Source organism: Cognatishimia sp. SS12, assembly GCF_028369055.1.
In the GTDB taxonomy this organism is placed as follows: domain Bacteria; phylum Pseudomonadota; class Alphaproteobacteria; order Rhodobacterales; family Rhodobacteraceae; genus Cognatishimia.
In genome coordinates this window covers 1-55,698 of the sequence record NZ_JAQNCZ010000005.1, presented here as the reverse complement: position 1 = coordinate 55,698, position 55,698 = coordinate 1, and the positions used below count along the sequence as shown (strand labels likewise).

At 57.9% G+C, this 55,698-nt stretch carries 56 protein-coding genes, 2 tRNA genes, 1 pseudogene and 2 riboswitches (1 of these 61 only partly in view); of the genes and pseudogenes, 39 read left to right on the top strand and 20 right to left on the bottom strand.

Going from position 1 to position 55,698, the window contains the following annotated elements:
- The 4 genes in view from N6L24_RS11880 to N6L24_RS11865 are tightly spaced (at most 35 nt apart) and all read left to right on the top strand, a layout consistent with a single transcriptional unit that may run on beyond the window.
- Positions 1-285 carry the 3' end of an NAD+ synthase gene (locus N6L24_RS11880; RefSeq protein WP_271844903.1) on the top strand. The gene continues 1,380 nt to the left of window position 1, outside the view, so only the last 285 of its 1,665 coding nucleotides appear in the window; its start codon lies off the left edge, out of view; its stop codon occupies positions 283-285.
- 35 nt (positions 286-320) lie between these two features.
- Complete coding sequence (locus N6L24_RS11875) at positions 321-806, top strand: flavodoxin family protein (protein WP_271844902.1); 486 nt, start codon at positions 321-323, stop codon at positions 804-806.
- A 14-nt stretch (positions 807-820) separates the two neighbouring features.
- Positions 821-1,255, top strand: a complete 435-nt coding sequence (locus N6L24_RS11870; protein ID WP_271844901.1) for a DUF1801 domain-containing protein — start codon at positions 821-823, stop codon at positions 1,253-1,255.
- Between the two features lie 27 nt (positions 1,256-1,282).
- Positions 1,283-1,834, top strand: a complete 552-nt coding sequence (locus N6L24_RS11865; protein ID WP_271844900.1) for a hypothetical protein — start codon at positions 1,283-1,285, stop codon at positions 1,832-1,834.
- Between the two features lie 37 nt (positions 1,835-1,871).
- Here N6L24_RS11865 and N6L24_RS11860 read toward each other — a convergent pair whose 3' ends face one another.
- A complete protein-coding gene (locus tag N6L24_RS11860) occupies positions 1,872-2,162 on the bottom strand; it encodes a hypothetical protein (protein WP_271844899.1) in 291 nt (96 codons plus the stop codon).
- A gap of 181 nt (positions 2,163-2,343) precedes the next feature.
- On the opposite strand from N6L24_RS11860, the gene gltX reads away from it, so the two are divergent.
- Positions 2,344-3,669: a glutamate--tRNA ligase gene (gene gltX, locus N6L24_RS11855; protein ID WP_271844898.1), complete on the top strand. Its 1,326-nt coding sequence runs from the start codon at positions 2,344-2,346 to the stop codon at positions 3,667-3,669.
- A gap of 137 nt (positions 3,670-3,806) precedes the next feature.
- Positions 3,807-5,198, top strand: a complete 1,392-nt coding sequence (locus N6L24_RS11850) for an MATE family efflux transporter (protein ID WP_271844897.1) — start codon at positions 3,807-3,809, stop codon at positions 5,196-5,198.
- Here N6L24_RS11850 and N6L24_RS11845 read toward each other — a convergent pair.
- Entirely contained in the window at positions 5,195-5,749 is a 555-nt protein-coding gene (locus N6L24_RS11845; protein WP_271844896.1) for a gamma-glutamylcyclotransferase family protein, read from the bottom strand. The genes N6L24_RS11850 and N6L24_RS11845 overlap by 4 nt on opposite strands.
- 134 nt (positions 5,750-5,883) lie before the next feature.
- Positions 5,884-5,968: riboswitch (glycine riboswitch) on the top strand.
- Positions 5,969-6,044, top strand: a riboswitch (glycine riboswitch).
- A gap of 74 nt (positions 6,045-6,118) precedes the next feature.
- Between N6L24_RS11845 and gcvT the strand changes: the two genes are divergently transcribed.
- The 3 genes from gcvT (at position 6,119) to gcvP (ending at position 10,595) form a co-directional block, all read left to right on the top strand.
- Positions 6,119-7,252 (top strand): glycine cleavage system aminomethyltransferase GcvT, encoded by a 1,134-nt coding sequence (gene gcvT / locus N6L24_RS11840; protein WP_271844895.1) that lies wholly within the window; start codon positions 6,119-6,121, stop codon positions 7,250-7,252.
- A gap of 28 nt (positions 7,253-7,280) precedes the next feature.
- Positions 7,281-7,640, top strand: a complete 360-nt coding sequence (gene gcvH, locus N6L24_RS11835; protein ID WP_271844894.1) for a glycine cleavage system protein GcvH — start codon at positions 7,281-7,283, stop codon at positions 7,638-7,640.
- A gap of 105 nt (positions 7,641-7,745) precedes the next feature.
- Entirely contained in the window at positions 7,746-10,595 is a 2,850-nt protein-coding gene (gene gcvP, locus N6L24_RS11830) for an aminomethyl-transferring glycine dehydrogenase (RefSeq protein WP_271844893.1), read from the top strand.
- 59 nt (positions 10,596-10,654) lie between these two features.
- On the opposite strand, the gene N6L24_RS11825 is transcribed toward gcvP, so the two are convergent.
- Positions 10,655-13,183 (bottom strand): ABC transporter permease, encoded by a 2,529-nt coding sequence (locus tag N6L24_RS11825; RefSeq protein WP_271844892.1) that lies wholly within the window; start codon positions 13,181-13,183, stop codon positions 10,655-10,657.
- On the bottom strand, positions 13,180-13,866 hold the full coding sequence (locus N6L24_RS11820; protein WP_271844891.1) for an ABC transporter ATP-binding protein: 687 nt from the start codon (positions 13,864-13,866) through the stop codon (positions 13,180-13,182). The genes N6L24_RS11825 and N6L24_RS11820 overlap by 4 nt, the downstream gene beginning before the upstream one ends.
- Before the next feature lie 84 nt (positions 13,867-13,950).
- On the opposite strand from N6L24_RS11820, the gene N6L24_RS11815 reads away from it, so the two are divergent.
- Positions 13,951-14,556, top strand: coding sequence for an arylesterase (locus N6L24_RS11815; RefSeq protein ID WP_271845197.1), 606 nt, complete (start codon positions 13,951-13,953; stop codon positions 14,554-14,556).
- 2 nt (positions 14,557-14,558) lie between these two features.
- On the top strand, positions 14,559-15,170 hold the full coding sequence (locus N6L24_RS11810; RefSeq protein ID WP_271844890.1) for an SOS response-associated peptidase: 612 nt from the start codon (positions 14,559-14,561) through the stop codon (positions 15,168-15,170).
- On the opposite strand, the gene N6L24_RS11805 is transcribed toward N6L24_RS11810, so the two are convergent.
- Together N6L24_RS11805 and N6L24_RS11800 are read right to left on the bottom strand one after the other, a co-directional pair.
- A complete protein-coding gene (locus N6L24_RS11805) occupies positions 15,159-16,325 on the bottom strand; it encodes an MFS transporter (protein WP_271844889.1) in 1,167 nt (388 codons plus the stop codon). The two genes, N6L24_RS11810 and N6L24_RS11805, sit on opposite strands and share 12 nt — an antisense overlap.
- A gap of 117 nt (positions 16,326-16,442) precedes the next feature.
- Positions 16,443-18,059, bottom strand: coding sequence for a GMC family oxidoreductase (locus tag N6L24_RS11800; RefSeq protein ID WP_271844888.1), 1,617 nt, complete (start codon positions 18,057-18,059; stop codon positions 16,443-16,445).
- 122 nt (positions 18,060-18,181) lie between these two features.
- Between N6L24_RS11800 and N6L24_RS11795 the strand changes: the two genes are divergently transcribed.
- The 8 genes from N6L24_RS11795 to speB all read left to right on the top strand — a co-directional run bounded on the left by N6L24_RS11795 (position 18,182) and on the right by speB (position 27,732).
- Positions 18,182-19,414 (top strand): TRAP transporter substrate-binding protein, encoded by a 1,233-nt coding sequence (locus N6L24_RS11795; protein ID WP_271844887.1) that lies wholly within the window; start codon positions 18,182-18,184, stop codon positions 19,412-19,414.
- 102 nt (positions 19,415-19,516) lie between these two features.
- Positions 19,517-20,185, top strand: a complete 669-nt coding sequence (locus N6L24_RS11790) for a TRAP transporter small permease (RefSeq protein WP_271844886.1) — start codon at positions 19,517-19,519, stop codon at positions 20,183-20,185.
- Positions 20,186-20,194: 9 nt separating this feature from the next.
- On the top strand, positions 20,195-21,559 hold the full coding sequence (locus N6L24_RS11785; RefSeq protein WP_271844885.1) for a TRAP transporter large permease: 1,365 nt from the start codon (positions 20,195-20,197) through the stop codon (positions 21,557-21,559).
- A gap of 23 nt (positions 21,560-21,582) precedes the next feature.
- Entirely contained in the window at positions 21,583-22,377 is a 795-nt protein-coding gene (locus tag N6L24_RS11780) for an IclR family transcriptional regulator (RefSeq protein WP_271844884.1), read from the top strand.
- Positions 22,378-22,523: 146 nt separating this feature from the next.
- Positions 22,524-24,410, top strand: a complete 1,887-nt coding sequence (speA, locus tag N6L24_RS11775) for a biosynthetic arginine decarboxylase (RefSeq protein ID WP_271844883.1) — start codon at positions 22,524-22,526, stop codon at positions 24,408-24,410.
- Between the two features lie 24 nt (positions 24,411-24,434).
- Positions 24,435-25,646: a saccharopine dehydrogenase family protein gene (locus tag N6L24_RS11770; protein WP_271844882.1), complete on the top strand. Its 1,212-nt coding sequence runs from the start codon at positions 24,435-24,437 to the stop codon at positions 25,644-25,646.
- A gap of 77 nt (positions 25,647-25,723) precedes the next feature.
- Positions 25,724-26,893, top strand: a complete 1,170-nt coding sequence (locus N6L24_RS11765) for a carboxynorspermidine decarboxylase (RefSeq protein WP_271844881.1) — start codon at positions 25,724-25,726, stop codon at positions 26,891-26,893.
- Positions 26,890-27,732 carry an agmatinase gene (speB, locus tag N6L24_RS11760; RefSeq protein ID WP_271844880.1) on the top strand — a complete coding sequence of 281 codons (843 nt, stop codon included), beginning with the start codon at positions 26,890-26,892 and terminating at the stop codon, positions 27,730-27,732. Before N6L24_RS11765 ends, speB begins: the two co-directional genes overlap by 4 nt.
- Positions 27,733-27,752: 20 nt before the next feature.
- Here speB and N6L24_RS11755 read toward each other — a convergent pair whose 3' ends face one another.
- From N6L24_RS11755 to N6L24_RS11745, 3 genes are all read right to left on the bottom strand, one after another.
- On the bottom strand, positions 27,753-28,619 hold the full coding sequence (locus N6L24_RS11755; protein ID WP_271844879.1) for an NAD(P)-dependent oxidoreductase: 867 nt from the start codon (positions 28,617-28,619) through the stop codon (positions 27,753-27,755).
- Between the two features lie 22 nt (positions 28,620-28,641).
- Entirely contained in the window at positions 28,642-29,025 is a 384-nt protein-coding gene (locus N6L24_RS11750) for a cupin domain-containing protein (RefSeq protein ID WP_271844878.1), read from the bottom strand.
- Between the two features lie 148 nt (positions 29,026-29,173).
- Positions 29,174-29,248, bottom strand: a tRNA-Thr gene (locus N6L24_RS11745).
- Between the two features lie 114 nt (positions 29,249-29,362).
- Between N6L24_RS11745 and N6L24_RS11740 the strand changes: the two genes are divergently transcribed.
- From N6L24_RS11740 to hisD, 5 genes are read left to right on the top strand one after another with little or no spacing between them, the layout of a single operon-like run.
- On the top strand, positions 29,363-29,533 hold the full coding sequence (locus tag N6L24_RS11740) for a hypothetical protein (RefSeq protein ID WP_271844877.1): 171 nt from the start codon (positions 29,363-29,365) through the stop codon (positions 29,531-29,533).
- The gene (gene murA / locus N6L24_RS11735) at positions 29,533-30,801 is read left to right on the top strand and encodes a UDP-N-acetylglucosamine 1-carboxyvinyltransferase (RefSeq protein ID WP_271844876.1); all 1,269 of its coding nucleotides are present in this window, start codon (positions 29,533-29,535) and stop codon (positions 30,799-30,801) included. The genes N6L24_RS11740 and murA overlap by 1 nt, the downstream gene beginning before the upstream one ends.
- A complete protein-coding gene (locus tag N6L24_RS11730; RefSeq protein ID WP_271844875.1) occupies positions 30,798-31,277 on the top strand; it encodes a DUF2948 family protein in 480 nt (159 codons plus the stop codon). The genes murA and N6L24_RS11730 overlap by 4 nt, the downstream gene beginning before the upstream one ends.
- 3 nt (positions 31,278-31,280) lie before the next feature.
- Positions 31,281-31,754 carry a GNAT family N-acetyltransferase gene (locus N6L24_RS11725; protein WP_271844874.1) on the top strand — a complete coding sequence of 158 codons (474 nt, stop codon included), beginning with the start codon at positions 31,281-31,283 and terminating at the stop codon, positions 31,752-31,754.
- Positions 31,755-31,806: 52 nt separating this feature from the next.
- Entirely contained in the window at positions 31,807-33,114 is a 1,308-nt protein-coding gene (hisD, locus tag N6L24_RS11720; protein ID WP_271844873.1) for a histidinol dehydrogenase, read from the top strand.
- A gap of 160 nt (positions 33,115-33,274) precedes the next feature.
- On the opposite strand, the gene N6L24_RS11715 is transcribed toward hisD, so the two are convergent.
- Positions 33,275-33,802, bottom strand: coding sequence for a GNAT family N-acetyltransferase (locus N6L24_RS11715; RefSeq protein ID WP_271844872.1), 528 nt, complete (start codon positions 33,800-33,802; stop codon positions 33,275-33,277).
- Positions 33,803-34,006: 204 nt separating this feature from the next.
- Positions 34,007-34,765 carry an SDR family oxidoreductase gene (locus N6L24_RS11710; protein ID WP_271844871.1) on the bottom strand — a complete coding sequence of 253 codons (759 nt, stop codon included), beginning with the start codon at positions 34,763-34,765 and terminating at the stop codon, positions 34,007-34,009.
- A gap of 143 nt (positions 34,766-34,908) precedes the next feature.
- Here N6L24_RS11710 and N6L24_RS11705 point away from each other — a divergent pair, with 143 nt between their 5' ends.
- The 8 genes from N6L24_RS11705 (at position 34,909) to N6L24_RS11670 (ending at position 39,050) form a co-directional block, all read left to right on the top strand.
- Positions 34,909-35,388, top strand: coding sequence for a UPF0262 family protein (locus N6L24_RS11705; RefSeq protein ID WP_271844870.1), 480 nt, complete (start codon positions 34,909-34,911; stop codon positions 35,386-35,388).
- Positions 35,389-35,390: 2 nt separating this feature from the next.
- The gene (locus N6L24_RS11700) at positions 35,391-35,852 is read left to right on the top strand and encodes an arsenate-mycothiol transferase ArsC (RefSeq protein ID WP_271844869.1); all 462 of its coding nucleotides are present in this window, start codon (positions 35,391-35,393) and stop codon (positions 35,850-35,852) included.
- 56 nt (positions 35,853-35,908) lie between these two features.
- Positions 35,909-36,649, top strand: coding sequence for a hypothetical protein (locus tag N6L24_RS11695; RefSeq protein WP_271844868.1), 741 nt, complete (start codon positions 35,909-35,911; stop codon positions 36,647-36,649).
- A 211-nt stretch (positions 36,650-36,860) separates the two neighbouring features.
- Complete coding sequence (gene infA, locus N6L24_RS11690) at positions 36,861-37,079, top strand: translation initiation factor IF-1 (protein ID WP_007205486.1); 219 nt, start codon at positions 36,861-36,863, stop codon at positions 37,077-37,079.
- 38 nt (positions 37,080-37,117) lie between these two features.
- A complete protein-coding gene (locus tag N6L24_RS11685; protein WP_271844867.1) occupies positions 37,118-37,696 on the top strand; it encodes a Maf family protein in 579 nt (192 codons plus the stop codon).
- Positions 37,693-38,718, top strand: coding sequence for a ribonuclease E/G (locus N6L24_RS11680; RefSeq protein WP_271844866.1), 1,026 nt, complete (start codon positions 37,693-37,695; stop codon positions 38,716-38,718). Before N6L24_RS11685 ends, N6L24_RS11680 begins: the two co-directional genes overlap by 4 nt.
- Positions 38,715-38,897 carry a DNA gyrase inhibitor YacG gene (locus N6L24_RS11675; RefSeq protein ID WP_271844865.1) on the top strand — a complete coding sequence of 61 codons (183 nt, stop codon included), beginning with the start codon at positions 38,715-38,717 and terminating at the stop codon, positions 38,895-38,897. The genes N6L24_RS11680 and N6L24_RS11675 overlap by 4 nt, the downstream gene beginning before the upstream one ends.
- Positions 38,898-38,975: 78 nt before the next feature.
- Positions 38,976-39,050: transfer RNA gene (locus N6L24_RS11670), tRNA-Phe, on the top strand.
- 260 nt (positions 39,051-39,310) lie between these two features.
- Here the strand turns inward: N6L24_RS11670 and N6L24_RS11665 are convergent.
- The 4 genes from N6L24_RS11665 to dcm form a co-directional block, all read right to left on the bottom strand.
- The gene (locus N6L24_RS11665) at positions 39,311-41,134 is read right to left on the bottom strand and encodes a hypothetical protein (protein ID WP_271844864.1); all 1,824 of its coding nucleotides are present in this window, start codon (positions 41,132-41,134) and stop codon (positions 39,311-39,313) included.
- A gap of 125 nt (positions 41,135-41,259) precedes the next feature.
- On the bottom strand, positions 41,260-42,570 hold the full coding sequence (locus N6L24_RS11660; protein ID WP_271844863.1) for an MvaI/BcnI family restriction endonuclease: 1,311 nt from the start codon (positions 42,568-42,570) through the stop codon (positions 41,260-41,262).
- Positions 42,555-42,986 carry a very short patch repair endonuclease gene (locus tag N6L24_RS11655; protein ID WP_271844862.1) on the bottom strand — a complete coding sequence of 144 codons (432 nt, stop codon included), beginning with the start codon at positions 42,984-42,986 and terminating at the stop codon, positions 42,555-42,557. The genes N6L24_RS11660 and N6L24_RS11655 overlap by 16 nt, the downstream gene beginning before the upstream one ends.
- A gap of 31 nt (positions 42,987-43,017) precedes the next feature.
- On the bottom strand, positions 43,018-44,064 hold the full coding sequence (gene dcm / locus N6L24_RS11650) for a DNA (cytosine-5-)-methyltransferase (RefSeq protein ID WP_271844861.1): 1,047 nt from the start codon (positions 44,062-44,064) through the stop codon (positions 43,018-43,020).
- A gap of 486 nt (positions 44,065-44,550) precedes the next feature.
- On the opposite strand from dcm, the gene N6L24_RS11645 reads away from it, so the two are divergent.
- Complete coding sequence (locus N6L24_RS11645; RefSeq protein WP_271844860.1) at positions 44,551-45,045, top strand: hypothetical protein; 495 nt, start codon at positions 44,551-44,553, stop codon at positions 45,043-45,045.
- A gap of 12 nt (positions 45,046-45,057) precedes the next feature.
- Here the strand turns inward: N6L24_RS11645 and N6L24_RS11640 are convergent, their stop codons facing one another.
- Positions 45,058-45,354 (bottom strand): hypothetical protein, encoded by a 297-nt coding sequence (locus tag N6L24_RS11640; RefSeq protein ID WP_271844859.1) that lies wholly within the window; start codon positions 45,352-45,354, stop codon positions 45,058-45,060.
- 217 nt (positions 45,355-45,571) lie between these two features.
- On the opposite strand from N6L24_RS11640, the pseudogene N6L24_RS11635 reads away from it, so the two are divergent.
- Positions 45,572-46,192 (top strand): annotated as a pseudogene (locus N6L24_RS11635) (MobA/MobL family protein); the annotation flags it as partial.
- A gap of 403 nt (positions 46,193-46,595) precedes the next feature.
- Here N6L24_RS11635 and N6L24_RS11630 read toward each other — a convergent pair.
- Both N6L24_RS11630 and N6L24_RS11625 read right to left on the bottom strand, forming a co-directional pair.
- Complete coding sequence (locus N6L24_RS11630) at positions 46,596-47,219, bottom strand: hypothetical protein (RefSeq protein WP_271845210.1); 624 nt, start codon at positions 47,217-47,219, stop codon at positions 46,596-46,598.
- Between the two features lie 253 nt (positions 47,220-47,472).
- Complete coding sequence (locus N6L24_RS11625) at positions 47,473-47,646, bottom strand: hypothetical protein (protein WP_271844858.1); 174 nt, start codon at positions 47,644-47,646, stop codon at positions 47,473-47,475.
- 335 nt (positions 47,647-47,981) lie between these two features.
- Between N6L24_RS11625 and N6L24_RS11620 the strand changes: the two genes are divergently transcribed.
- The 5 genes from N6L24_RS11620 to N6L24_RS11600 all read left to right on the top strand — a co-directional run bounded on the left by N6L24_RS11620 (position 47,982) and on the right by N6L24_RS11600 (position 53,122).
- Positions 47,982-49,298: a DNA-primase RepB domain-containing protein gene (locus N6L24_RS11620; RefSeq protein WP_271844857.1), complete on the top strand. Its 1,317-nt coding sequence runs from the start codon at positions 47,982-47,984 to the stop codon at positions 49,296-49,298.
- Positions 49,299-49,666: 368 nt separating this feature from the next.
- Positions 49,667-51,499 (top strand): DUF7380 domain-containing protein, encoded by a 1,833-nt coding sequence (locus N6L24_RS11615; RefSeq protein ID WP_271844856.1) that lies wholly within the window; start codon positions 49,667-49,669, stop codon positions 51,497-51,499.
- Between the two features lie 430 nt (positions 51,500-51,929).
- Positions 51,930-52,292: a hypothetical protein gene (locus N6L24_RS11610; protein WP_271844855.1), complete on the top strand. Its 363-nt coding sequence runs from the start codon at positions 51,930-51,932 to the stop codon at positions 52,290-52,292.
- A gap of 80 nt (positions 52,293-52,372) precedes the next feature.
- Positions 52,373-52,789 carry a hypothetical protein gene (locus tag N6L24_RS11605; protein ID WP_271844854.1) on the top strand — a complete coding sequence of 139 codons (417 nt, stop codon included), beginning with the start codon at positions 52,373-52,375 and terminating at the stop codon, positions 52,787-52,789.
- 111 nt (positions 52,790-52,900) lie between these two features.
- Complete coding sequence (locus tag N6L24_RS11600) at positions 52,901-53,122, top strand: hypothetical protein (RefSeq protein ID WP_271844853.1); 222 nt, start codon at positions 52,901-52,903, stop codon at positions 53,120-53,122.
- Positions 53,123-53,210: 88 nt separating this feature from the next.
- Here N6L24_RS11600 and N6L24_RS11595 read toward each other — a convergent pair whose 3' ends face one another.
- Together N6L24_RS11595 and N6L24_RS11590 are read right to left on the bottom strand one after the other, a co-directional pair.
- Positions 53,211-54,560, bottom strand: a complete 1,350-nt coding sequence (locus tag N6L24_RS11595) for a DUF6538 domain-containing protein (protein WP_271844852.1) — start codon at positions 54,558-54,560, stop codon at positions 53,211-53,213.
- A 246-nt stretch (positions 54,561-54,806) separates the two neighbouring features.
- Positions 54,807-55,124 carry an Arm DNA-binding domain-containing protein gene (locus N6L24_RS11590; protein ID WP_271845196.1) on the bottom strand — a complete coding sequence of 106 codons (318 nt, stop codon included), beginning with the start codon at positions 55,122-55,124 and terminating at the stop codon, positions 54,807-54,809.
- Positions 55,125-55,698 lie beyond the last annotated feature (574 nt).

Here is a 55,698-nt window from a genome sequence, read left to right as displayed (position 1 = left end):
CCCTCAGCTGAGCTGCGCCCTGACCAGAAGGACGAGGATAGCCTGCCCCCCTATGACATCCTGGATGGCATTCTGGAGATGCTGGTGGATCAGGATGCATCGGTCGCGGAGTGCGTTGCCGCAGGGTATGATCGCGCTACGGTCAAACGGGTGGAACATCTGATATATATCAGTGAATACAAACGCTTTCAGTCCGCGCCGGGTGCGCGGCTCAGCAAGAAAGCCTTCTGGCTGGATCGGCGCTATCCGATTGTGAACCGCTTTCGCGATGAAAGCGGCGCGTGATGGCCAAGCGGGCCCGCGCGCGCTAGGCTGACAGCATGAGCGAGCTATTGATCATCTATCATTCGCGCACCGGCGGCAGCGCGCAAATGGCCGAGGCCGCCCGTGAAGCCGCCGCCGCTGAAGGCGCGGTGCGGTTGCTGTCTGCCGAGGCCGCGACGCCCGAGGACATGCTGGCAGCGCGCGGTTATCTCTTTTGTGGGCCGGAAAATCTGGCAGCGCTGTCTGGCGCGATGAAAGAGTTCTTTGATCGCTGTTATTATCCGCTGCTTGGGGCGATTGAGGGTCGCCCCTATGCCCAGATGATCTGCGCCGGCTCGGACGGGCAGGGCGCGGCACGGCAATTGGCGCGTATCGCCACAGGCTGGCGATTGCGCGCGGTGCAGCCGCCGCTAATTGTGAAGACCGATGCCCAAAGCCCCGAGGCGATCTTGGCCCCAAAGACATTGAGCGCCGCGCAGCTTGCCCCTTGCCGGGAGCTTGGCAGCGCGCTGGGCGCTGGGCTAAGCTTGGGTGTGTTTTAACCACGGAGTGTCCCGTGCCCAAATCTGAGAACAAAACCGTCGCCAGTGACGCCGATGTCATGGCCTTCTTGCAGGCGGTGGATCACCCGGTGCGCCGCGCCGACAGCTTGATACTGCATGATCTGTTTGCGAAGGAAAGCGGTTATCAGGCCAAGATGTGGGGGCCCTCGATCGTCGGATTCGGGCGCTATCACTATGTGTATGACAGTGGGCGCGAGGGGGATTTTCTGGCCACGGGGTTCAGCCCGCGCAAAGCCAACCTGTCGATCTATATTATGCCCGGATATCAGGATTATTCAGATATCCTGTCGCGGCTGGGCAAACATAAGCTGGGCAAAAGCTGCCTTTACGTGAATAAGCTGGCGGATATCGATCTTGAGGTGCTTGCGGAATTGATCCGCGCTGGGCTGCGGGACCTAAATGACATCTGGCCGGTTGCGCCGGCGTAACACTCAACTTGCAAAAGGACCGCTGACTTGAAGAAACGAATAGGCTTTGCCGCGCTGCTGATCGGCCTAAGTGCCACAGCCGCGCTGGCCGATGGCTGGTTTACGCACAAATTTGGTGAGCTGCGCGCTTATCACAAGGATTGGCTGACAGTCTGCGCCGACAAGGGCGCGGGGCCATGTCGCGCGGTTCAGATCAAACTTGTGCCCGGACAGGGCAGTTTTGTGGGTGAAAGCCGCCTGTCGCTGCCGCACCTTGGGGGCGCGGAGTTTGGTGTGGTTCTATACCATCGCGGGCTGGTGCCTGTGGCCGACGGGGATTTTGTCTTTGATTTTGGCGCGGCGCGGATTGTTTTGGCCCCCGGAGAATGGCAGCTGGGCGAACCCAATCTCGTGAATCTGCTGGAAACCATCCATGTGACGGACGCGGAGAAACAGGCGCAACTGATCGCATTGATGCGTTCTGAAATGCGCGTGAGCGTGTCGCATGTGGTTGAAGATGGCTTGGTCGATCACACCGACTTTTCATTGCGCGGGTCACAAGCGGCCTTGCTGGCAATCCAAGAGCTGAAAGACCGATAAATCAGGTAGCGGGGGCGCTTGCGCCCCCGGAAGTGGTTTATTTTTTCCAATCTGCGATAAGATCGAATTTCTGCGCCTGCGGCTCTGCAGTCAGAAAGTCCTTGAACTCACCCCAGAGCGCATTGACCTTTTCCATCGTGTCGTCTGTTGGCTCTTCAAGGTTGGTTGTCGACACGATATAGCCCTCGCCGGTGTCGTCGTTCATCATATTGAGAAACTGCTGCTGCCCGGGCAGGGCCATGATGCGCTCTTTGAGGGCTTCCAGTTTCTTGGTCGCCTCGGCGCGACTGCCGGGCTTCATGCGGTAGGGTGTTACTCTTGTGTACATAGTGGTCTCCTCCTCCAGAATGCTGCGCCTTCTTTGGGTGGATGGGGGTACATACCATAAATTCGGGATCATTTGTGCGAATTCTTGGCGCTGACAGGGCCAAGGCCGCAGGGCCTTGAGCGCCTTTTCTGGACAAAGCCGCGCGCATATGAGACAGAGCGCGCAACATTGGAGACTCTCTATGACCACCACCCGTTTTGCGCCGTCCCCGACGGGCTATATTCATGTTGGCAATCTGCGCACCGCGCTGATGAACTTCCTCATCGCAAAAAAGGCAGGGGGAACATTCATTCTGCGGATCGACGACACCGATCCGGAGCGCTCCAAACAGGAATATGTTGATGCCATCCAGGAGGATCTGGAATGGCTTGGCCTCACATGGGATCGGATCGAGCGTCAGTCAGAGCGGCTGGATCGCTATGTCGCCGCCGCCGATAAGCTGCGCGAGATCGGGCGGTTCTACGAATGCTTTGAGACCCCTGTAGAGCTCGACCTGAAACGCAAAAAGCAGCTGAACATGGGCAAGCCGCCGGTCTATGACCGCGCCGCGCTGGCGCTGTCAGACGACGCCAAAGCCAAACTGCGCGCAGAGCGCGGCGATGGCCATTGGCGGTTTAAGCTCGACCAAGAGCGGATCACTTGGACCGATGGCATTCTGGGGGATATTTCGATTGATGCCGCCTCGGTATCGGACCCGGTGCTGATCCGCGGGGACGGTCAGTTCCTCTATACGCTGGCCTCTGTTGTGGATGATATCGAAATGGGTGTTAGCCATGTTGTCCGTGGCTCTGACCACGTGACCAACACCGCGACCCAGATTCAGATGATCGAGGCGCTGGGCGGCACGGTGCCGACCTTTGCGCACCATTCGCTGCTCACCGGGCCACAGGGCGAAAGCCTGTCCAAACGTCTGGGCACTTTGGCGCTGCGTGATCTGCGCGCGTCCGGTGTGGAGCCTATGGCGCTCTTGTCACTGATGGCGCGGCTTGGCTCTTCGCAGCCGGTGGAACTGCGCAGCAGCCTTGATGAAATCGCCGAAGGCTTTGACATCAGCCAATTCGGTTCCGCCCCAACCAAGTTTGACGTCAATGACCTTTACCCGCTGACCGGGCGTCTGCTGGGGGAGATGCCGCTGAGCGCAGTTGCAGATGATGTGGCCGCCGCTGGCGTGCCCGCCGATCAAGCCGAGGCGTTCTGGAATGTCATTCGCGCCAATATCACAACCCGCAAAGATATCGCGCCCTGGTGGGATTTGTTTGAAAACGGCGCAGAGCCGGTGATCGATGCCGAAGATGTCGCTTTTGTCAAAGAGGCGATGGCCCTGCTGCCCGAAGGGCCGCTGGATGGCGACAGCTGGGGGGCATGGACCAAAGCGGTGAAAGAGGCGACGGGTCGCAAGGGCCGCGGCCTCTTTATGCCGCTGCGCAAAGCGCTGACCGGGCAATCGCATGGCCCGGACATGTCCGAGGTTCTGCCGCTGCTCAAGGTGATCAAAGCGCGCGGCTGAAGCAAGGTTCAACATGCCAAACTGAACAGGGCATCCCATTGGGCTGCCCTTTTTCTTTGACTTGGCGCGTGGGAATTTCAGTAATTGGCTTTTCATCCGCACTGTGATCTGCTGCGCGCCGGATCGGGGGGCACACCATGAACACGGCGAACGCGAAATTCCTACAGGGCAACCTCTTGCGCCATGTCACCGTGATGTCGCTGACCACTTCGGTTGGGCTGATGGCGGTCTTTCTGGTCGATCTGGTGGACATGCTCTTTATCTCGATGCTGGGCAAGGAAGAGCTGGCCGCCGCCGTGGGGTATTCCGGCGCGATCCTGTTTTTCACCACCTCTTTTGGCATTGGCATGTCCATCGCAGCGGGCGCATTGGTGGCGCAGGCGCTGGGGGAAGGGGATGAAGAAAAAGCCCGCCGCCGCGCGGCGTCCTCATTGCTCTATGGATTTGTTTTCGCATCTGTTTTTTCCACCATCGTCTGGCTGAACCTGCCCTATCTCGCAGGACTTATGGGCGCGAGCGGCGAAACGCTGACTCTTGCGGTGCACTATCTGCGCATTTTGATCCCCAGTTTGCCCATCCTGCTGCTGGGCATGGTCGGCGGGGCGATCCTGCGGGCCCATGGCGATGCGCGCCGCTCGATGATGTCGACCATTGCAGGCGGTGTTGCCAATGCGATCCTGGACCCGATCCTGATTTTTGGACTGGACCTTGAATTGACCGGGGCTGCGCTGGCGTCGGTGGCGGCGCGCTGCGTCATCGCGGCGGTGGCGCTTTATCCGGTCATCCGCGTGCATCGCGGTCTCAGCCGCCCGCATGTGGCGCAATTGCGCGTTGATCTCACCGCGATTTTGGCCATCGCAGGGCCGGCCATCCTCACGCAACTCGCGACGCCCATCGGCCAGGCTTATGTAACGCGCTCCATGGCGAGCTTTGGCGAGGACGCGGTGGCGGGCATGGCAGTTGTCGCGCGACTGACGCCGGTGGCCTTTGGGGCAATTTTTGCGCTCTCTGGCGCGGTTGGTCCGATCATCGGGCAGAATTTCGGCGCCGGGCAGAGCACCCGGGTGCGCGCGGCATTTCGGGATGCGTTGATATTCACGGCCTGTTGGGTGGCCCTGGCGACTGTGATCCTGTTTCTGATGCGCGCGCAGATCGTTGCGCTGTTCAACGTGGACGGCATGGCGGTGACATTGATCTTTCTGTTCTGTGGCCCATTGGCGTTGATGTTCTTTTTCAACGGGGTGATCTTTGTTTCGAACGCAGCCTTCAACAATCTGGGGCATCCGTTTTATTCGACTTTGATCAACTGGGGCCGCAATACGCTGGGCACCATCCCCTTGGTGTGGCTTGGGGCGCTTTGGTTTGGTGCGCCGGGGGTGTTGATCGGGCAGGCTTTCGGCGGCGTGATCTTTGCGGCGATTGCCTTTGTGCTGGGGCGGCGGGTCATGGCGGCGGGCGCGCGCCCGGTGAAAGACACGCCATTTGCGCGGCAGGGGCGGCTCCATGCCTTGCTGCACTTGCGGCGCTAGGGCAGAACCTTGCAGCCCAGGCGGGCAATTTCCTGATCGACCAGCGCGCGCTCCTGCGGGGTCAACCGCTGGTGACGGGGGTATTGCGGGGCGCGCCGGTCGTCGCGAATGCCTGCCTCCCAGCCACGGGTGGTGTCACAGAACCGCCGCAACCCATCGCGCCCATATTCGTTGAAAAATCCCTGAAGCACCACATCCAGATAGCTGAGAAATATGGGGTGAAGCGCGTCTGGTGCCGCGTATTTCTGCGCGCCAATCACATAGGTTGCGAGGCCGCCGTGGGGCGTGCCGCCCTCTAACAGGACACGATCATAGGCGTGCTCTCGCGCGTCCAATGCCCGCCAATCGCCCCCCGGAACCGCTGCGCGCGCACCATCAATCTCCACCCCGAGCGCGGGTTCAATTGTCAAAATGGGGCGTTGGAATGTGGCAGTCTGCCGCCACACCCGCTGCCAGCCAGACAGGGTGATGGCTGAAAAGTCGCGATAATTATGTGTGCGACGATTGACGAGGCTGCCATAGCCAAAGAAACGATCAGATTGCATCCACATATGACCGCATGTTGCGTCCTTGCTGTCAAACGGTCAGGGGCGATTTTCCACGGGTGTCGGGGGCGAAATAAATGCCGCGCTGTCGCATAAATGCTTGTGATTGTCGTATTCGCAAATTAATTTGCCTGAGAAGCTTAGGTGACTCGGGAGAACCGGACCGCCGGTGCCGAAGGAGCAACCGCCCCGGAAACTCTCAGGCAAAGGGACCGAGTTTACTGCTTCTAACTCTGGAGAGAGCCATTCAATTGGACGCCGAAGGGATAACGATCTCAGGCAAAGGGACAGAGGGGGCATTACGCGCATGGTTCATGCGTCACGTAATGCCGGACGCACGCAATCAGGCCTGCCCCGGACAACAGGGAGCAAGAGATGTCTGAGACGGGCGCACTAAAACAAACGCCGCTGCATGAGCTGCATATTGGCCTAGGGGCCAAAATGGTGCCTTTCGCGGGCTATGACATGCCGGTGCAATATCCGATGGGCGTGATGAAAGAACACCTGCACTGCCGCGCAGCGGCAGGGCTGTTTGATGTCAGCCACATGGGGCAGGTGATCTTGCGCGGGGCCTCTTATGAGGCGATTGCCAAAGCCTTTGAAACCTTGGTGCCGATGGATGTGCTTGACCTGCCGGAAGGCAAGCAGCGCTATGGGTTCTTTACCAATGACAACGGCGGCATCGAAGACGATCTGATGTTTGCCAATCGCGGTGATCATCTCTTTGTGGTGGTCAATGCCGCCTGCAAAGAGGCGGATGTAGCGCGGATGAAAGCGGCGCTTGAACCGGGCATTACCATTGAGCTGATCGAAGATCGCGCGCTGATCGCGCTGCAGGGGCCTGCGGCGGAAACTGCGCTGGCGCGCCTCAACCCGGCTGTCGCTGATATGGTTTTCATGGATGTCGCGACTGTCACGCTGTTGGGGCAAGACTGCTGGGTCTCCCGCTCGGGCTATACCGGCGAAGATGGCTATGAAATTTCCGTGCCCGCGCATGCCGCCGAAACGCTCTGCCAAGCGCTTTTGGCGATGGAAGAGGTCGCGCCGATCGGCCTTGGCGCGCGCGACAGCCTGCGCCTTGAGGCGGGGCTGTGCCTATATGGCAATGACATCACAACAGAAACTGGCCCCGTCGAAGCGGCTTTGACCTGGGCGATGCAGAAGGTGCGCCGCGCGGGCGGTGACCGTGCTGGCGGGTTCCCCGGCGCTGGTCATATTCTGGGTGCCTTGGCCGAAGGTGTGGCGCGCAAACGTGTCGGGCTGCTGCCGGAAGGGCGCGCGCCGATGCGCGATGGCACGCAGCTATTTGCCGCTGCCGAGGGCGGCGAAGCCATCGGCGAAGTGACCTCTGGCAGCTTTGGCCCCAGCATCGGTGGCCCTGTCGCCATGGGCTATGTCGGCAGCAGCTACGCCGCGCCGGGCACGCAGCTTTTCGGTGAGGTGCGCGGCAAACGCCTGCCGCTAACGGTGGCGAAAATGCCGCTGGTGCCCGCCAATTTCAAACGTTGAAAAAGATCAGGACAAACAGGAGATCCCCATGAAATTCACAGAAGAGCACGAATGGCTGCGCATCGAAGACGACGTGGTTGTTGTTGGCATCACCGAACACGCCGCAGAGCAATTGGGCGACATCGTTTTTGTTGAGCTGCCCGAGGTTGGCGGCGAAGTGACCAAGGATGATGAGGTCTGCGTGATCGAATCCGTAAAAGCGGCCTCCGATATTCTCGCGCCTCTGGATGGCGAAATCGTCGAGGTGAACGAGGCGCTGGTGGATGAGCCGGGCAAGGTCAATGATGATCCGATCGGCGATGCCTGGTTCTTTAAGATCAAGGCCGCCGACCTGAGCCAGATGGACGACTATATGGATGAAGCGGCTTACAAAACCTTCATCGGCTAACTGAGATCAACGCTGATTGTCGGGCGGTGGTTTTGACCGCCCCCGACCAGCCGCTCACCGCAAAAACTTGCCTGCCTTGCGCGGTATCTATGAAAGGGGCCTCTGATGCCTTTTGAACCGACAGATTATCTGCCGTATGATTTTGCCAACCGTCGTCATATCGGCCCATCCCCCGAAGAAATGTCCGACATGCTGGGCCTGGTTGGCGCGGCGGATCTGGACGCGCTGATTGATGACACGCTGCCAAAATCCATCCGGCAGAGCGCCAAGCTCGATTTTGGCCGCCCGCTTTCGGAACGCGAGCTGCTGCACCGTATGCGCGAGGTCGCCAAGAAAAACGACCTGAAAACCAGCCTGATCGGTCAGGGGTATCATGGGACGGTCACACCGCCGGCGATTCAGCGCAATATTCTGGAAAATCCGGCGTGGTACACGGCCTATACACCCTATCAGCCCGAAATTTCCCAAGGGCGGCTTGAGGCGCTTTTGAACTTCCAGACCATGGTCAGCGACCTGACCGGGCTGGAAATTGCCAATGCCTCGCTGCTGGATGAATCCACCGCCTGCGCCGAGGCGATGACCATGGCGCAGCGGGTGGCGAAATCCAAAGCCAAGGCGTTTTTTGTCGACCGCGATTGCCATCCGCAGAACATCGCCGTGATCCAAACCCGCGCAGCGCCGCTGGGCATTGAGGTGATCGTTGGCAACCCAGACAAACTTGAGGCCGACAAGGTGTTTGGCGCGCTGTTCCAATATCCCGGCACCTATGGCCATGTGCGCGACTTCACCCCTGAAATCGAGGCGCTGCACGCCGCCAAGGCGATTGCCATCGTGGCAGCAGATCCACTGGCGCTGACTCTGCTGAAAGAACCGGGCGCGATGGGCGCTGATATCGCGGTCGGCTCAACCCAACGCTTTGGCGTGCCACTGGGCTATGGCGGCCCGCACGCGGCCTATATGGCCACCAAAGACGCTTATAAACGCGCGATGCCCGGCCGTCTGGTTGGCGTGTCGGTCGACAGCCATGGCAACCGCGCCTACCGCCTGTCGCTGCAAACCCGCGAGCAGCATATTCGCCGCGAGAAGGCCACATCCAACGTCTGCACCGCGCAGGCCTTGTTGGCTGTGATGGCGTCGATGTACGCGGTTTTCCATGGGCCAAAGGGCCTGAAAGCCATCGCGCAGCGTATCCACCGCAAAACCGTGCGTCTGGCCAAAGGGCTGGAGGGCGGCGGCTTCCAGGTGGACCCGCAGGCGTTCTTTGACACCATCACCGTGGATGTTGGCCCGCTGCAGGATGCGGTGCTGAAATCGGCGCGCGATGAGGGCATCAACCTGCGCAAAGTGGGCGAATTCCGTGTTGGTATCTCGCTGGATGAAACCACCCGCCCGGAAACCATCGAAGGCGTCTGGCGCGCCTTTGGCATCGTGAAAACAGACAGCGATTTCACGGCCGAATACCGCGTGCCAGACAAGATGCACCGCCAGAGCGACTATCTCACCCACCCGATTTTCCACATGAACCGGGCGGAAACCGAGATGATGCGCTATATGCGCCGCTTGGCGGATCGTGATCTGGCGCTGGATCGCGCGATGATCCCGCTTGGTTCCTGCACGATGAAACTGAACGCCGCCGCAGAAATGATGCCGCTCAGCTGGCCGGAATTTGCGAACATGCATCCCTTTGCACCGGTTGAGCAGGCCGCAGGCTATGCTGAAATGGTGACGGATCTGTCTGACAAACTCTGTGTCATCACCGGCTATGACGCCATGTCGATGCAGCCAAACTCAGGCGCGCAGGGCGAATATGCCGGTCTGTTGACCATCGCGGCCTACCACCGCGCAAATGGCGAAGGCCATCGTAACATCTGCCTCATTCCGATGAGCGCCCATGGCACCAACCCGGCCTCTGCCCAGATGGTCGGCTGGAAGGTGGTGCCGGTGAAATCCGCCGCCAATGGCGACATTGATCTGGAAGATTTCCGCGCCAAGGCCGAAAAGCATGCCGCCGAGCTGGCAGGCTGCATGATCACCTATCCCTCAACCCATGGCGTGTTTGAAGAAACCGTGCATGAGGTCTGTCAAATTACCCATGATTTTGGCGGTCAGGTCTATATCGATGGGGCCAATATGAACGCCATGGTTGGCCTCAGCCGTCCGGGTGATTTGGGCGGCGACGTGAGCCATTTGAACCTGCATAAAACCTTTGCCATTCCGCATGGCGGTGGTGGCCCCGGCATGGGGCCGATTGGGGTCAAGGCGCATCTAGCACCGCATTTGCCCGGCCATCCAGAGCGTGGCGGCGACGAGGGGCCGGTGTCTGGCGCGCCCTTTGGGTCGGCGTCTATTTTGGCGATCAGCTGGGCCTATTGCCTGATGATGGGCGGTGATGGTCTGACACAGGCCACCCGCGTTGCGATCCTGAATGCCAACTACATCGCCAAGCGGCTCGAAGGGGCCTATGACGTCTTGTACAAAGGCCCGTCTGGACGTGTGGCGCATGAATGCATTCTGGACACGCGCCCCTTTGCGGAAAGCGCGGGCATCACTGTGGATGACATCGCCAAACGCCTGATCGACAACGGCTTTCATGCCCCAACCATGAGCTGGCCGGTGGCCGGCACCTTGATGGTGGAGCCAACTGAATCTGAAACCAAGGCTGAGCTGGATCGCTTTTGTGATGCCATGCTGGCGATCCGGGCGGAAATAGACGCGGTGGAAAAAGGCGATCTGGATGCGGAAAACAACCCGTTGAAAAACGCGCCACACACCATGGAAGACCTCGTGCGCGATTGGGATCGGCCCTATTCACGCGAGCAGGGCTGCTTCCCTCCGGGTGCCTTCCGCGTCGATAAATACTGGCCGCCGGTCAACCGGGTCGACAATGCCTATGGCGACCGTCATCTGATCTGCACCTGCCCACCGATGGAGGATTACGCCGAAGCGGCGGAGTAAGAAGCGCAGAAACAACAAAGCGGCCCTCAAGGTGTCTTGGGGGCCGCTTTCTTTTTGGGTTAGTCCGCCGTGCGCAATACGGGTGCCGGTCGCGCGCGCAGGGGCGTCGCGGCGAACCCCAGCCCTGCGAGCAGCGTTGCCAGAACACCGCCCAGCACGATGGCCAGCGCATTGTCCCAAATCACCGTGTAGTTGGTTTCCAGCACGAAATGGCTGACGGCCCATCCGCCGAGAATGCCCGCGCCAAGCGCGACAACGCCCGCGCCCAGCCCCAAAAGGGCGCTGCGCAGCGCGAAACTCAGCAGAATGCGCTTGCGCGTCGCCCCCAGCGTCTTGAGAATGGCGGCTTCATAGGTGCGGCTGTGCTGCCCCGCTGCTGCCGCGCCAATCAAGACCAGAAAGCCGGTCAGCAACGTCGCCGCCGCGCCATAGGCCGTGGCCGCCGCGATAGACCCAAGCACCTCGGTCACACGTTCAATTGCGTCGCGCACCCGGATCGCGGTGATGTTCGGATAGGCGTTGGAGATATCGCGTAGAATTTGCGCTTCGGCGGCCTCTTCGGCATAAACCGTGGCAATGAAAGAATGCGGCGCGCCGGCCAGCGCGGCTTCGTTCATCACCAAAACAAACCCCATTCCGGCGGTGGAAAAATCCACTTCGCGAAAGCTGGTGACAGTGCCGGTGATGTCCCGGCCCAAAATGTTGACCGTCATGCTGTCACCCAGCTTGAGGCCGATTTCAGCCGCTTCTTCGGCGGCAAAGCTGATTTGTGGCGCGCCGCTATAGTCTGCGCCCCACCATGTACCGTCGGTGATTTTTGTGGTGTCTGGAAGCGTCCCGGCGTAGCTGACGCCGCGATCTCCGCGCACGACCCAGTGGTTGCCCGCCACCTCGCGGGCAGGGCGCCCGTTGATCTGGGTGATCACGCCGCGTAGCATCGGCGCGTTTTCAACCTTGCTTACGGCCGGGTCGGTTGTGACCCGCTCCAGAAAGCCGGGCATCTGACCGGGCTGGATATCGACAAAGAAATAGCTCGGGGCCACATCCGGCAGGTCCTGCGAAATCGCCGCGCGCAGGTTGCCATCAATCTGCCCAACGGCGGCCAGCACCGACAGGCCCAGGCCCAAAGACAGCACAACCGAGGTCGCCCCTTCGCGCGGGCTTGAGATTGCCGCAAGCGCCCAGCGCAGGGAGGCCCGGTGCCGCGCACGCGGTGCGGCGCGCGCTGATATAAATCGGATCAACGCGGCGGCCAGGGTCAGCAAAACCAGCGCCCCGGCGATCCCGCCCATGGTCCACAACGTGAGCCAGAGGTTGCCGGAAAAATAGCTCGCCGCGCCGACCAGTAAGGCAATCAGCAGCCCCGTTGCGATCAAATAGCGGGCGGCTGGCAGACCGCGCGCGGCGTGCATGGCATCGCGAAACAAGGCGGCTGCCCGGATATCCTCGGTGCGCGCCAACGGCCAGAGCGTGAAAATCATCGCTGTCAGTAGGCCATAGATGGCCGCTTCAAACAGGGGGGCCGCGTGCAGCGATATCACTGCGGGCAGCGGCAGCACGGATTGCAGGACTGGGGACAGCGCCGCGGGCAGAGCAGCGCCTAAGATCAGCCCGATGCTGATACCAAGGAGGCTGAGCACGCCGATTTGAAAGAAATAGGTCAAAAAGATCGTCGCGCGATCTGCGCCCAGCGATCTGAGCGTGGCGATCACCTCGGTCTTGCTGGCCAGATAGGCGCGTATTGCCGCCGAAACCCCCACGCCGCCGACGGCCAGGCCCGACAGGCCGACCAGCACCAGGAAAGAACCAAGCCGTTCAACAAACCGGGCCACGCCGGGTGCGCCATTGCGACTGTCGCGCCAGCGCATGCCCTTGTCGCGAAAGGTTTCATTGGCGGCCTGTTTCGTGGCCTCAAGGGTCAGCCCGTCTTTCAGCAGCAGCCGATATTGTGTTTCATAAAGCGTGCCCGGGGACAGCAAGCCCGAGTTTTGCAGATCAGGCGTGGCCACCAGCGTGCGCGGCCCAAGACCAAATCCGCCGCCGGCGTTGTCCGGCTCTTCGATCAGACGGGCGGCAAGGTGAAAGTCCTGCGTGCCCAACGTGAAGATATCGCCAATTTCAAGCGCCAGCCGATCCGCCAGCAGCGGGTGCATCACCGCGCCGGGGCGACCGTCCTTGGGGGCAAACGCCTGGGCCAGCGACATGTCCGGTTCAAGCGTGACGCTCCCCACCAGCGGGTAGGCGCTATCCACAGCCTTGATTTGCGTGAGGCCGCGTTCGGTTACATCACCGCGCGTCACCACCGCCATGGAGCGAAAGTCCACAATCTCGGACACCGCAGTGGCGCTGGCTTGCATCCAGGTGCGCTCGTCTTCGTTGGCAAAGCGATAGGTGAATTCCATTTCTGCATCGCCGCCAAGCAGCTCGCTGCCCTTCGCAGAAAGCCCGGCTTCGATACTGGCGCGGACCGAACCGATGGCTGCGATGGCGGCAACGCCGAGGATCAGGCAGGCGAGAAAAATGCGAAATCCGCGCAGGCCGCCGCGCAGCTCGCGGCGCGCCAGTTTGGCAGCGGTGACGACGCTCATTCTGCTGCGGCCTTCAGGCCGTCGACTTTGCCGTCGCGCAGGCGCACCACACGGTCACAGCGATTGGCAAGCTCGTTGGAATGGGTGACAAGCACCAAGGTCGCCCCGTGCCGATCCCGCAGGCCGAACAGCAGATCCATGATGGCGGTGCCATTCGCGCCATCCAGATTGCCGGTCGGCTCATCGGCCAGCAGAATTTCCGGGCGCGGCGCTGAGGCCCGCGCAAGCGCCACGCGCTGTTGCTCGCCCCCCGACATCTGCGCTGGGTAATGGTCAGCCCGATGCGCCAGACCGACCGCTTCCAGCTCTGCCGCAGCGCGGTCAAATGCGTCTTTTTGGCCGGCCAGCTCAAGAGGCGTTGCCACATTCTCCAGGGCGGTCATGGTTGGGATCAGATGGAAGCTTTGAAAGACAATGCCCATGTGATTGCGCCGAAAGCGGGCCAAGGCATCTTCGGGCAAATTGGTAAGGTCGTTTCCAAGGGCGGTAATGCGGCCGCCCGTGGCTTGCTCCAGCCCGCCCATCAGCATCAGCAGCGAGGATTTGCCGGACCCGGACGGACCGACAAGCCCCAAAGTCTCGCCTTTTGCGACATCAAGGCTGACCCCGTGCAAGATTTCTACCGGCCCGGCGTTGCCTTTGAGCGTCAAATGCACATCTTTAAGCGAGAGGATAACTTCCATGGAGACAACCTGTTGATCAATAACTCTGTGCAATATGGGGGCTGGGGCGTCAGGGGCAAGGTGTTACCTGGCCTGATCTGCGCAATGCTGGCGACCGCAGGCTTGGCGCAGGCCGAGGAAATCACGCTTGTGGCGATGGGCGATAGTCTGACGCAGGGATATGGTCTGCCGCAGGGCGAGGGCTTTGTGCCGCAACTGGACGCTTGGCTCAAGGCGCAGGGGGCCGAGGTGAGGGTGATCAACGCAGGGGTGTCTGGCGACACCACGGCGGGCGGGCTGGCCCGGGTGAACTGGACCCTGACCGAAGAGGTCGATGCGATGATCGTGGCGCTCGGCGGCAACGACATGTTGCGCGGCGTTGACCCAGCCCATTCGCGCGACAACCTCGCGGGTATTCTCAGCGCCGCAGACGCGGCAGAGGTCGAGGTGCTGTTGGTGGGGATGCAGGCACCGGGAAATTACGGGCCCGACTATAAGGCCGCGTTTGACGGCATGTATCCTGCATTGGCCGAGGTCTATGGCACGCTCTATGCCCCGAGTTTTCTGGCCGGGCTTGGCACGCTGGACCCGGCCGAAGCGCAGGGGATGTTGCAGGCTGACGGCTTGCACCCAAATGCCAAGGGTGTCGCGAAAATCGTCGAGGCGCTCGGGCCTCAGGTGTTGGCGCTGCTGACAGCGGCGGGGGAATAACCATGCCGGGCCGGTTCTTTCTGACCCGGCCGCTTGCCGAGATGGCGCAGTTTTGCGGGCGCGGCGCCACTGCGGTGCCGGACATGCCGCCGCGCCGCAATATCCAGCCCGGACAAGATATTTTGGTCCTGACCGAGCCGGGTTTTTCGGTCATGCGCTGGGGCATTGTGCCGGTGGGGCGGGTCAATGCACGTGGACGCCCGGTGATGGAAACCATCATCAATGCGCGCGGCGAAACGCTCTTTGACAAAAGCGCCTTTCACGGAACCGGACGCGCGGTGATCCCGGTGGATGGCTGGTATGAATGGACGGGCAAGACCCGACGCAAGACTGCGTGGCGTATCAGCCAAGACACGCCGTTGCTTTTTGCCGCAATCACCGATGTCTGGACCGCGCCCGGTGGGCAGGCCTTGCCTCAGGTGGCCGCCGTCACCTGCGCGCCCAATCAAGATGTCAAAGACATTCACCATCGTATGGGGGTGCTGCTAGAGCCTGCGGATATCGACATCTGGCTGACGGGAAGCGCGCGCGACGCGCAGGCGCTGATCCAGCCCTGGCCAGAGGGGCGATTGACGATTGAAACCGCTGATAACGTGGACTGGTCAGCCGCGTGACACGGCGCGGCGGGGACGGCGCGCGGACCCGCGCGCCGTCAGCACCATCCCAAGAGCCAAAAGTACCAGCAGCCCAAAAGCCCCGCGCAGGGTGGTCACATGGGTTAAGGCCCCGATCATCGGCGGCCCCATGAGCATGCCGCCATAGCCCAGCGTGGCGACGCTGGCGATGGCGCGCGCGGGGGGCACACCTGGTGTATTGCCCGCCTGCGAAAAAGCCAGTGGCATTGCAAGCGCATAGCCAAAGCCCATGAGCATAAAACCGGCCAGCGCGAACATCGGCTCTGGCAGCGCGATCAGCAGCGTGGTGCCGCAGAGCGCAAAAATACCGCTGGCCAGCCCGGCGCGCTGTGCCCCGAGCGCCCCGATGATCAGCCCTCCCAAAAGGCGCATGCCCACCATTGCGGCTGAAAACACCGTCAGCCCCAGCGGCGCGATATGGGGCTGGGCCGCCGTCGCTTCGATCAGATAAAGCGCACTCCAATCGGCAACCGCGCCTTCACCCAAAGTCGCAAAACCCGCCAGCAGCCCGGCGAAAAGCAGCGGCCCTCTGGGCAGCGAGAAAAGCGGCGCAGTTTCGGCAGGTATCTGCCCGGGCGCTTGCGTGGGCCAGCTGATCTTTGTGCCGTATAGGCCAAAGACCGGCACCAAGGCAGCGGCCAATAGAAAATGTAGCCCATAGGGGACACCTAGCGCGACCGCACCGGCCGCCGTCAATGCCCCAAAGCCAGCGCCCAAGCTCCACATGGCATGAAAGCTGGGCATCCAGGGTTTGCCTGCGGCCTGTTCCACTTCGGCAGCCCATGCGTTCATCGCCACATCCATTGCGCCATGGCAGGCCCCAAAAACAAATAGCGCCACGGCCAAGAGCCCAAGACTGGGGGCTGCCGCGAGGCCAACCATAGCCAGTGCATTCAGGCAGACCAAGATACGGGTGACGCGCAGCGCGCCGTGCCGATCCGCGAGCCGCCCGGCAAGCGGAAACGCCAGCAGCGCGCCGAAGGCCAGCAACAGCAGAAGCAGACCCAAGCGGCTGTGCGGGATCGCAAACCGCTCGGCCACCGCCGGAATACGCGCGGCCCAGACACCAAAAAAGACCGCGTTCGTGATGAACGCAGCGGACACCGCCCCCCAGTGGCGTCGCGATATTTGCATCAGGCTGACCCCTAGATTTCCTTGGCGCAGATTACAAAGAGGCGCAGCGAAGAAAAGAAAAAACGTGCGTGTATGGCACAGCGTGCATTGGGCGAAATCGACGCGGCGTTGGCGGCGCTAGGCCAAAACCTTGGTGTCTTCCAGGACCAGATCGGCGCATTTTTCGCCGATCATGATGGCCGGGGCATTGGTGTTGCCGGATACGATTTCGGGCATGATCGAACAATCCGCCACGCGAAGCCCGGTCACGCCATGCACGCGCAGGCGCGCGTCCACAACGGCGTTGGCATCATTGCCCATCTTGCAGGTGCCCGTCGGGTGATAAATCGACGCTGTGTTATTGCGCGCCCAGTTCAGCGTGCCATCATAATCCTCCAGATCAAGCGATGGATTGGGGCGATATTCTTCTGAGATTTTGGAAGTCAGCGGGGCGTGGCGCGCGATTTTGCGCGCGATCTTCACGCCTTCGACAATCGTGCGGCAGTCGGTCTCGGTCGAGAGGTAATTGGGGATGATCTTGGGATAGACCATTGCGTCCTTTGACACGATGCGGATTTCACCTTTGCTTTCCGGGCGGAGCTGACAGACCGACATGGTAAAGGCCGAAAACGGATCAGCCCCCTTGCCGGGGTTTTCGGCGGACAGGGGCTGAACGTGAAACTGGATGTCTGGGGTTTCCAGTTCTGGGCGGGTTTTCATGAACCCGCAGGCAAGGGAGGCCGCCATGGTCATCGGCCCCGCGCGGTAGAGTGCGTATTTCAGCGCGATCAGGGCTTGCCGATAGAGCGTGCGCACCTCGTCATTCAATGTTGGTTCATTGCATTTATAGACCAGCCGGGCCTGCAGGTGATCTTGCATGTTTTTGCCAACGCCGGGCAGATCCTTGAGCACCTCGATGCCGTTTTCTGTCAGCTGCGCGGCCTCACCGATCCCGGACAGCATCAGCAACTGCGGTGAGTTGATCGCACCGCCACAAAGGATGATTTCGCGGTTGGCCCGCAGGGTCTGCATCTTGCCGCTGCGGTTGCGATAGCGCACGCCGACGGCGCGGGTGCCTTCAAACAAAATCTGCTGCGCCAGCGCATGGGTGACGATCCGCAGGTTTGCACGTTGTTTAACCGGATTAAGGTAGGCAACAGCCGCACTGCAGCGGCGACCATTCTTTGAGGTCAGCTGGAAAAAGCCAACGCCTTCTTGCGTCGCGCCATTGTAATCTGGGTTGAACGGATAGCCCGCCGACTGCGCGGCGGCGACCCAGGCATCGGTGATCGGCCGTTGGATGCGCATGTTTGAGACCGAGAGCGGGCCTTCATTGCCGTGGTGTTCATCTGCGCCGCGCTCGTTGTTTTCGGCGCGTTTGAATAAGGGCAGCACGTCGGCCCAGCCCCAGCCGGGATTGCCCATTTGCTGCCAACGATCATAATCCTGCGCTTGCCCGCGCACGTAAAGAAGCCCGTTCAGTGAAGATGAGCCGCCCAGAACCTTGCCGCGGGGCCATTCAATCGACCGCCCATTCAGGCCAGGGTCGGGCTCTGTCTTGTAGCACCAGTCAACGGATGGGTTGTGGATGGTTTTGAAATAGCCAACGGGAATGTGAATCCACGGGTTAAGGTCGCGCCCGCCCGCTTCCAGCAGGGTCACGGTATTTGCGGGGTCCGCACTTAGACGATTGGCAAGGACGCAGCCAGCCGAGCCCGCGCCAATAACGATGTAATCTGTTGTCGCCGCCGTCATGCTTTCCTCCCAGTCGCATTGTGCGAATTCATGTTTCGCTTGCAATCTGATTCATATTTCAATAAAAATGATACTGCAAGTCTCAAAAATTACGCATTAAGTGAACGCAGGGAGGAAAGTTCATGAAAGTGTCTGATAAACTCAGCGGGATTTCGCGCCGGGATCTGTTCCGGCTGGCGGGCCAATATGGCATGTCATCCACGCTGCTGGCCGCGGGGGCCTTTACCGGCGCGGTGACGCTGCCGTCCTTGGCCAAAGCCGTCGAATCCACATACGACAAACGCTATGCAAAGGAAGCCAAACACACGCTCAAATTCGGCGCATCCGGGTTTAACGCCCGCAATCTGCTGATCGAGCGCGCGGGCTGTCTGGAATTTGCGCGCGATCTTGAATCGCGCACTGATGGTGAGATTCGGGTGGAATTCATCGGTGACAACCAGATCTGTGGTCAGCTGTCCTGTGTCGAGAAAACCCAAAACGGTATTGTGGATATCTATGCGGCATCCACCCAGAACTCTGCCGGGGGCGCGCCCTATCTCAACGTGCTGGACTATGCCTATGTCTTTCCGGGCCGGGCGTCGCAGTACCATTTTCTCTATAGCCCGGAGTCAAATGCGATCCTGCGTGAGCCACTTGAAAAGCGCCACGGCCTGAAGTTTCTCTTTAGCCATTGTGAACTGCGCGGCCTGCAGATGGGGTCAAACTTTGCCGACAAACCCACCGTCACCAAGATTGAGGAACTGTTTGGCACCAAGAACCGTGTGACGGGCACCCAATTGGGCCGGATCGCAATGCAGCTCTTGAACCTGAACCCGGTGCCTGTGGCCTGGGAAGAGACATTAGATGGCCTGAAGACCGGCCTGATTGATGGCGCAGAAACCTGGGCCTCGGCGGTGGGCTATGCCAACATGTCTCCGGTTGTGTCCCAATCGGTGGATCTGAAGTTCTTCTGCGGGACCGAGCATACATCGATGTCGGCCAAGGTTTTTGACAGCCTTGATGGGCATTTGCAGGACGCGGTGATGGAATCCGCTTATCTGGCGCAGGTGCATGTGCAGGCCGCCAACGAAGCGGCGCTGGTCAAAACCGTCGGCTTTTCTGATCCGGTGATGCCCGGCACTTTGTTTGACGAACACAACGTGCGTCCGGCCTTCCTGGCGGAAGATCAGATCAAAATGGCCGAAGAGATGTGTTCGCCCGAATTCCAGCCTCAGGCTTGGGAGCAATGGCGCGACCGTCTGAACAAATGGGCCGGCGGTATGGATACATATACCGAGTTGCACCGCGTTGCCCGCGAAGTGCCCGCCGACATGAAGCCGGAAAACGTAGAGCCACGCCGGTGGTGGAAGGCCTGATACCAATCCAAAAGGGGCGGCTGTGGCAGCATGGCCGCCCCGACAAATTTCTAGCGACATGCGACAAAAGCGTTAGGCTCGGTCTCAGGGAGGAGACGGATTATGGCTAATATTGTCAATGATATGCGCGAGATCATCAGCGCATTTGTATCAAATGACGCCTGGATGATGAGCGAAGCCCTGGGGACCGATGCCGCGTGGGTCATGGGGGCGCTTGTCACAGTTTTGGGGGCCGCGCTGGTTCTGGCGATTTACAGATTTATCCCCTGGGCGGAACGCAATTTCGAAGCCACGGTCATGGTGTCGACCTATTTGCTGATTGGCGGCATTATTTTTGTCGAGGTGTTCCGGCGTTTTGTTCTCAACGTGCAGGCCCCTTGGTCGACAACCCTGCCGCCCTTTCTCTTCTTGATCATGACCTGGTTTGGCTGTGCCTATAACGTCAAGTTGCGCACGCACCTGGCCTTTGCCGAGTTTCGCGCCAACATGCCGCGCGGTTTGCAGTTCTTCTGTCTGTCGCTCGATTTTGCGCTTTGGATGGGGTTTTGCTGGATCGTTGTCACGACCTCGACCCAAGTGGCGGTCAATTCTGCATCGAACTTTCAGATCCTCTTGGGCACGGACAATATTCTGCAGTGGTGGTTCCTCGTTTCGGTGCCATTGGCGTTTGTGCTGATCGCTGCGCGCGCATTGGAAAATTACCTGCATGATATCAAGAGTCTGCGCAGCGGAGCCCCGCTGATTCAGCAGGCCGCAATCGGCCAGGGCTGAGGGGGATTTATGACAGACGGAACTTGGATCACACTGATTTCCATCGGCGTGACGGTCTTTTTCATGCTGGGTGTGCCGGTCTTTTTGGTGATCGGCTATTGGGTCATCGGCATGAGCTTTGTGCTTGGCCTGCCGCTGATCAACACCGGCTCGGCTTTGGCGGATGTGTTTACGGATGGCTTTGCGCTTTTGGCGATGCCGCTCTTTATCCTGACCGGGGATTTGATCAATCGGTCGGGCATTGCGCGGCGGCTTTCTGATTTTGCCTATGCCTGCCTTGGCTGGCTGCGCGGCGGTCTTGCGATGGCCTCGCTGGGGGCCTGCGGGCTGTTCGCGGCAATTTCCGGATCAAATTCGGCAACAACCGCAACCATTGGCTCGATGCTGCATCCGGAAATGGTCAAAGGTGGTTATGATGAACGTTTTTCAGCGGCCACAGCCGCGGCAGGCGGCACGGTCGGGATCATCATCCCGCCCTCGATCATCTTTATCGTCTATGGCTTTTTGCTGAACCTGCCGATTTCCGAACTGTTCGTGGCGGGTATTATTCCGGGCGCCATGATGGTGGGCGCGATGATGCTGGTGGCCTTTGTGGTCTGCACGCGCAACGGTTGGGGGTATCTGATCAAGCTGCAATTCGGGCGGGTGTTCAAGACGGCGGTCGGGGCGTGGCTTGGCTTCTTTGCCATAGGCCTTGTGCTTTGGGGCATCTATACCGGCAAATTCTCTCCGACAGAGGCGGCGGGTGTGACGGTCGGCTTCTGCATCATCGTCGGTTTTCTGAGTCTGCCGATTTATCGCCTGATGGGCCGCCCCTCCGAGGACCGTCCTTTCAACGAAAGGGGCATCGGTGAGTATCTGGTCGTCAAAGGTTTTGGCCCGCTGGAATTGCCGTCGATCACCATGCGCTCAGCCCAGATCGCTGGAATTCTGGCGCCCTTGATTGCCGTGTCTGTTGTGATGCAGCAAATCCTCTCGGTGCTCGGCGCGCAGGAAATCATTGGCGGCTTTGTGCGCGGCATGGGCGGCTATTACGCGGTGCTCTTTACGTCGATGGCGATTGTTTTCGTGGCGGGCATGGTGCTGGAGTCGCTGCCGGTGACGATCATCCTTGCGCCCATCCTCGCGCCGATTGCGCATTCGGTTGGGGTCGAACCGGTGCAATTTGGGGTGATTTTCCTCGTCGGGGCCTCCATCGGGTTCATCACGCCGCCATACGGGCTTAATCTATATGTTGCCTCCGGCGTCACCGGCGTGCCCTATTTTAGGCTCTTGCGCTATACGGTGCCCTATCTCTTCTCGCTTCTGACCGTTTGGATCATCGTGGCACTTGTGCCTGCCCTCTCGACTGTCCTTATTCCAGCGGGTAACTAAAGGACAGCAACAAGGGGACATTCATGGCAGACGGCAGCACCAAGGAAAGCGGCATTCCAACAAATCTACGCTTGCTTTTGGTGCTGGAAGCCATGGCAAAGGCCGGGGTGCCTGTGACGCCGACAGAGGTCAATCAGGACCTTGGCCTGCCCAAACCGACCATCCACCGCCTGTTTTCCACGCTGGAAGCCGAAGGGTTCATACAACGCGAAATTGACGGGCGCGGCTATTCGCCGGGCTTGCGCCTGCGGCAGATGTCCACCGGCATTATTTCGTCGCTGCGCATTCGGACGGCGCGGATTGCGCTGCTGTCCAAAGTGGCCGACGAGGTGGGCGAAACCTGCAATATCGCGCTGCCGGATCGGGAAGGCATGATCTATCTGGACCGGGTGGAAACCAAATGGCCGCTACGTATCCAGCTGCCTGTCGGCACCATCGTGCCGTTTTACTGCACGGCCTCTGGCAAGATGTACCTGAGCACTTTGGACAACCGCCACCTGAAGAACTATGCCACCTCCACCAATCTTGAGCGCCGCACCGCCGCCACCATCACCGAACCGGCTGCGCTGATGGAGGAAATCCAGCAAGTGCGCGCGTTGGGCTATGCGCTGGACCGCTGTGAATTCATGGACGGGATGACCGCGATTGCTGTGCCGATCATGAATTCTCAGGGGCGTCTTGTGTCCACTTTGTCGGTGCACGGTCCTGAACAGCGCCTGCCACTTGAAGGTGCGGTCGAACATGTCGACCGGCTCAAGGACGCGGCCCGCCGCCTTGCCAGCCTGCTGGATCAGGAAGAGACCCTGCAAGCCCCTTGATTTCCCCGCAGGATGTCGCAGGTTAACCACACAGGGGCGGCGCTGAAAAGAATAAGTACAGCGCAGGAAAATACCCCTTGGAGAAATTTCGATTCGCACCTAAACGGCGCCATCTGGTGCCATAAAACGTCTTAGGAGATACTGGGTTGAACAATCCGCACGCTGTGCCGCATGCGATCTATGGGATCGACAAATGGGGAAAAGATCTGATCGTCGTGAATGACGAGGGCGAGATTTGCCTGAAGAACCCATTGAATCCGTCTGCACCTGCGATTTCTCTGCCTGGTATTCTGGAAGATCTGGAAGATCGCGGCGTTGCTGTGCCGATGCTGCTGCGTGTTTCCTCCTATCTTGAAAGCGAAATCCGCCACATCAACGAAAGCTTTGCGGATGCCATCGACCGGGTCGGCTATCGCGGCAAATTTCGCGGCGTCTTTCCGATCAAGGTAAACCAGCAGGCACAGGTCATCGACCGCATTGTCGAATTTGGTGCCCCCTACAGCTATGGGCTCGAAGCTGGGTCCAAGCCTGAATTGGTCATTGCCCTGGCGCATCGTCTCGCCAAAGATGCGCTGATTGTCTGCAATGGCGTGAAAGACGAAGAATTCATCAGCCTCGCGATCCTGTCGCGCAAAATCGGGTTTAATACCGTGATCGTGCTGGAAAGCCCCAAAGAGGCCGACACTGTGATCGAGGTGGTCAAAAAGCTCGGTGTCGAACCGATGCTCGGCGTGCGCGTCAAGCTGACCAACCAAATCACCGGCAAATGGGAAAAGAGTTCCGGCGACCGATCCACATTTGGCATGAACACCGATCAACTGGTTTCGGTGCTGGACAAGCTGCGCGACGCTGGCCTTTTGCATTGCCTCAAGCTGCAGCATAGCCATCTGGGCAGCCAGGTGCCCGATGTGAACGATGTGCGCCGCGCGGTTTCGGAAGCTTGCCGCTATTATACTGAGCTTACGCAAGAGGGCGTGCCGCTGACCCACCTAGATCTTGGTGGCGGTATGGGCGTCGATTATACCGGCGAGAAAAGCGCAACGGAAAATTCGATCAACTACACCATGCGCGAATATTGCGCCAATGTGGTGGAAACGGTGGCCTATGCCATGGACGGTGCCGGCATTGAGCACCCGACCATTGTCACGGAAAGCGGCCGCGCGGTTGTCGCCACTTCTTCCATGCTGATCTTTAACGTGCTGGAGGCGACGCTCTATGACGCCCCCACCGCGCCTGCCGTCGAAGAGGGCGATCACCACCTGATCAGCGATCTTTTGGCGATCACCGAATATATCTCGGCGGAGCGGCTGCAAGAATGCTGGAACGACGCCACATTCTATCGCAATGAGCTGCGTGCGCTGTTCCATCGTGGCTATATCAACCTGCGCCAGATGGCCCGGGCCGAGCGGATCTATCTGCACATCATGGCGCGTATCAAACATCACGCGGCCTTTGACGACATCAAGGTTTCCGAAGAGCAGATGGCGCGGCTCGCGGATATCTACCACTGCAACTTTTCGCTGTTCCAATCGCTGCCGGATGTCTGGGCGATTGATCAGCTGCACCCGCTGGTGCCGCTACAAATGCTGAACGAAGCGCCCGATCGCCGTGCTGTGCTGTCTGATATTACTTGCGACAGTGACGGTAAGATCGATCGCTTTATTCTCGCCGATGGCGTCAGCTCCAGCGTGCCTGTGCATACGCTGCCCGAGGATAAGCCCTATTACATGGGCGCGTTTTTTGTGGGGGCCTATCAGGAAACCCTGGGCGATTTGCACAATCTCTTTGGCGACACCAATGTTGTCACCATCGATCTGCGCGCTGACGGCGGCTTTGATCTGCTGCACGAACAAGAAGGCGACACCATTTCCGAGGTGCTGTCTTATGTTGAATTTGATCCGCAGGATTGCGTCGCCGCCTTCCGCCGCATGGTGGACGAAGCGATTTCATCCGGCGCATTGAAATCCAAGGACCGCAAGGTTCTGATGGGCGCCTACCGCGATTCCATCAACGGCTATACGTATTACGAATAACGCTCTCTTACGGAGGACATGAACATGGGTAAGACACTTGTTGTCGGGGCAGGGGGCGTTTCCCACGCTGCCGTGCATAAAATGGCGATGAACAGCGATATCTTCACCGATATTACCCTGGCCAGCCGCACCAAATCAAAATGCGATGCGATTGCCGCGTCGGTGCTTGAACGCACGGGCGTCACGATCAAAACCGCCGCGCTTGACGCCAACAATGTGGCTGACACCGTCGCGCTGATCAAAGAAAGCGGCGCAGAGCTGCTGGTCAATCTGGCGCTGCCTTATCAGGATCTTGTGTTGATGGACGCCTGCCTTGAAGCAGGATGCCACTATCTCGACACCGCCAACTATGAGCCCGAGGATGTCGCCAAGTTTGAATACCATTGGCAATGGGCCTATCAGGACAAGTTCAAAGAGGCGGGCCTGACCGCCATCCTTGGCTCTGGCTTTGATCCGGGCGTGACCTCGGTCTTTGCGACCTGGCTGAAGAAACACAAGCTTGAGACCATTCGCCAGATCGACATTCTGGACGCCAATGGCGGTGACAACGGCCAGGCTTTTGCCACCAACTTCAACCCGGAAATCAACCTGCGCGAAGTGCTGGCCGAAGTGCGCCATTGGGAAAATGGCGCATGGCTGACCAGCCCGGCGATGTCCACGAAGGTGGAGTTCGACTTTCCCGGCGTTGGCGTGAAAAACATGTACCAGATGTATCACGAAGAGCTGGAGTCGCTCTCAACCCATTTCCCAGAGATCGAGCGCGCCCGCTTCTGGATGACCTTTGGCGACGCTTACATCATGCATGCCAAAGTGCTTGAAAACGTCGGCATGACCCGGATTGATCCGGTGATGCACGATGGCAAGGAAATCATTCCGATCCAGTTCCTGAAAACCCTGCTGCCCGATCCCGGTGATCTGGGCGCGCTGACCAAGGGCAAGGCCTGTATCGGTGATATCGCCACCGGCCAAGCCAAGGATGGGTCCGGCGAAAAGACCTATTATATCTACAACATCTGCGATCACGAAGAATGCTACGCAGAGGTCGGCTCCCAAGCTGTGTCCTACACCACCGGCGTGCCGGCGATGATTGGCGCGGCGCAGGTGCTGAAAGGCAATTGGAAAGAGCCGGGCGTCTGGAACATGGAGCAGCTTGATCCAGATGATTTCATGGACATGCTGAATGTACATGGCCTGCCCTGGCAGGTGCACGAATTGGACGGTCCCGTCGATTTCTGACGGGTCCATTTCACCTTTTCCACAATACTCCGGGGGTCTGGGGGCAGGCCCCCAGCCCACCATTGAGGAGCCGCGCGATGACCGATCTGATGACCACCCAAGCCGGCGATCCCGGTGCGTTCCGCGACTTTGATCTGTCGCGCGTGCCCTCGCCCTGTTTTGTGGTCGACGCCGCAGCGGTGGAGCGTAATCTAAAGATCCTGAAAGACGTCTCCGATCGTTCTGGTGCCAAGGTGCTCGCGGCGCTCAAGGCCTTTTCGATGTTCTCGCTGGCCCCGCTGGTGCGGCAGTATCTGCCCGGCACCTGCGCCAGTGGCATCTATGAGGCGCGGCTCGCGCGCGAAGAATACGGCGGCGAGGTCGCCACGTTTTGCGCCGGCTACAAAGACAGTGATATCGATGAGATCATCGCGCTGTCTGATCATGTGATCTTCAACAGCCCGGCGCAGAAAGATCGCTTCTTGGCCAAATGCCAGGCAGCAGGCGTGCAGGTTGGCCTGCGCATCAATCCTGAAATCTCGGTCGGAGAGGTCGCCAAATACGATCCTTCCGCGCCCTGTTCACGCCTTGGCACCCCGATCAGCCAGCTGACCCCTGCGGCGATGCGCGGCGTGGATGGCATTCATATCCATACGCTTTGCGAGCAGGGGATTGACCCGCTCTTGCGCGTTTGGTCCGGGGTGGAATTCAAATTGCAGCGCTATTTCAAAGATCTGAAATGGCTCAATCTGGGCGGCGGCCACCATATCACCCGCGCCGATTATGATCGCGATGTGCTGATACATCTGCTGAAAGACATCCGCAGCAAATATGCCCTTGATGTCATCATCGAGCCGGGCGAAGCCGTGGCGCTGGACGCGGGTATTCTGGTGGGCGAGGTTCTTGATGTCGCTGAGAATGCGATGCCCATTGCCATTACCGATATCTCGGCCACCTGCCACATGCCTGATGTGATCGAGGCCCCATATCGTCCGGCTCTGATGGATGAGGCCGCGGCCGGAACAACCTATCGCCTCGGCGGGCCAAGCTGCCTCGCTGGCGACGTGATTGGCGATTACACATGGGCGCAGCCGCTCAGCATTGGCCAGCGCTTTGCCTTTCTCGATCAAGCGCATTACTCGATGGTGAAAACCAATACGTTTAATGGCGTGCCGCTGCCGACCATTGCCCTCTGGCACAGCGACAGCGATGATTTGCGCATCGTGAAATCCTTTTCCTACCAAGACTTCAAAGGCCGCCTGTCATGAGCATTTTTCTGGACAGTGAACTCAGCGCCGCTGAGCGCAGCGAGACCGCAAAATTCCGAGTGATCCCCATGCCGCTTGAGCGCACGGTGTCTTATGGCTCCGGCACCGAACATGGCCCTTCTGCCATCATCGAGGCGTCTAATGAGCTTGAGCGCATCACCAATGGCGCAGAGCCGTGCGCCGCCGGTATTTACACCGAGGCTCCGGTGGATTGCACCGGCGGGCTGCCAGAGGTGATGGAGCGTCTTGCGGCCCGCACCGAGGCGGCGGTCAAAGCGGGCAAAATCCCCGTCACGCTGGGCGGGGAACATTCACTTTCTTATGGCGCGGTCATGGGCGTCTCGCGCGCCTTGGGTCGCCCGGTCGGCATCGTTCAGATTGATGCCCATGCCGATCTGCGCATCGCCTATCAGGGCAATAAACACAGCCATGCATCGGTCATGCATCTGCTGTCCGAGGAGGGCGTGCGCCTTGCGCAATTTGGCGTGCGCGCGCTGTGCCAGCAAGAGGTCGACAGCCGCGCCGCGCACAACGTGTTTTTTAAAGACGCCGAAGAACTGGTGGTCGGCAATATCCATGCCGTCGATCTGCCCGACGATTTCCCAGAAGACATCTATGTCAGCTTTGATGTGGATGGGCTGGACCCCAGCCAGATGCCCGCAACCGGCACGCCCGTGCCCGGCGGCTTGGGCTATTATCAGGCGCTGCGCTTGGTCGAACATGCGCTGAAAGACCGGCGCTGCGTTGGCCTTGATGTGGTGGAGCTTGCCCCCGACGGCAATGCCGCCTGGGATTTCACCGCCGCGCAGATCGTCTATCGCCTGATGGCGGCCTGCTGAACGCGCGCCTTGTTTTTCCCCTAGCTCTGGGCACCACGTTCATAGGCGCGGGCAATCATCAAGGCCGGGTCCGCCTCGCCCAGTCCATCGTCGATGGCCTCTTGGGTGCGCTCAGCAAAAGACGTTAGGATCGGCACCTCAATCCCATAAGATTGCGCCACGCGCTCAAAAACTCCGACGTCTTTCAAAGCCGCACTAAGGGTAAAACCAACCTCCGGGTCTTTGCCAAGGATCTTATCAATGCGGTCGGCGACCATCGGGATGCCCGCCGGGCCACCGCAAAGAATGCGCAGCACGGTCTCCAGCGGCAAGCCAGCCCGCTGCGCCATGGGCATAAGGCTATCCAGCCCTGCAAAATAAATCTGCAGCATACTGTTGTTAATGGTTTTCATAGCCAGCCCAGCCCCAAGGGGGCCGACGTGAAACACCCGGTCAGAAAGGGTCGCCAAACTGGCAATGGCGCGCGCGGCGGCAGCGTCATCACCGCCAACGAACACGCCGCATTTGCCGGCAGCCACCAGCTCTGGACCACCAGAGATCGGCGCGTCCACGGCGCTGGCCCCTTTTGCGGTGATCAGCGTGATGCGGGATCTTACGACATCAGGCACCACGGTGCTGGTCTCGATGATCTGCTTGCCGGATAGATCACAGGCCAGCAGCTGGTCCAAGACCTCAGCCACTGCCGCATCGTCATAAAGACTTAGAACCAATGTGTCGCTTTGCGCCACCAAACTGGGTAAGTCCGGCGCGCTGGGGATGCCATCAAGGGCGCGGTTGCTGCGGGTCCAACATGCAACGTCATGCCCCTCAGCCGCAAAGCGCCGCGCAATTGCGCTGCCCATACGGCCCAAACCGAAAACGCCAACGCCTCCTGTTGTTTCAGTCATGTCATCCCCCTTTGCGCAGCGGTTACTCTGCCAAAACCGTCATTGGCTCCCCTGCGCGCACGATATGGGTTGTGTATACCACAATCGGTGTGTCGCTTTGCGCGGTCAGCCCGCCATGCACGTCACGTTCTGGAAAAAACAGCGGCGTGCCATCGGCAAATTCGACGATTTCGCCATTGGGCAACGCCATCAACCCGCCTTCGACCACAATCGCATGTTCGTCGCCCGGATGGGTGTGAAACGGAATTTTTGCGCCTTTCAAAAGCACCATTTTGCTTTTCACAACTTCCATGCCCGCCACGCCAGAAAGCGGATGGCGGCTCAGCTCTGTGCGCGTCACGGCATCTTGCGCCAGCCCGGCCATAGCACTGAGGCAAAGGGCAACAGAGGCGAGAAATAACTTCATGAGATCAAGTCCTTGTTCCAAATGATGGTCTGGAGACAAGGGACATGAGCACGCCTGATTTGTCCAGAGCGCGCGGCATGGGTTTGGGCGATACGCGATGAATTGCGATCCAAAGTCTTTTTCAAAGTCTTTATCGTTGGGTGAAAGATGGTGCTGCTGGGGAGGATTGAACTCCCGGCCTCACCCTTACCAAGGGTGCGCTCTACCACTGAGCTACAGCAGCTAACCGATGGTCTGGGGCCTGTTGCCCGTTGACCGTGGCGCGGTGATTAGACTCAATTTTCAGACGGCGCAAGGGCATCTGGAATGTTTTTTTTGCCTCATGTATTGAAAGTCTATGAAAAGCAATAAATCCCCCTCCGCAAAGGGTAGCACAGCCCAGACTCGCGAAGAACGGTTGAAGGCCGCGCTTAAGGCAAATATGGGCCGCCGCAAGGCGCAGGCCAAGGCGCGCTCAGCGCAGGATGCCGGGGATGAGGCGGAAAACAAAAGCAAAGGGCAAACGTAATGGATTCGATTTTGGTGAAGGGAAATGGCCCGCTGAACGGGGAAATTCCCATCGCGGGGGCCAAGAACGCCTGCCTGACCTTGATGCCTGCCACATTGCTGAGCGAAGAACCGCTGACGCTGACCAATGCGCCGCGCTTGTCGGACATCAAGACCATGACGCAGCTCTTGCAGTCGCTTGGCTCTGAGGTGTCCGCGCTGTCCGACGGGCAGGTGCTGGCGATGTCGAGCCATAATATCGACAACCACGTTGCTGATTATGAAATCGTGCGCAAAATGCGCGCCTCCAACCTGGTGCTGGGGCCAATGCTGGCGCGACTTGGGCATGCGGTGGTGTCTTTACCCGGCGGCTGCGCCATTGGCGCGCGCCCGATGGATCTGCATATTTATGGGCTCGAAAAACTCGGGGCCGAGATTGAGTTGAAGGATGGCTACCTGCACGCCAAGGCTCCGCGGGGCCTTAAGGGCGCGGAAATGGAGCTGCGCTTTGCCTCGGTCGGCGCGACCGAAAACATCCTGATGGCGGCAACGCTGGCCAAGGGCACAACCGTGATCAACAACGCCGCGCGTGAACCCGAGATTGTGGATCTGGCCGATTGCCTGCGCGCTATGGGGGCGCAGATCGAAGGCGACGGCAGCCCAACCATCGTGGTGCAGGGTGTGGATCGCCTGAAAGGGGCGACCCACCCGGTTGTGACGGACCGGATCGAATTGGGCACTTATATGCTGGCCCCGGTGATTGCCGGCGGTGAGGTTGAGCTGCTGGGCGGGCGCATCGATCTGATTGGGGCGTTTTGCGAAAAGCTCGACGCGGCTGGTGTTTCGATTGAAGAAACCGCGCGCGGCCTCAAAGTGGCGCGCAAAAACGGCCGCGTGAAAGCGGTGGATGTGGTCACGGCGCCATTCCCTGGTTTCCCAACCGATCTGCAGGCGCAGATGATGGCGCTGATGTGCACCGCCGAGGGCACCTCGGTTTTGGAAGAAAAGATTTTTGAGAACCGCTTCATGCACGCCCCGGAGCTTGGCCGTATGGGCGCAAATATCGAAGTGTCCGGCGGCACCGCGACGGTGCATGGCGTTGAAAAACTCAAGGGCGCGCCAGTCATGGCGACGGATCTGCGGGCCTCGGTGTCGCTGATCCTTGCTGGTCTTGCCGCCGAAGGGGAAACTTTGGTCAACCGCGTCTATCATTTGGATCGCGGTTATGAACGTCTGGTGCGCAAGCTGACCGGCGTCGGGGCGCTTGTGGAACGGGTGACAGGCACATGAGTGAAGACGCACGGTTTGAAGACGGGCGCGAAGCGCCGCTAAACATTGGCGCGCTGGACGGCGAAGATCTGCAGATCATTTCTGCTTTGGCGCAGGACGCAGTGTTTCCGGCCAGTGAAATGACCTGGCGCAGCAAGGAGCAGCGCTTTGCCATTCTGCTCAACCGTTTCCGCTGGGAAGACGCAGAGAATGCCGCAAAACGCGCCCGCGCCGCAGAGCGGGTGCAATCTGTTCTGTTGTTTGAAAATGTTTTGAAAGTCGCCAGCCAAGGCGTGGATCGCAGCGACGCCAATACGATCCTGTCGCTGCTGTCCGTGCGTTTTGAGCCGGGCGAAGACGGCGCTGGGGCCGTTCTGCTGACGCTGGCCGGAGATGGCGCTTTGCGGCTGGATGTTGAGGCGCTGGAAGTGTCCCTAAAAGATGTCACGCGCCCCTATGTGGCCCCCTCGCGGCAGGTGCCGCAGCACAAGCTTTAGCCGATGATCCGCGCCGCAGCGCCAGAGGATGCCGAGGCGATCAGTCGCTTGCTGATCGCGTCCATCACCGAGCTTTGCAGCGCAGATCACCAGAATGACCCTGCCCATCTGGCGCATTGGACCCGTGGCAAGTGCGCCTCGGACGTGCGCAGCTGGATGGCAACGGGCACAGAGCTGCGGGTGTCCGAGCAAGATCACGCGCTCTGCGCGGTGGGGGCCTATCGCCGCAATGGCGAAATTCTTCTGCTCTACGTCGCCCCGGGCGCGCAGGGGCAGGGGCACAGCGCGGCCCTTTTGAAAGCGATGGAGCGGGAGCTTGTCGCGCTCGGATGCACCGAAGCGCAGCTGGTCAGCTCAAGAACCGCGCAGGGGTTTTACGAACGGCGCGGCTGGCAGATCAGTGGCGCGCGCGTCGCCTGCTATTCCACCGACGGGCAACCGATGACAAAGACCCTCTGCGCGCCGCCGCCTGCCTAATCTCTTGAGGCTTGGCGCAAGCAAGGCTAAGAGCAGCGCAAAGGAGAGCCTGATGCCACAGTTTCTAAATACCTCTGATACGGATTTTGAGACCCGGTTTACCGCATTGCTTGGCGCAAAGCGCGAAGACAGCCCGGATGTTGACGCAATTGTGGCTGATATCATCGCCGATGTGCGCGCGCGCGGCGACGCGGCGGTATTGGAGCTGACGGAAAAATTTGACCGGCTGTCCTTGACGCCAGACAGCATGCGGTTCTCCGAGGCCGAGATTGATCGCTATTGCGCTGACGTGTCCGAGGCGGATCGCGCCGCGCTGGAACTCGCCGCCGCGCGCATCCGCGCCTATCACGAAAAACAACTGCCCCAAGATCACAGCTGGACAGATGACAGCGGGGCCACCCTTGGCTGGCGCTGGACGCCGGTGTCTGCGGCGGGGCTTTATGTGCCGGGCGGCTTGGCCAGCTACCCGTCGTCGGTCTTGATGAACGCGATTCCTGCCAAGGTCGCCGGGGTGGGGCGTTTGGCGATTGTGGTGCCCACGCCAGATGGCATCGTCAATCCTTTGGTGCTGTTCGCGGCGAAACTGGCCGGGGTTGACGAAGTCTACCGTATCGGCGGGGCGCAAGCTGTGGCCGCGCTGGCCTATGGCACGCAAACCATCGCGCCGGTTGATAAAATCACCGGCCCGGGCAATGCCTTTGTCGCCGCCGCAAAGCGCCGTGTCTTTGGCAAGGTTGGCATCGATATGATCGCCGGTCCGTCGGAGATTCTGGTGATTGCCGATAAAGACAACACTCCTGATTGGATCGCGCTGGATCTGCTGAGCCAGGCTGAACATGACGAAAGCGCGCAGTCTTTGCTGATCACCGTTGATGCGGATTTTGGCCGCGCGGTTGCGGCGGCTGTGGACAAGCGGCTTGAAACGCTGGAACGCCGCAAAATCGCCGGGGCCAGCTGGCGTGATTTTGGGGCTGTGATCACGGTCAAAGATCTGGATGAAGCCGCCGCATTGTCTGACCGGATCGCGCCAGAACACCTGGAACTCTGCGTGGCGGATCCAGATGCCCTGTCTGAAAAAATCACCCACGCCGGGGCGATTTTCTTAGGACAATATACCCCCGAAGCCATTGGCGATTACGTCGGCGGGCCCAACCACGTCTTGCCCACCGCACGCTCGGCCCGGTTTAGCTCTGGCCTGTCGGTGATGGATTTCGTCAAACGCACCACATTGTCCAAAATGTCCCTCGCCAGCCTGCGCGCCATCGGCCCAGCAGCCGAAACGCTGGCCCAAAGCGAAAGCCTAGAAGCGCACGGCCTGTCTGTCACAGCGCGGCTAAAGTCCCTGAACGAGGGCGCCTAATCTCTGCGCCGTGGGGATGGTGAGAGCTGGGCTCTCTGAAAGCGTGCGCTTATGTCGGTTGTGCGGGACAAACCGGGCTTTCGCTGCGGATGCGCCAACGGCTGCTTACGGCAGGTCTTATCGGAAGCCCGGGGCAAGGAGCGCCGCCGCTGAGGACGTCTCAAATGTCTTTGGCAAAATAGTGCAGATGCGGCCGCAACATCGGTTGGTCTTTATATGTTGTCGTTTCTATCGGTGCGTCCAACTCCACAAAGCCAAGCTTTGGGTAGAGGTCTCTCATTTCCACATTCGGAGTGAGCGTATCCGCGATCAGCCGTTTGAGACCCATTTTCCGGGCCACATTTTCCCGCGCCTCGATCGACGCGCGTCCAGTCCCCGTACCTCTGGCTTTCTCAGTGACAAAAACCCTTTTGAGTTCCCCGGTATCTGGCCCCAGACACTTCATCATACCACAGCCGACGATCTCGCCCTCCGGAGAGCGGGCAATGACCAAGCATCCCTTTGGAGGCAAGTAGTCATCCGAGTTTGCCCAAAATTCAGCGAGTGCGCTTTTCGGTGCCGCAAGATCAATGTCGAACCCGATGGCCCGCATGCGCTGTACAATTAGCTCATAATACTGCGACAAAATGCCGTTCAGTTCGTCCTTTGCTGGCAGTTTTTCGCAAGTTTCAATGCTGATACTTTTCATGGTCCGTTTGTGGTGTCCAAAAGAAGGTCATTGAACAAACGATAGGCGAGGAAGGCGGGTATGTCAGCTTCCTTCTATACGTTGGCACTTCCCCACTTCATGCCTTTGCTATCATAGCCGTCGTTTAATAAGCGCGCAGCATCAGGCACGTTGGCCTCCTTCCTGCCATTCGCAGCGCTGCGGCGAACGCTCTAAAGCCGCCCTCTAAAAATGCGCCTCGTATCCGCCGTCTACCGCCAGTATTTGACCGGTCACAAAGGACGCTGCGGGGGAGGCGAAGAAGAGGACGGCGGGGGCCAGCTCGTCGGGGGTGCCCCAGCGCCCGACCGAGGAGGCGGCTTTCAGCCGCGCGGCCAGCGCGGGGTCTTGGGCGGCTTTGGCATTGGGGGCGGTTTTGAAAAAACCGGGGGCGACGGCGTTCACACTCACGCCCTGCGGGCCCAGCTCGGCGGCCAGCGCCTTGGTCATGCCGTTGATGCCGGCCTTGGCGGTGGTATAGGCGGCGTCATTGGGCTGGGCGATGAGGCCTGCGATTGAGGAAATATTCACGATGCGCCCATAGCCCCGCGCGGTCATCTGCGCGGCGGCGGCCTGGGCCAGCATGAAGGGGGCGATCAGATCAACCTCCATCATCTTGCGCACATCGGCGTGGGAAAATTCTTGCAGGCTGCGCCGGTCGCGCATGCCGACGTTATTGACCAAGATATCCAGCCCGCCTGCATTGGCGATCTCTTCTAAGGTGGCGCTGGCGGCGCTGAGATCGGCCACGTCAAATACGGCGGGATGGGCCAGTTCTCCGATGCTGCGCACGGCTTTGGCCACAGCAGCGGCATCGCGGCCGTTGATCCAGACTTCTGCGCCGGCCTCTGCCAAGAGTCGCGCAATCGCAAATCCCAGCCCGCTGCTGCTGCCGGTGATCAGCGCGCGCTGCCCTGAAAGCGAAAAGATACCATAATCTGCCATGGGGCCTCCTATTCAGGATTTGTGACGCAAAAGCAGCCCGCTGCCAACCGCGCACCGCAGTTCTACGTATGGCGCGCTGCCGCATTGCTTGCCCCCTCGGCATGGGGTACGTCTGAACCATCCGCCCTATCAAGGTATGCCCCATGAGCCGCATCAGCCGCATCGAACTGGATGACCGCAACCTGCCACCGCCCACGCCCGAAATCGCGCAGGAGCGGCGCGTTGCGATGTTCGATTTGATTGAAAACAACAGTTTTGCGCTGCCCCAGCGCGCTGATCGCGCTGTGCCCGAGGGCCCATATCAGTTGGAGCTGGCCATCCGAGACAAGCGCCTTGTGTTCGATCTGGCCACGGATGCCGGCGACAAGGCCGCGGAATTTCACCTGTCTTTGTCGCCCTTTCGCCAGGTTGTAAAAGATTACTGGCAGATCTGCGAAAGCTATTTTGACGCGGTGAAATCCATGCCCCCCAGCCAGATCGAAACCATCGATATGGCACGGCGTGGCATTCACAACGAAGGTGCGCGCATCCTGACAGAGCGGCTGGAGGACAAGGCCGAGATCGACAACGATACGGCGCGCCGCCTGTTCACGCTCATTTGTGTTTTGCATTTTGGGGGCTGAGGATGCCAAAGCCGCTCCCACAATCCATTTTGTTCTGCTGTGATCATAACGCCGTGCGCTCGCCCATGGCCGAAGGGATCATGAAACAGCTCTTTGGCGCCGATACCTATGTGCAGTCGGCGGGGTTGCAGAACGACCTGGAAATCGACGGATTTGCCATTGCCGTTTGTGCCGAAATTGATGTGGAGCTGTCGCGCCACCGCTCGCGGTCGTTTGAGGAAATGGAGCAATGGGGCGATCAGCTCTCGAGCTTTGACTTGATCGTGGCGCTCACCCCGGCAAGTCACGCCAAGGCGCAAGAGCTGACCAAATGTTATCATTTGGAGGTACAGTTCTGGCCAATATCTGACCCTTCGGCCAAGGGCGAGACCCGCGATGCAAAGCTGATTGCCTATCGTCAATCTCGCGACGAAATCTTGCAAAAGCTGCGTGAAAACTGGGGATCACGAGAGCGCAGCAGCTAACGGTTTCTTTGTCATTTGCTGACAAGTTGCGCCTTGCAATAGCGCAGAGGGGCCGTATGACCGATCAGAAACATTGTGGATTTCACGAGATCCAAAGCCCGCCGCATGATCACCGCGAAATCGCGCAGCGGCATTGGCAGCGCGGCCAGTGCCATCGTGCTGTGGCCGCCTATGACAGGGCCATCAACGAAGGCGCGCACCTGTCGGCGGCGCATCAGATGATTCATGCGCGCGCGTTGTTGGCGGCCGGTCAGGCGCGGCGCTGCGTTCAGCGTTTGGCGGGGCTGTTGCACAGCATGGGGGATGACCGCGCGACGCTGGAGCTGCTGGCGGCAGCGCTGTCGCGATCTGGCCTGACGGATGAGGCTTGCAGCATTTGGGCCACATTGGCGCAGCGCTTTCCTAAAGAGCGTGGCCCGCAGCGGGCCCATGCGCGCGCGCTGATGCTGGCGGCACGCAGGGCCGACGCGGCCCGCTTGCTGAAGCGGGCCTTGACCCGCTGGCCAGCCGACACAGGGATGCGCGCCTTGTGGGATCTGTGCCATGTGCCTGTGACTTTGACGCCGGCGCGCAACCCGCATGAGGCTTTGGCGGATTTTGCCGCGCAGAATGACATGGCGCAGCACCCCAAGATTGCCGCGCAAATCCGTCAAGCGCTTGAGGAGGATACGCCGCAGGCACAAAAAGCGCCGCTTTATCTGGCGGCAGCCAAGGTCGAGGCCGATCGGGGTAATCAAGCAGAAGCGCAGGATTATGCCCGGCTTGCACGCGCGCTTGTGGCGCATGAACGCCCCTGACTGGAAAGATTTCGAATTTGTGCTACCATTATCCTGTGCTGACGAGGGCCGCGCGCCCTGCGCCTTGAGCAGATTTGCACAAAACGCGGGGTGAAACGCCCGCCCGCCCTCACAAATCGTGTGATTGGGCAGAAAGCCCTTGTAAATCAGCGCATATGCCCCCATTTAAGGGGCCGCCCGTAATGCGCGGGTGCCACATATAGGAGAGACCATGGCTAAGGAAGAACTGCTCGAATTTCCCGGTGTCGTTAAGGAACTCCTGCCAAATGCGACGTTTCGGGTCGAGCTGGAAAACGGCCATGAGATCATCGCACATACGGCAGGTAAAATGCGTAAAAACCGCATTCGCGTCCTTGCAGGTGACAAGGTTCAGGTGGAAATGACCCCCTATGATCTGACCAAGGGTCGGATCAACTATCGCTTTAAATAAGCGCCCCGTCGGCGCGGCTGTTACATAGGTCCGGTGATATGAAGTTAATCCTCGGGTCAGGCAGCCCGCGCCGTCGCGAACTTTTGGCGCAGATTGGCGTCACTGCGGATGACATCCGCCCCCCCGATATTGATGAAACCCCGCGCCCGGGTGAATTGCCGCGCCCCTATTGCGCGCGCATTGCCCGCGAAAAATCCGCCGCTGTTGTCGCGGAGGTGGATGACATTGTACTCTGCGCGGACACCACCGTGGCGCTGGGCCGTCGCATTATGGGCAAGCCGGCGGACGCCGGCGAAGCAGCTGCGTTTCTGACGGCGCTGGGCGGACGTCGCCATCGCATCATCACGTCGGTTGCCCTGCGCCGGGGCGATCAACTCTGGCAGCGCGATGTTGTCAGCCAAGCCAAGATGAAGCGCCTGTCTGATGACGAGCTGAACGCCTATCTGGCCAGCAATGATTGGCAGGGCAAAGCGGGTGGCTATGCCATTCAGGGGCCTGCTGGGGCGTTTATTCCGTGGATCAGCGGATCGTTCACCGGTATTGTCGGGCTTCCTTTGGCCGAAACCGCCGCGCTGCTGACGGCAGCGGGCTATCCACTGTATAAGGAGCGCCCATGAAAGGTCGTCAAATCATCCTCGATCATCTCAACGGGCGCGAAGCCGCGGCCTTGATGGTGGATGGGGTGCTGTCAGATGTCCTCATTGATCAGGAGGATGCCCCGCGCCCGGGCACGATCTATCGCGCCATTGCCGATCGCCCGGTGAAGGGGCAGGGCGGCATGTTTCTTTCGACGCCCGATGGCAATGTATTTTTGCGCCAGGTCAAAGGCCTGGCCCCCGGGCAGCCGCTGCTTGTGCAGGTGACAGGCTATGCCGAAGACGGCAAGGCGATCCCGGTGACGCAAAAGCTCCTGTTCAAAAGCCGCTATGCGATTGTAACCCCGGATGCACCGGGGCTGAACGTCAGCCGCAGCATCCGCGACGATGATCTGCGCGATTCGCTCAAGGAAATCGCCCATGAGGTGATGGAAGATACGGGCCATGGCCTGATCCTGCGTTCTGCCTGCGCTGACGCGGACCCGGACGCGATCGCCGAAGATATCGCCGAGATGCAAGCCATGGCGCAGGCCATTCTGGCGGATGCGGATGGTCCGGCGGAAAAACTGACCGAAGGCGACGGACCGCACACCCAGGCTTGGCGCGAATGGACCGCGCCGGCGGAGGTTGTGACAGAGGCGGGCAGCTTTGAAACCCACGGCGTGCTGGATGCCCTGGAGGCGCTGCGCAGCGCGAAACTGTCATTGCCAGGCGGGGGGCACATGTATGTGGAGCCGACCCGCGCGCTGGTCGCCGTTGATATCAACACCGGCAAAGACACCTCGCCCGCCGCCGGGCTGCAGGCCAATATCGCCGCCGCCAAGGCCTTGCCCCAGCAGCTGCGGTTGCGCGGGCTGGGTGGGCAGATCACGCTGGATCTGGCCCCGATGCCGAAAAAGGATCGCCGTACTTTTGAAGCCAGTCTGCGCGCTGCGCTGCGGGCGGATTCTGTGGAAACGGTCATGGTCGGCTGGACGCCGCTGGGCCATTATGAATTGCAGCGCAAACGCGAGCGCATCGCAACGGCCACGCTGCTGTCATGAGCTGCCCGATCTGCAAAAAACCGGCGGAAAAACACTACCGTCCCTTCTGTTCAAAACGCTGCGCAGACATCGACCTTGGCAAGTGGTTTGGCGAGGAATACGCCGTGCCGACCGCTGACCAAGACGGTCTGGAAGAGGCATTTGAAGGGGCGATAAAAAAAGATATCCCCTTGCAGTGATTTTTTGTTTTTGGCTCTGGACACCATCCCCAGCCTGACATAGAACGCCGCAACCCGAGTGATTGATCACTCTCCCGTGCCCGGGTAGCTCAGGGGTAGAGCAGTGGATTGAAAATCCTCGTGTCGGTGGTTCGATTCCGCCCCCGGGCACCATCTCTCTAAGAGATTGAAGCTCGCAACTTGTTGTTATTGCTGCAATAAAACCCGCTTGCAGCCGCTTTGCAGAAAGCTTTTATCCGAGTTTGCTACACAACTTGCTACACAAGTTGCTCCACATCTCGAGTTGAGCATGGCCGATGTGTAGTTCGGCCAAGAAGCTGACCGACACAGAGTTGAAGCTTGATCGTGACGATCAACCTTGCACTCGCTGCATGTCACTCCAATGCGCAACGCATCTTGTAAGGACAGAAAGCTCAAGGTTGACAGACAATTGATCCTGTCGCGCCTACCTCAGTGCAGGCCGAGAAGAATGACTGAAGGAGCCAATACAATTGAACGAATGAGTGGGATGGACGCTTTCCTTTCTGAATGTCGGAAAACGCGTCCTCGACTGCCTGCTTACTGAGCGATGAAGTTACGATTATCGCTCGCCGTCGCACATCTGGCGCGTTTCTTCCTCGGGCGACCGACGCACCAATATCGCCTGTATTGTTTCGAATAATTTTTTCGATTTGAGTCGGTTGGTTCGGCGCATTGTAAGTGGTGCTCCAACCTTCGATTTTAGCCTCCATTCGCTCTGGCGGAAGCATCATGTTCCCAAGGTTTTTAATCGCTTGGCTTACAGCTATGTGAAACGATCCAGCGCTGAGCTCAAGTGGGCCATGTTTCGCGTGGTAGAAACTCACTTGGACAAAGCCTGCATCTTCCCTGATACCAATGAAGTCTGCCCATTCATCGCCAAGGTCATCGCAGACTAAGACATCATCCTCCGCAGCGACGTGCTCAACGATGGCCCCGAACGTGGAGGTGTCGTCGAACTCAACTTGGTTCGCCACGAAATTACCTTTCTCGCTGACCACGGTTTGGAGGGACGCTTCCGGAAGTAAGTAAGGTAGAACTCCGCGACCCCCATCGAACATTGCTTCATCTTGAAACACCTGGCCATCAACGTAGGAGAGCGTCACATCGTCGAAAAGCACAATGAAGCTGTTCTCTTCATCAAGAAATGACTGAAGTGTTCGCTGATCAGGATCTTCTCCCAACGCTACACTGCGCGATTCAACTTTCACCGAGGCTGAGGCACCAAGTGTTAGCGATCTCAACGCAATTCGGCTCTTATTCAAGCTGATCCTGGCGCACTCATCACCCTGATCTGGGAGTCGTGCTGAACGCATCTTCCCGTCACCTTCGATGATCAGCGCAGGTTCGAGGTCGCTGAGGAGCGCTTCTATTTCGTCGATAGAGAGCTCAGAAGTTTCCCCTTCGGTCGAAACCAGCCGATAGGTGGCTTTGGTGGCATCGTCGCCAATTACCGCCTCCGCAAGTCGTGCCGTATCTACCGCGATAGCAGAAGGCTGTGACAAACTCAGGGCGTCAGTAAGCGAGATTGGCCGGGCAAAGGTTTTGATGAAGGGTGAAACATCGACAGGATCCTGACGCAGTGCGTCGATAGTGGTTACGGCGAACTCAATCAGATCCTCATGGTCTACTTTTCCAGATCGAACTCCAATCCGACCTGTGCTTGGGGTAGCAGTTCTATAGGTGCCATCGACGGTGACAGCGTAGGTCTGCGGAGCATATCTACGACTGCCCGCTGGCCCCACGACATTTGCCAAATTCGGAGCTTCCAGTGTTTTGTTTCGCATCACGTGTTGTGACACGGACATATTTCGCATTCTCATTTTCTGGAACACTGCATCTTCGTGTGCAATTGCTCCCTCCACCCGACTCGTTGCGACCGGTGCAAGATGTTTTGTTTTGAACGCGGATGGCAAACTGAGGCGCGAGGTAAACACCGCCACATGTTCTTGGTATTCTACTAAGAGTAAGTAACCGAGGAGCTCCTCTCGCATTCCAGAAGCCGAATCGAGAAACACAGGTGGTGCTTCATACTTGAAGCAGATTGCGGACCAACACGCGTCACCCACGCATTCGCGAATGTGTCTAAATACGTTATTTCGGGTGGTGCCGTGCTTTTTGCGGAGTTCCTTGAACAATTCGTCGACCACTGCATGGGTGAGGTTCTCTTTTATGCTGAAAAATGCAGCCGCTTTTCCGACGGTAAGGTTCTCAATCATTTTCCCTCAATTCTCTATCAAGTTTGCTCGCAAGAACGCATTACTTCGAGCTAAGTTCGGGGTTCTTCAAATTCTACAGCTGAAAAGCAATATGGCGTGGTGAGTTGAAAGCGATCTGACAACGATCAAGCGAATTGCAGGGTTTCGAAGGATTGATACAGATCTGGAAGATCTGCATGAGAAACCCGAAACTGATTTCTTTTCTTCTGTTTGCCATCTTCGACCTTCACAGCAGGATCGAGATAGACACCGCCTTGGCTGACGAGCCGCATGAACCTGAAAAAATCAGTTCCCTGGCCAAGCTGGACCCTGTCGGCATATTGATATTGCCTCGGGTTGCCGGATGACAGCGAAGGAAAGTAGGCCGCTTGAGCATGCTTGCGATTCCAATGATTGAGAAGGTTCTTGAACTCCCAGCCTGCGGCAACGCGATCATCAGGGGCGACCAGCAAGATGCTCCCACCCATGTCGTCAATCTTGCCCTTTTCCGTGTCGTATCCTTCAACGATCATCCGAACCGAAGTGCGCGCGTGCGCTTCGGATCCGTATTTGTAAATGCCGCCGAAGTTCCTGCGCCCCGGCCGGCCTTTAGTGTCGTCGTAGCCGAAGTCATTCATAAACAGCGGAAAATTGTCAGAATATACGCCTGAGGTTGGCTCAGGAGTCATCAATGTGACTGGTGATTTCGCCCGAAAATTCACGAAATCCCTGACGGAATATTGCTTGATCTCCCATCCCATAAAGTCAGGCTCCGCGATTCCGTTGGGGATAATCCCCAGTTCAGCTTCGAGGGTATATCCACCACCATTCTGTGCGGAATACGGCCTGACGACCCCATCGGAGTGCAGTCTTTGACCGGGAATCCAGCCTTTGCCATGAACATTCCGAAGTGTTTCCAGAAGAATCTCACGAGGGTCGCGGCTGGCTTTGGTTGCCAGACGGGTGATGTTTGAGAATACACCTTCCGACGGAAACTCGCCCAGAGCGTCAAGCTCGGCGACTACGTCAGAATCATGGGCGTCTACATAGCCAAATACGCGCCCCTCAAGGGAAACACCGAAGAACATCACCCTCCCTTCATCGCGAGAGACCATGAGGCCCTTCGGTGCGTTCACAGCTTTCTGTAGAAAACCCGACATCCTGACTTCGGGATATTTGGGGTAAAGAATGAGTTGGGCGTTGGGTGCTCGCCATGTTCCCTGGCTGTCTATCCAATAGAACTCGACGGAAGCTTTGTCGCGCCGCCGGACAGATCCTGCTTTCTCAGAAAAATCGGTCTCGATCTCACCATGCGGGATGATGTTGAGGGCATCAAAGCCGCCGCCCAAGTAAACTTGGTTCTTCGAGTTGTCATTTGGGGCGAGACGCTTCGCATAAAATCGCTTCGCCCCCGCATCCTGCATTGCTGAAATAAGGTTGCTCAGGGAGGTGAACATGAGTCGACGCCTCTGATTTCAAATAATTTTTCGTCAGAGGACAGCCATTGGGCGAGAGAGTCAATAACAGTTTCCGAATTGATTTTCTTTGGTCCACGGAGGGCACATTCCCAGACAATTGCGACCCTCCATCCCATATCCTGAAGCTCATTTGCTGTTTTGATATCACGCCTTCTGTTGGAGGAAATTTTGTTCTCCCAGAAATCCCTTCGGGTGCGCGGTAGCCGGAAAAGGTCGCAGTCATGACCATGGAAGAAGCATCCCCGCACATCAATCAGAGCGCTGTATCGGCGCAAGACTATGTCTGGTGTCCCCGGGAGCACCTTATCATGAAGGCGAAAGCGAAAGCCGCGAGCATGAAGCCCGCGGCGGATCAGAAGTTCTGGCTTCGTGTTCTTGCTCCGAATAGCCGACATGTTTCGGCTGCGGGTAGCTGGATCGTGAACGTCAGACAGAGACTGCCTCCTTCGGGCGGTTGTCCATCACGTGCGCAAGATGAGGGGCCATAATGCGTGCAACTTCTTTGAACACCGGAACGGCGACGCTGTTCCCAAACTGGCGATAGGCCTGGGTGTCGGACACCGGAATTCTGAAGTCATCGGAATACCCCATGAGGCGAGCGCATTCACGCGGTGTCAGGCGGCGAGGGTTACTACCTTTCCCCTGATCAATCAGGATCTCAGACCCGTCTTTGTGGTAACGAGCAGACAGCGTCCGAGAGACATTTTCGGGTCCAACCAGACCAAAACCAAAGCCGTTTCCTGCGGCTTTGTGCTTGGCAGCGTAGTTCTGTAGGTATTCCCAAAGTTTATCCGTCAGTGTGTATTTTGGGTTCACCTTGGCATCCGGGCCCTCAGTATAAGGAGTTTCGGCTGCCTCAGTTCCATTCTGAGGATGAAGGATCGACCCAAGCTTGATACTGCCCTTAGGCTTCAACTGGAGGTCTTCAAAAGTGAAACCGGTGTCTTCCTTGAAGCCAACGATCACAATCCTCTGGCGATGTTGAGGAACGAAGTGCTGGGCGTCGATGACCTGAGCCTTCACCGAGTATCCAAGTTGCCGTAAAGCGCCCATGATCACTTCAAAGGTTTTTCCCTTGTCATGACTCGTCAGGTTTTTGACATTCTCGAGCATGAAGGCTTCAGGGCGATGATGCTCAAGGATCCTGACGACATCAAAGAACAGTGTTCCTTGTGCTTCGTCACGAAACCCATGCTCTCGGCCGAGTGAGTTCTTCTTGGAAACACCTGCCAAAGAAAACGGCTGACAGGGAAAACCAGCGCACAGAACATTGTGCGGCGGGATTTCTTCGGCTGCCACTTCACGAATGTCGCCGACGATAGGGCGGTTGTCGCGGTAGTTGGCCTCATAAGTCTGTTTTGAGAACTTATCCCACTCACTCGTGAAGACACAGTGCCCGCCGATGCTCTCCATAGCCTGGCGCAAACCACCGATTCCGGCGAAAAGATCAATAAATGTGAAGCCTTGGCTCATCCTGGTCGCACCTCTTTTTTATGCACTATATATGGGTATAACGGCCCGGTCCAGGCCAGTAATAGCAACTATCCGATCAGTTTCCCACAAATTTGTTCACATTTCGTTCTCATCTGAGGTGGCTGAAAAATACTGTCAGAGCGTCCTTCTCAGATCGCATGAACTTTCCGCCACCTCTCACATCGCAGGATCATTTTCATCTTTTTGCAGTCTTCACTGCTTGGGGTAATTTACATTGGCCGAAATTTGAAAAACCGAAGCCACTTTAATTGCATTTTCGCCATAAAGTTTTGTTTCATCCCCCTTGAACGGCGTCGAGAAAAATCCCAGAAAACATAGCACTTAGCTCTCTTCAGAGTTCAGTGAGACCGGAGCAGAGCTTGTGTCGCTCCGGTTCACATGAACTCGAAGAGAGCATTCAGAGACATCCGAAGGATGGATCTGAAGAAGGGGCGACAAGATCTTCCTCAAATCTTGGAGCCCTCCATGACGGCACATATGCCGGGCGCAGCGCGTCCGCTTTCCACCGGCGACATCGTTTCTTTCCGCTTCCCTCATTCTGATGGTCCTGGAGACAAGGACCGCCCCTGTCTGGTCATCCATGTTGATGATGCGACTGGCGAAGCTGTTCTGGCCTACGGAACGTCCATATTTCCCGAGAAGCTATCGGAGTTCTCCCTGACAGTCAGGAATGCCGCCAATCTGGCGGTGCTCAACCTGGTGAAACCGACGCGATTTATGTGCCAGCGGCGTGTCCGGGTGCAGCAATCAGACCCGCGGTTCGCACCCAATTCCCAAGGTGACGTAGTCATTGGTCAATTTCCCGGTGAGGGCATTGGTTGGGGTCGGCTGTATGCAAGTCTCCCTACCAAAACGCCTGATCAGGAACGTCAGGGAATTCACCCCCCAAAGGCAAAGTCTTCTCAAAAGCGACGCGGCCTGTTTGGGCGGCGCAAGCCTCGCGCCGCCATGATCGCATGAAGCTCAATTCCTTTATTCGTTCGGGACAGCTTTCTCTGCTTTGGTCGCTGGATCAATGTCTGGTCTTACGGGCAGCGGCTCCAACCCAAGGAACACCCTGTCGCTTATTCGAGTGACCTGCGTATGCAGTTTTCCCATGGCCTCTGTTTTTCGCCTGTCGCCGTCAAGCGTTTCGATGTGAGCAAGGCAGGCCGCGCCATAGAGGATCAGCCTCCGGGTGTCATCCCGCCGCTTTTGCTTGCGTGCCTTCGCCTGCAGGTCTCGCAATCGCTGCTGGGCCTGTTCAATTTGAGTGTCCAGATCTGCCAATTTCCCTCTCCGTTTTGCGTTTCATTGGACAGGAAATGGCTCCCGGATTTCACATCCGCTCCCGGAATACTGGGCTGCGCAGCAAAGGCACCTCGATGGCGCCCATCGCATGCCCAGGGTTGGGGCTGCGCGCAGTTACGCAAACTGAAGTTTGCCTGCGCGCCTCGCCGGCGGGGCGTAGGGAGCGGAATCCGGTTCGGGGACCGACTTCCCTGCTATGATACACCCTGCAAGCAGACTTGAAGTCGTTGTTCATTCCCGGGCCGATGGTCGGAGCGCCGTCAAATCCGCCGCCTACACAGCACGTGCTGCCTTCCGGGACACACGCCTTGGTAAAAGGTTTTCCGGCACCGGAAAGGTCGGGCTGTTATCACATGAACTAATCAACTGGAGCCGCTCTGCAGAAGATCTCTGGAATGCCGCGGAGCAGGCGGAAACCCGAAGCAATGCACGGGTTGTCCGGGAACTGCGTCCTTCCCTTCCGGCCGAGCTACCGCTGGCCGATCAGGTTCGGCTTGTTCGGGGGTTTTCGCTATGGCTACGTGACGAATACGGCGTTGCTGCGCAGGCCGATCTACATGCCCCCGAGTTCCATGAGAAGGCTCTCGGCAAGTTTCTGGCACGAGACAGAAGCGACACGGGTCGTGCAACATACCATGCAAGCCTGTTTGATCCTCGATTCACCAACAGGAATTTCCACGCTCATATCCTGATGACGACCCGGAACGTGTGCCGGGATACAGGGGTATTCGGTGCCAAGACCAGGATTCTTGACGATAAGTCGTCTGGGCCAGGGGAAATTCTCAGAATTCGTCAGGAATGGGAAAAGAGGACTAATGCTGCGTTGAAGAAGATCGGTTCCGACGCGAGGGTCGATCTTAGATCCTATGAAGCCATGATTGCTGCTGGAGACGCCCCCGAAGGTCTTGTGGCGCAGGATCATCTTGGACCCCGACGGGCAGCTCGGTCCCGCAAACAGAAGCTCGAAATCGGGGAAGACACAACTCTCGCCGGAAAGCGCCGGGCCGCAGTGCAGCAGCGGAATGCAGAGCTGTGGTCCTCCTGGTTGCAGCTTCGTGCGTTGCAGCGCGAACAGGACCGTGAATTGGCCGAGCAGATTGCCGCGGAGCGTGAAGCCGAGCGCAAAATTGTTGTCGAGACGGAACGGCAACTGCTTCAGAGTGCCCGTTCGCCCGAAGAGGCGGAGGCCGCCATGGCAGCCTCCAGTCAGTTCGATAGCGTCAGGATGGGGTCTGCGTTTGAGTGTGCGATGGCTTGGGCGCGCGGGGCGCAGACCGGGAAGCCTTGCGAGGAGCCGGAGTTTTCTTCAACGGTCGATTTAGAGGCTTACGAGCCTCCGCAGGCGAAGCTGCACCCGGAGCCATTGCTTCAACCGCGGACAGTTCGGTCGCGGGGACCTCGATCTCGGTAGCGTCTGCCGCAGACTCATATTGCTCAAGACAATCCGCGAGGTAAGCGTTTTCCTTCTGGAGCACTTGAAGCTGTTCGGCATACTCAGCCTTCATCTGCAGAATCTCCTGATCGCGGGCGCCAAGTTGCCGCACATTCTGTTCAGTCATCTCGCGGATCAGCTTCTGGATCAGATCCTGCACCGATTGCTCCAGAACAGTGACCACATTGCTGATCTGCCCCAGCGTCGTTTTGGCCAGCGGTATATCGGCTTTTGTGTCCTGTTCTTTCGCCGATATGTAGTTGCCCCAGATTTCTCGGATGCGGCTGAGGCGACCCTGGCCATCAAGGGCTTTGTGGATCTCCGTGGCAGTGGCATGTCTGCCAATTTCGGCGGTCAGCTTTTCGCCGGTCGAGATGATCTCTTCGTCAGAAAATTTCGGTGGTCGCGGCATGTCGTTCTCCTGTGTTTGCCAAAACTTGGGAGAATGATTGGATCGTCACTTCAAACGCCAAAACGACTTTCAAACATTTTTTTGTCGACCCTCTCTGGATTGATCGAAAACCTCAAAAAACAAAGGATTTTGCGCACTATTCAATTGTTAGAGGAACGCCATAGTATATCCACAGAGAGCCTTTCGGGCATGGATTGACCAAAGGCAAGTAACCCGGACACGCAATGCCCGAGGGCCAAAATTTAGCTGGCCGTCAGTTGCCGCGTTCCAGCAGATGATACGGGGCTGTTTCGCGGAATCTTTTGACCCTCTCAGGATCGTCGACCGGATCGCTTCCCGATATCCGGACCAGATGCCGTAGATAGAGCAACACAGCTGCTGTGACGAGCAATATGCAGACATTGATTGCAATTTCGAACACGGTCATTCGCTATCTCCTTCATTGAAGGTTTATCACAGATAGCTGGCATCGTCGCCCCGTGCTCCCTCACGAAGTGAGGTCTCCAGCGCCATATGACAATTCACCAGCCATAAAATGCCGGGTTCACGGGCAATGTTTGCGGGTCAGTTAGTAAGTAGGTTTGTTTGTCCGTTTGAAAGTTTGGAAAGTAGGTAAGTTTGTAGGTCGGAAGGTAAGTTTGAAATTAGGTAAGAAATTGAAAAATTAGACTTGCTTCGTGATCTGAGGCGCGGGGAAGTGGTGTTGAGTTTCATTTTCAACCCACTTTTCCGGGATAGCGGGCACGGGCCTATTTCCCGCGGATGCAACACACAGATCCGCGAAAATTCGCCCCGCACAATCCGATCCCGCAGGCCCTCACCCCGGAGGACTACATCTCTTTGCTTCATCCCAAAGGTAGCCTTGGTGGGCCGGCTACTTTGACCATGTTGCCGGATGGTAGAGCCAAGTCCTGGACCTACTACAAGGACACGCTTCTCGATCAGTTGCCAACCTTCCTGGACGCACCTTCTTTTGTCTCGTTGAACCGCTTCTGGGGCAAACGCAAAAACAACAGCCTGGCGGCAGTGAACGCGCTGTTTGTCGACCTCGACTATCGTAACACCATCGCCTGGCGTGGAAAGACACCTGACAAGGTTCAGGCGGCTTATTCCGCCCATCTTGCCGTGCGCGGACTGCCTCAGCCGTCCATCATTCTGCACACTGGCAGAGGGGTCGCAGCTATTTGGCTGATTCAGGAATTGCCGTGGACGATTAAAAAACGCTGGCGCGCCGCACTGAAGGCACTAATCGAACTCTCCCTGTCTTTTGGCGCGGATCCGCTGTGCAATGATGAATCCCGCGTCTTCAGAATTCCAGGGAGCATCAACGAGAAATCCAGGAAGCGCGTTGGGGTTGCTGGTGGCGCCCTGCAACGCTATCTATTCGAGGAGCTGGAAGATCAGATTTACCAGGCTTGTGGCCGGCCCACGCGAGCGGAATACCTGGCCAGGAAAGAGGCCCGGAAGAACCGGAAGAAAAGTTCGCCAAAGACCGGCGCTGCCATGCCAAGGGGCCTGACCCAGCCTCAGCGGTTCCGACAGATTATGGAGGATTTGGAGGCCTTTCGGAGTTTTTTCGGCGGGATGGTTCCTGTCGGCCACCGCAACACCTGGCTACATTTCTATGCGACCTGTCTTACACATATCCCGGATGCCGGTGACATCGAGGCACAGATCACCAATATGGCAGCCATCGCCACTCCGGGTCTGAAGACGATTGACGTGCAGGCAACCGTCAGACAGGCCGTAGACAAGGCAAGCCGTCCCACCTCGCATTGCGTCTGGAAGGATGGGCGCTACAGCTATAAGGGATCAACGATCGCGGAGAAGCTGGAGGTCTCGCCCCAGTTGGCCCGGGATCTGGGCTTGCGTCAGGTCGTCCCGGTTGAAGAGCGCAGGCACCGCAAGGCGGTGGCTGAGCGCTCGAGGCGTGCGGCACAGGGTGCGGCCACACGTGACGAATATCTGGCTAAGAACAGTGCCTCCCGGACAAAGCCCTGGCTGGCACTCGGCATTGGCAGGACCAAGTATTACGAACTTAAAAAGGCCGGCACCTTGCCGGAATTAGCCGCGGCTTAAGGCCGGACAGGTCCGTGTCCGTAACAGGATAGTATTGAGACTCCCTGAGGAACGAAGGGAAGGAAGAGAGCTCCGCTAACCACCCAGCTCACCTCCTGACAGGCAGAACCGGATCGCCAGCGACCCACCGGACAAGCCCACGCCAGCAGTGGATGGCGCCGGCTTGTCCGGGCGACTGAAACTGGAAACGCTTTGGAATGATGCCGTGACTGGTGTGAAAGGCAGAACAGAAAGGAAAACACACTGCCAATGTATGTTGCTGCATAATCAATTAGTTCTGGGCCGTTTATCGCACTTGAATAATTTTGCCGAGCGGCGATGTTGACTGTGCAATATAGCATCTTTGCGTTTTCAAAAGGTCCTCAGTCATGACGAAAGCAGCCTGGCAGCTTGCCGAAGCAAAGCACGTGAACGGTATCGACATAGATGGGCCGATCTCAAGCTTGGTTTCGCCGAGAACCCGCACTTACGCGGATGCGTTTTTCAAGACCGCAGAAAAGTTACCAAGTGATCACGACCACCGGCATGTCTATATGATGCTCGGTTCATTGATGCAGATGTATCAGAAGTCTGGTGAACCCGGTCAGCCATATGGCGCGATGATGCGGATGGAAAATCGCAGAACCGCTGAGCCAGCAGATTTTGTTGGTTCCCCGGTTGAAGCCATGGTGGCATGCTCCGAGGCAACAAAAAACTCAGTCGTCCTCGCCCGAATATGTGACGTTGCATGGCTTTTGGAGCGAAAACGCCACGAGATCGGGATGCGCGCGTTAAGAGCGTATATCGACGTGGCTAAAGAACTTGAGAGCGGGAAACTCGTAGAGGATCACGGTAATGGCCTGGTTGGTCTTTCCGGTTTTGACACCCTGCGGCGAGCTCTATTTGTGTCCAGGGGTATCGGCAGGCCGGAAACAGAACATGAAGTTATCATAGAGCTTGTGAAAAACTGCAGGATTCGGTCCGCTGCACAACCGGGACAAAACTTCTTTCGAAGGTTCTCGGAACTCGACTTGGACTGGGGGGCATCGGATCCATTTGCCGTGGGTGATCTTATTGTTGATGTGCTGAAAGGAGATCGCACTGGCATCGAGGGTAATATTGATGCGGAGCTTTGGATTTTGGCATCCAGAGCATACCGGATGGCCAAGAACGATGAGAAAAAGCTCGAATGCCAGGCAAATGCAGCGGAAAGCTACGTCAGGGCTGCTGATCAGTTTGATGGAAAACCTGGTGGCGCGATGCTCGCGTCTCATTGGCTTTCGATGGCGATTTCGCAATACCACGGCCATCCCGGATCGCGAGAGCGTCGGAAGGCCCTGAGGCATCGTTTGGTAGATGTCCAAGAGGGTATTCGGGAGGAGCTGCAGACGATTTCAACTCCTATGGACTTTCGAGAAATTGCTGAAGAAACCAAGAAACGACTCGATGGAATGCCGTTGCTTGACTTGCTCCTGCTCTTCGCGGACCTCGACCGATCTCCCGACCCGGAGCAATTGGTGGAAAAGGCGCAAAAAAGCGCTGAAGAAGCCCCACTCTCTTCGCTCATTTCTGCTTCCTACATGGATCGTGACGGAAAGACGGTCGCAAAGGCGCCTGGAGTCGATCCGGGTGGCGAAAGTGATATTGTGGCGTTGCTACCGACCATTCATCGGTCGGAAAGTATTCGGCGACAGATCCTTGCTCGATCCACAATCGAGGTAGCCCGCAGTTCGATAATGCAGCAGCACTTCGTATCGCTCGATCACGTCGCTGATCTGCTCGCGCATAGCCCGGCAGTGCCCCCGGATTTGCATACAACGATTTCAACTGGCTTCCTTCGGTTTTTTGAGGCCGATCACATCAGCGCCCTGCACATCTTGACGCCGATGCTTGAGGGTATCCTGCGACACATTCTGAAGAGTGCGGGCCATGACGTTTCGACTTTTGACAATGCGACTGGAACCCAGGAAAACCGGACTATTTCCTCTCTGTTCGATGCCATGCGAGAGGAACTTGACCAAGTATTTGGCCGTGCTCTGACGGACGATATCGAGCGCGTTTTTCTCTCCAAGTATGGACCAAGCATTCGTCACAGTGTTGCGCATTCTCTGCACCATGATGGCGTGCCTTTCAGCGCCGATGCGATCTACGCGAACTGGCTGATTTGGCGGATTTGCTGCATTCCACTGTTCCCTCACCGCGATAAAATCGTGCTTCCATAAGCCCACCCGTATTGTGGGAATGATGAAGCGGTATTAGCCGCAATCGCTTGGGATTCTGGTTGCAAGGGGCTGCTTCACAACACTTATTCTTCACGCGAAAATCAATGTCGAGTTGTGCGGTTGCATGGTGGTCATCGTGCTCGGCGGATGCGTCCCGCAGCGTCATTAAGCAAGTGAGTAGGCATATCCCCTTTCCATTCTCGCCCCTCTCGGTGAGGGCGCGAACGGCAAATGGATGCCCTTCGTGAAGCGGTTCAGAAAGCGGAAATCCATTCAGCTTTGATCAAATCTAAGTGCCGCCCATGCGCTCGGCTTACGCCACTTCCTCCTCCTGCGGTCAGGGCGACTTTCAAGAATGGGAAAGAACATCCGACCATGCCACGCTTGATACCGATCGCTTCCCGCGGCCGGCACAACATGGAGAACTCTAATGTTCGACCTGATTTCCCCGGTGCATACCGACCTGCAGGAATATCTGTGGAGCCACTCAGAAGGCCTGCAGAACGCGGCGCTCGTTTTAGGCGGTATGCCCGCTGTGAAAGCGACAAACGCTCTCATCGACGATGTCTGCTCGTCCACGGTTCTCAACCGACGCATGATGCAGAGCCTGACACGGCTGCACGAATTGCTTTCGCTCGAACACGTGCACGATCCCGACCGACCTGAGGCGGCATATTTCGCGACGCTCGATCCCGCCGCTCCCTACGTCGAAGACATCTGTCTGATGGCAGACCAACTTCGCGAGCACATGGAGAAGCTGGAAGCCCCCGTCAGGTTGGCTCAGGCGGCATGAGCACCCGCTGGCAGGAACAATCATCTGCCAGCGTCTTGAGCGGGCCAACGACGCGCCTGCATCTACCGAAAGGAATGACTATGGATGAGCTGACGGAACGCGAAGTTCATGAGCTGGTGCTGGATGTAATCGTGCAGGGGCGATTGCTCTCTGAGGAATGGCCGGATGCAGGTGTAGTGCCTCGGGGATGCTCCAAAAACCTGATACTCGAGACCCTGAAAAAGCTGCGATCGCGCCAGGGCTGCGAGACACTCGACGAAGACCTCCTCGACCTCCTCGGCGACACCATCCGAAGGTCGGCAAATGAGCACCGCGAGGACCTGGGAGACAGGTCGCTCAAGTTCGATATCGAGACGGAAAACATCTTCGACGCCCGCACCATCGAACTCATCAATCTGATGCACCGATGGAAGCTTCTGAGACGCTCGAAGCGCGCACTGGATGACAAGATAGAGGCACTGAGTTTTGGCGAAAAAACGCTGTCGAAAATTCACTAAAGGGGTTGAAATACCCCTAAAAATCAAGTATTTAGGTGGAAATCGAGTTTTTATTTCTCTCAAATTTTGAACGAACCCACTTCCTGATCTCCTTAACCCCGGAGATCAAAATTGACCCAGTTCAAAAATATGCCACGTCACGAAAAAATCGCGAAACTCAAGTTCGGCCTCAAGTTTGCCGAGGCTATGGTCTTGGATCGGGAAGACGGCGAGAATTATCTGGCCGAATACACATGCCTTAAGAAAGCCCTTCGAGAGCTGGAGGCCCTTGATGATACGCTGGAAAGTATTCGCAGAGACCGGGAGGCTCGCGCGTTTAAGAAGGCAGCATAATTAGGACGCTGGCATTTCGAGGCGCTCGAAAAGAGGGTGCCTCGAGGTTTTCAATTCCATCGTGTATCTTTGTTGGAGGTCCCACATCCTAATTTGAGAGAGAAATTTTCTTCATAACTTCCCGTTTTTCTTTAAGGGACATTTCGTCTCCGTAGACCTCGCGGTGACGAGCCTTCTTCAAAGAATGTCCCATCATTTCAGCCCGGACTTCATTGCTGAGGCCTTCGTTTCTCATCCGGGTCTCGAAAGTGTGGCGTAGGCCGCCGATCGTGATCTCCGCAGGCAATACTCCCTTTTCGTGCAGAACCTTGTTTGCGGCTGCGGAATATGTGCCTTTTCCGCGATACCTCGGAAATCCCCCTGGATGGCGCTTCATGGCGCTAAGGGCAGCCCCCAGAAGAGGGATCTTTCGCCTACTGGGTTTGTTCTTGATCTCGCGGGCCCATTCCCCTGTTTCTTTTCTGATCCAAACATGAGGGATGCCTTGGTCGAGAAAGATGGAGTGGGGCGGAATGTCAGTTATCTCAGACTGTCGAGCGCCCGTTTCAGCAATGATGAGTGTGATGTCACGGAGCTCATCGTTCATGAACATCAATGACCCTGGAGCAAGTATTTGCTCGCGTAAGATTTCAAGTGGGACTTCAAGCTTCCGTTCATCATCGCCGCCAAACTTAGAAAACCCTTTGCCAAGGTTGTAAAATGGAGAAGGCGGAACTTCGCGATCATCCGCTCCAATCGCGTCATGGTATTTTTCCCATAGCAAATTGAGCAGGCTGATTTCCTTCTGTGCGGAGGACCCGGAGAGGTCCCCATCCATCACTCGATCTTTCAGAGCGTCACGAAGTGCCACAGCGTCAATGCGTGGGATGTCCGAAAAAACTGGGTCCTGCCCCATCAGCTGAGTGAATTTAGCGACTGGGCGGGTCCATCGAGACCGCCAGACCTTCTTTTGTTTCTCGTGCTTGTCGATCAGATCTTCAGGGAACCATTCTGGCATTTTTTTAGCCACTTGCGTGATCGTCAGTTGAGGTCGCTCTACCCCACCCAAAAGTGCAGCAGCCATGCTGGAAGTTGGCGCGTCATTGTTACGTTTCAAGTCGTCGATACGCTCCAGAATGGCTTCGACACCTCTGGAAGCCAACTCGGCTGCGGGCTGGTATGAAAATGATCGCGAAGCTGCAAGCTGCGTCATGGTTTCGTATTGTCTCGTCGGATCTGGAGATGTCATTGCCAGTTTTGCATCAAGATCAGCCAGCACCTGCTGCTTCACGAGCGCCTTTCGGGCTTCGGCGGTAACACGGTCGCCGGTTGATAGGCTTCGATGTATTTCTTTCCTGCTCTCAACGACTGAGTATCGAGCGGGAACACGCATTCGTAGATGCCAAAGTCCATTTCGCATGGTCATCTGGGGTGGATTCTTCCTGGCTTTTTCCGACAAGTTCTGCTCCACACTCTGCTACACAAATCACCACACAGGCTAATTGGCGCGGGACAATTTACTCTTTAATTACAGATGTATATGTTGGCAATGAATTCTGGTTCGATTCCGCCCCCGGGCACCATTTTCCAAGCGTCCCGCACCTATTTTTATAGCCGCGCAAGCCCTTTGCTGCGAGCGCCGATTTGTGCTTGTTGCTGTACCCTTGGCGATGATGCCGTCCAGCCCCTTGCTGACATCCAGCCGTTATATTTGATCAATGGGCCGTTCATTCAGCCCGTTGAATTTGTGCAGAACGCATTCAGTGCGTTTCCAGTCCTTGGTGTTGGGCTTGGCGTGAAGCTCGATGAACTTGGGGAGTGTCTCGCCCAGCGTCAGGGCCGATGCCTCAGAAACTTCGGAGGGCTTGTCGAACTCGCCCAACTCGACATCACGCGCGATTTCCATCGCGCGACGTCTAGCATGTGCAAGGGAGGCTAAAGGATAAGGGTCGATTTTGATGCGCATGTGTGAACCGTTTGGGCGCACCATTGTGTAAAACACCTTGGCACCTGTGGTCGACACACGCACATGCAGTCAGGGTGTTTTCGCGTCGCGTACCTCGTACCGCTTTGCAGTCGCAGGTTTCAACGCGTCGAGCGATTTTGTTGTCAGCATCTGTTTCATGCATACACCATAAGACACCGAGAATAAGCGTGTCAGGGTATGGTTTCTTAGGGCTTGAAATGATTGAAACCGCATTGGCCATATTGAATGCTACTGCGCTGGTGCAAAAGCTAAACCGCGATATTTTGCAAATAAAATTGCATGAAAATGGCAGCTGAATGCAGAGGAGCGATTTGTTAGAGCAGTACGGCGTACGTAGACTTAGTTGTTAATAAATAATGTGTTGGCATGTTTTTGGCTCCCAAACGGAGCAGAACATGAAGTACGAATTTCGTGGAAAATCACTGGCTGAAGTTGTCCGTAAATCAACAGCAAAAACGCCGAAAAAAATTTCATCTCTGAATTCTGGGGGTAATCCCCCCGAACATTAGGGGTGTTTGAAAGTAGAATTTTCTCGAATGATGAAAGAGGAGATTCTGATGAAGAAATCGAAATATAGCGACGCTCAGATCATGAGTATTTTGAAGCAGGC

Excerpts from the sequence above, each read along its gene's own strand:
- N6L24_RS11875 (WP_271844902.1), top strand. The coding sequence starts at position 321 with ATGAGCGAGCTATTGATCATCTATCATTCGCGCACCGGCGGCAGCGCG.
- N6L24_RS11860 (WP_271844899.1), bottom strand. The coding sequence starts at position 2,162 with ATGTACACAAGAGTAACACCCTACCGCATGAAGCCCGGCAGTCGCGCC.
- gltX (WP_271844898.1), top strand. The coding sequence starts at position 2,344 with ATGACCACCACCCGTTTTGCGCCGTCCCCGACGGGCTATATTCATGTT.
- N6L24_RS11850 (WP_271844897.1), top strand. The coding sequence starts at position 3,807 with ATGAACACGGCGAACGCGAAATTCCTACAGGGCAACCTCTTGCGCCAT.
- N6L24_RS11845 (WP_271844896.1), bottom strand. The coding sequence starts at position 5,749 with ATGTGGATGCAATCTGATCGTTTCTTTGGCTATGGCAGCCTCGTCAAT.
- gcvT (WP_271844895.1), top strand. The coding sequence starts at position 6,119 with ATGTCTGAGACGGGCGCACTAAAACAAACGCCGCTGCATGAGCTGCAT.
- gcvH (WP_271844894.1), top strand. The coding sequence starts at position 7,281 with ATGAAATTCACAGAAGAGCACGAATGGCTGCGCATCGAAGACGACGTG.
- gcvP (WP_271844893.1), top strand. The coding sequence starts at position 7,746 with ATGCCTTTTGAACCGACAGATTATCTGCCGTATGATTTTGCCAACCGT.
- N6L24_RS11825 (WP_271844892.1), bottom strand. The coding sequence starts at position 13,183 with ATGAGCGTCGTCACCGCTGCCAAACTGGCGCGCCGCGAGCTGCGCGGC.
- N6L24_RS11820 (WP_271844891.1), bottom strand. The coding sequence starts at position 13,866 with ATGGAAGTTATCCTCTCGCTTAAAGATGTGCATTTGACGCTCAAAGGC.
- N6L24_RS11815 (WP_271845197.1), top strand. The coding sequence starts at position 13,951 with ATGCTGGCGACCGCAGGCTTGGCGCAGGCCGAGGAAATCACGCTTGTG.
- N6L24_RS11810 (WP_271844890.1), top strand. The coding sequence starts at position 14,559 with ATGCCGGGCCGGTTCTTTCTGACCCGGCCGCTTGCCGAGATGGCGCAG.
- N6L24_RS11805 (WP_271844889.1), bottom strand. The coding sequence starts at position 16,325 with ATGCAAATATCGCGACGCCACTGGGGGGCGGTGTCCGCTGCGTTCATC.
- N6L24_RS11800 (WP_271844888.1), bottom strand. The coding sequence starts at position 18,059 with ATGACGGCGGCGACAACAGATTACATCGTTATTGGCGCGGGCTCGGCT.
- N6L24_RS11795 (WP_271844887.1), top strand. The coding sequence starts at position 18,182 with ATGAAAGTGTCTGATAAACTCAGCGGGATTTCGCGCCGGGATCTGTTC.
- N6L24_RS11790 (WP_271844886.1), top strand. The coding sequence starts at position 19,517 with ATGGCTAATATTGTCAATGATATGCGCGAGATCATCAGCGCATTTGTA.
- N6L24_RS11785 (WP_271844885.1), top strand. The coding sequence starts at position 20,195 with ATGACAGACGGAACTTGGATCACACTGATTTCCATCGGCGTGACGGTC.
- N6L24_RS11780 (WP_271844884.1), top strand. The coding sequence starts at position 21,583 with ATGGCAGACGGCAGCACCAAGGAAAGCGGCATTCCAACAAATCTACGC.
- N6L24_RS11770 (WP_271844882.1), top strand. The coding sequence starts at position 24,435 with ATGGGTAAGACACTTGTTGTCGGGGCAGGGGGCGTTTCCCACGCTGCC.
- N6L24_RS11765 (WP_271844881.1), top strand. The coding sequence starts at position 25,724 with ATGACCGATCTGATGACCACCCAAGCCGGCGATCCCGGTGCGTTCCGC.
- speB (WP_271844880.1), top strand. The coding sequence starts at position 26,890 with ATGAGCATTTTTCTGGACAGTGAACTCAGCGCCGCTGAGCGCAGCGAG.
- N6L24_RS11755 (WP_271844879.1), bottom strand. The coding sequence starts at position 28,619 with ATGACTGAAACAACAGGAGGCGTTGGCGTTTTCGGTTTGGGCCGTATG.
- N6L24_RS11750 (WP_271844878.1), bottom strand. The coding sequence starts at position 29,025 with ATGAAGTTATTTCTCGCCTCTGTTGCCCTTTGCCTCAGTGCTATGGCC.
- N6L24_RS11740 (WP_271844877.1), top strand. The coding sequence starts at position 29,363 with ATGAAAAGCAATAAATCCCCCTCCGCAAAGGGTAGCACAGCCCAGACT.
- murA (WP_271844876.1), top strand. The coding sequence starts at position 29,533 with ATGGATTCGATTTTGGTGAAGGGAAATGGCCCGCTGAACGGGGAAATT.
- N6L24_RS11730 (WP_271844875.1), top strand. The coding sequence starts at position 30,798 with ATGAGTGAAGACGCACGGTTTGAAGACGGGCGCGAAGCGCCGCTAAAC.
- N6L24_RS11725 (WP_271844874.1), top strand. The coding sequence starts at position 31,281 with ATGATCCGCGCCGCAGCGCCAGAGGATGCCGAGGCGATCAGTCGCTTG.
- hisD (WP_271844873.1), top strand. The coding sequence starts at position 31,807 with ATGCCACAGTTTCTAAATACCTCTGATACGGATTTTGAGACCCGGTTT.
- N6L24_RS11715 (WP_271844872.1), bottom strand. The coding sequence starts at position 33,802 with ATGAAAAGTATCAGCATTGAAACTTGCGAAAAACTGCCAGCAAAGGAC.
- N6L24_RS11710 (WP_271844871.1), bottom strand. The coding sequence starts at position 34,765 with ATGGCAGATTATGGTATCTTTTCGCTTTCAGGGCAGCGCGCGCTGATC.
- N6L24_RS11705 (WP_271844870.1), top strand. The coding sequence starts at position 34,909 with ATGAGCCGCATCAGCCGCATCGAACTGGATGACCGCAACCTGCCACCG.
- N6L24_RS11700 (WP_271844869.1), top strand. The coding sequence starts at position 35,391 with ATGCCAAAGCCGCTCCCACAATCCATTTTGTTCTGCTGTGATCATAAC.
- N6L24_RS11695 (WP_271844868.1), top strand. The coding sequence starts at position 35,909 with ATGACCGATCAGAAACATTGTGGATTTCACGAGATCCAAAGCCCGCCG.
- infA (WP_007205486.1), top strand. The coding sequence starts at position 36,861 with ATGGCTAAGGAAGAACTGCTCGAATTTCCCGGTGTCGTTAAGGAACTC.
- N6L24_RS11685 (WP_271844867.1), top strand. The coding sequence starts at position 37,118 with ATGAAGTTAATCCTCGGGTCAGGCAGCCCGCGCCGTCGCGAACTTTTG.
- N6L24_RS11680 (WP_271844866.1), top strand. The coding sequence starts at position 37,693 with ATGAAAGGTCGTCAAATCATCCTCGATCATCTCAACGGGCGCGAAGCC.
- N6L24_RS11675 (WP_271844865.1), top strand. The coding sequence starts at position 38,715 with ATGAGCTGCCCGATCTGCAAAAAACCGGCGGAAAAACACTACCGTCCC.
- N6L24_RS11665 (WP_271844864.1), bottom strand. The coding sequence starts at position 41,134 with ATGATTGAGAACCTTACCGTCGGAAAAGCGGCTGCATTTTTCAGCATA.
- N6L24_RS11660 (WP_271844863.1), bottom strand. The coding sequence starts at position 42,570 with ATGTTCACCTCCCTGAGCAACCTTATTTCAGCAATGCAGGATGCGGGG.
- N6L24_RS11655 (WP_271844862.1), bottom strand. The coding sequence starts at position 42,986 with ATGTCGGCTATTCGGAGCAAGAACACGAAGCCAGAACTTCTGATCCGC.
- dcm (WP_271844861.1), bottom strand. The coding sequence starts at position 44,064 with ATGAGCCAAGGCTTCACATTTATTGATCTTTTCGCCGGAATCGGTGGT.
- N6L24_RS11645 (WP_271844860.1), top strand. The coding sequence starts at position 44,551 with ATGACGGCACATATGCCGGGCGCAGCGCGTCCGCTTTCCACCGGCGAC.
- N6L24_RS11630 (WP_271845210.1), bottom strand. The coding sequence starts at position 47,219 with ATGCCGCGACCACCGAAATTTTCTGACGAAGAGATCATCTCGACCGGC.
- N6L24_RS11625 (WP_271844858.1), bottom strand. The coding sequence starts at position 47,646 with ATGACCGTGTTCGAAATTGCAATCAATGTCTGCATATTGCTCGTCACA.
- N6L24_RS11620 (WP_271844857.1), top strand. The coding sequence starts at position 47,982 with ATGCAACACACAGATCCGCGAAAATTCGCCCCGCACAATCCGATCCCG.
- N6L24_RS11615 (WP_271844856.1), top strand. The coding sequence starts at position 49,667 with ATGACGAAAGCAGCCTGGCAGCTTGCCGAAGCAAAGCACGTGAACGGT.
- N6L24_RS11610 (WP_271844855.1), top strand. The coding sequence starts at position 51,930 with ATGTTCGACCTGATTTCCCCGGTGCATACCGACCTGCAGGAATATCTG.
- N6L24_RS11605 (WP_271844854.1), top strand. The coding sequence starts at position 52,373 with ATGGATGAGCTGACGGAACGCGAAGTTCATGAGCTGGTGCTGGATGTA.